Source organism: Streptomyces sp. NPDC058001, assembly GCF_042886315.1.
Lineage (GTDB): Bacteria > Actinomycetota > Actinomycetes > Streptomycetales > Streptomycetaceae > Streptomyces.
This window is the reverse complement of sequence record NZ_JBHVQT010000002.1, coordinates 57,672-115,342: the sequence shown is the minus strand read 5'-3', so window position 1 is coordinate 115,342 and position 57,671 is coordinate 57,672. Positions and strand designations below refer to the sequence as shown.

Below are 57,671 nucleotides of genomic sequence, written 5' to 3'. Positions count from 1 at the left end.
CGAGATCGCCGAACTTCCACGTACCGGCATCCGCCGCGGTGACCGTCTCAGAACCCATGCGTGCGAGTCTCGCACGCCCCGTTTCATGAACGCGGTGTGGCAGTCGCGTTGCGGCGGGGGCGGGGGGCTTGAGGGGGCGGACCCGGGCGCCTACGGTCGAGATCAGCAGGCCAGGAACGGGCCAAGGCAACACAACCCGAACCGAACTTGCCACGGCCGTGTGCCCGAGTGGTTCAGGGGCTCGCCTGCAAAGCGAGTTACGCGGGTTCAATTCCCGCCACGGCCTCCAACGAGGGGTACCCCTCTTCACTTCGGCGACAAGAAGCCGGGGTTACAGCCGGACCCGCTCTTGAGGGCACCGCCCTCAGCCGTGCGAGTGGCGGTTTCCGGTGCCTCGTAGTGGACGAGGCAGCCGCAGAAGGGGAAGTCGTACCCCTCGGGAACGTGCCCGCCCCGGGCAAGGGCGAGGTCGATGAGATGTTCGCACAGGCAAGAACCCGTAGCCCTGGCCTTCGAGGCGCGGCTACGGGAACTCGTCCCACCGGTCAGCGGATCGCTTCATCCATGAGCAGGTAGAGGACACCGACAAGGGATCCGCTACTGACGATCTCGCGCCGGTCGATCATGCCGCGCACCTCGCTGAGGGGGATCCACTCGACGCGGTCGGACTCGTTCTTCTCCGTGGGCGGTCCGACGTAGGTCGCGTCGTCCGCGCGGAAGACATGGTGCTGCGAATCGGTGATCCCGTTGGCCGGCTCGGCGTAGATCAGGGGCTTGACGGGGCCGGGGCGCCAGCCCGTCTCCTCCAGAACTTTGCGGGCCGCAGCCTCCTCCGGGGACTCACCGTCCTCAACCAGACCCATGGGCAACTCCCAGGCCCACGAGTCCGTGATGAAGCGGTGCCGCCACATCATCAGGACCTCTTGACGATCATTGACCACGGCCGCAACGGCCAGATGCCGCAGGCGAACGACGTGGTACTCCCACCTGCGCCCATCAGGCTGCTGAACGTCGACCAGACACAGATTCACCCACTTGTTGGTGTAGATCTGTCGCTCACCGTGGGTCTTCCACTCCATACCTGCGGCCCCTCTCGATCGGCCTCCAGGATCTCAGACCGACGCGGGCCGCTGTGCCGGATTGGGCACTATCCGTGTCAGAGTGACGAGAAGGCCGGACTGGCCCCACGCGGCGGTGGTGACACTCAGGCTGGGATCTCTCGCCGGCCCCCGTCCCGCCGCGTCACTTCCGGTTACAGCACGGCTACAGCACCCCTCCCGCCTCGTCCCGGAAGACCTCCGGCCAGTAGCGCCAGTCCTCGTCCGAGGGGGGTTGGGAAGGGTGGGGGGCTGCTTTTGGGTCGACCGTTCGTAGGACCTCTGTCATGGTCGACGCCAGGTGTTCGTATGCCTCCCCGGTCAGTTCGTTGTTCTGGTCGTCGTCCAACTCCCTTTCGCGGTGCAGGAGCCAGAGGGTGAAGGCCAGGGTGGAGATGTCGGTGTTGAGGGGGCTCAAGGTCGCCGCGGGGATCGACCAGGCGTGTACCTCGCCCGTCGTGCCGTCGATCACCAGGTCCGTGTCCTCGATGAGGTAGCCGAGGCGTATGAGGTGGTCCGCGCGGGGCGGTAGCGGGCCGTCCGGGTCCTCCTGCTCGTGGTGTTCCGTCAGGGTCGGCAGCGGCACATCCGTGTCGAGTTGGAACATGCCGCCGTCCTCGGGCAGCCCCACGTCCCGCAGGAAGCGGCGCGTCGGCTCGTGTGTGAGCGTCGCTGGGAAGTCCACGTCCTCGAACCGCATCACCCCGCCGGGCCCGAACTCCTCGTCGAGCAGCCGCACCGGGAAGTCCAGCGCCAGGTCCGTCCCGGGTCCCGCGATCCGGGACAGCGGGCGGATCAGGGCCGTGATCCGCCAGTACAGCGGGACTTCGGCCGCGCCCTCCATCGCGTGCTGGAAGACCGACTGCAACTGCCGGGCCGCCTCGGCCACCGTCTCCGTGCCGTACCGCCCCTGGTACGCCGCGAACTGGCCCCGGGTGCCGAGCAGTTGACCGGTGGCCTCCGCGCACTCCACCAGGGCCCTCAGGGACGGCGCGAGCGGGGTGCGGTCCATCAGGTCGGGGCGGTCGTGCAGGACCGGCACCGAGGAGACCTCGCCCGTGCCGCCGTCGAGCAGGAGCCACTCCCCCGCGTCCTCGCCCCCGGCGAGCACCTCACCGATCACCAGGAGGTCCCGTACATCGGCCGGGAGTCGGTCGGGGTCCCCCACCTGGTCCGCCGCGCTCCTCGGCCCGCCCGTCCGCAGCGCGTCGAAGCCGAACAGCGCGCTGTCCGACGGGAGTCCGGGGCCCGCGAGCCAGCGCCGCGTGCCGCCGTGCGGGACCTGTTCCGCCAGTTCGTCCCCGGTCAAGGTGATCGTCTTCGTCGTACTCATGCTTCCCCCGCGCCCACGAATCCCCGGCTTCCCCACCTGCCCAGCAGCCTACGGGTCGCCACTGACAATCGCCCCGACACGCACCGGAACCCTCGGAACCCGGGCCCTCACGCGACCCGTGCTTCCGCCCATCTCCCCAGCACCGCGTCGACCGTCCCGTCCACGTCCAGCCCCGAACTGTCCAACCACAGCCCGATCCGCGGAGTTCCCTCCCGCAGTGCCCGGTCCAGTTCGGCCACCGTCCAGGCCCCGTACCCCGTCTTGGCCCGGCCGGACTCCCGTACCGCGACCGTCTCCGCGTCCGGTGCCAGGACGACCACATGCAGTGGGCGCGTCCGCACCAGTCCGGGATACCTCCCCAAGTCCTCGCCCAGCACCACGTCCTGGACGATCGCCGTGAACCCCGCGCGCGCGTACGTGTCGGCCGTCGCCGCCGACAGGCCGTGGCGAAGGGACAGTTGGGCCCTGGCCTCCGGGTCCTCGGTTCCGGGCGCGTACTCATGACGACCCGAGACGATCATCCGGCGGAACACGTCGCCCCGGACGTGTGCCGCGCGCGGGAGGCGTTCCGCGAGGGCCTGGGCCACCGTCGACTTGCCGGCGGCCATGATGCCCGTGATGAGCACCACCCCGGGATTCGCCTGCCCCCGGGTCACGACGTCGGTGTCGTGACCGCCGCTGCCTGGGGGCGGATCGGTAGGCGGGTCACCGGGCGGCCGGTCGCCGCGCGGACCGCCGACGCGATCGCCGCCGGAGAGGTCACGACGGGCACCGCACTGGCCGCCTTGGCGCCGAACGGCGCGACCACGTCCCGCTCCTCGACCAGCTTGACGATACGGATGTCGGGGGTGTCCAGGGCGGTCGGCAGCGCGTACCCCGTGAGGTCGGGGTGGCGGACCAGACCGCGCGGGGTGCGCAGGTTCTCGGTGAGCGCGGCGCCGACGCCTTGGGTGACGCCGGCCTCGATCCGGGCGGTGAGCTGGGCGGGGTTGAGGATCCGGCCCACGTCCTGCGCGACGGCGAGTTCCACGACCCGTACCGAGCCGAGTTCGATGTCGACGTCCACCACCGCGCGGATGGCGCAGAAGGCGAGGCCCACAAAGGCGTCGCCCTGGCCCGCCTCGTCCAGTGGCTCGGTCGGGTGCGGGCGGCACTGCGCGGTGGCCCACAGCTCCTTGCCGTCCATCGCCTCGGTGACGGTCGTCGACAGCACACCGTCGTACGAGGTGATCTTGCCGTCGGCGATCTGGAGCAGTTCCGTCGACATGCCGAACTTGTGTGCCAGCGGCTGGAGGAGCTGCGTACGGACCATTTTCGCGGCGCGTTCGACGGCGCCGCCGGACACCCAGGTGTGCCGTCCCCGGCAGCCGGGCCCCGCGGGCGGCTGGTCGGTGTCCACGGACGCGACGTGCACCTCGTCCAGGCCGAGCGTCTCCTGCACGATCTGGCGCGCGAGGGTGGTGAACCCCTGCCCGGTCTCGACGGCCGCGCAGATGACCGTGGCGACCCCGTCATGGACCTTCACGGTGGCCGTGGCGACCTCGTCGGTGCCCTCGGCGCCGAGCATGTGCACCATGCCCAGGCCGTAGCCGACACCGCGCCGTACGGCACCGGGTTCGCCCGCGCCCTCGGGGCCGCCGGGCAGCAGCCACTCGTCCTCGGGGGTGTCCTTGGGCAGCGCGGGCAGCGGGAAGTCCCGGACCGCGGTGAGGAGTTCGGCGACCGGCGCGGGGCAGGTGACGGTCTGCCCGGTGGGCAGGATGTCGCCGGTCGCGAGCGCGTTGCGCAGCCGTACCTCGGCCGGGTCGACGCCGAGTTTCTTGGCGAGCTTGTCCATCTGCGCCTCATAGGCGGCGCACACCTGGAGGGCGCCCTCGCCGCGTACATGACCGGAGGGCGGGTTGTTGGTACGGACCGCCCAGCCCTCGATGAAGGCGTTCGGGACGACGTACGGGCCGCACGCGAAGGACACCGCGGCGGCGAGCGCGTCGGACGAGGTGTCCGCGTACGCGCCCGCGTCGAGCAGGACCTGGGCCTCGACCTTCACCAGGCGCCCCTCGGCGTCCGCGTGGTGGCGGTAGCGCAGCAGGGTGGGGTGGCGGTGGGCGTGGCCGAGGAAGGACTCCTCGCGCGTGGCGGTGAGTTTCACCGGGCAGCCGGTGCGCAGCGCGAGCAGGCCGAGGGGCAGTTGGAAACCGGGGTCCTCGCGGTCGGCGGTCGCGCCCGGTACGCCGGTGACGACGACCTTGACGCGGTCCTGGTCGAGGCCGTAGCAGGCGGCGGCCATGTCCCGGTCGGCATGCGGGTCGGTGGACGCGATGTACAGCTCGACGCCGCCGTCCGGGCGTGGCACGGCGAGTCCGGCCTCCGCGCCGATGGGCGCCGGGTCCTGGCGGCCGATGCGGTACAGGCCCTCGACGACGATCTCGCCGGCCGCTTCCGGGTCGCCGTGGCGCAGCGGGATGTGGCGGATCAGGTTGCCGTCGGGGTGCAGGGGTTCGGCCTCGAACGCCTTCTCCGGGTCGATGACCGGGTCGAGGACCTCGTACTCGACGATGATCGCGGCGGCGGCCATCCGCGCGGTGTCGGGGTGGTCGGCGGCGACGGCGGCGATCGGCTCGCCGTGGTGGCGCACGACCTCCGACGCGAACACGGGACGGTCGGTGGTGCCACGCCCGTGCTCGGTGGCGCCGGGCACGTCCTCCTGGGTGACGACGGCCCGTACGCCGGGCATCCCGCGCGCGTGGGTGGTGTCGACGGACACGATGCGCGCGTGCGGGTGCGGGGAGCGCAGGATCGCGGCCCACAGCAGGCCCTCGGCCCACAGGTCCGACGCGTACGGGAAAGTGCCCTCCGTCATGGCCTGGGCGTGCGCCGAGGGGAGCGACGAACCCAGGCCGTGCGGCAGCGGATCGGGGGCGGGCGCGGGCCTCGCGGAGGTCACCGTGGACGCGGTGGACGCTGTGGCTTCCTTGCTCACGCCGGGCCTCCGTCCTGGCCGTACGCGCGGTACGTCTCATGTGCCGTGGGTTGGACGCCGCCCGCGCCGGGGCCCGCCTGGTGCGGGATACGGAACTCGCCGGTGGTGTCGCCGCCACCGTCGTCGTGCTCGGTGTCCGTCGCGGATGACGCGCGCTCGGCGACGACCTCGCGTACGGCGTCCAGGACGCCCCGGTAGCCGGAGCAGCGGCAGAGGTTGCCGCAGAGCGCCTGGCGGGTCTCCAGGTCGGAGGGTGCCGGGTTGCCCTCCAGGAGGTCGTGGACGGTCATCGCCATGCCCGGGACGCAGAATCCGCACTGGACGGCACCGCACTTGGCGAGCGCCCGCTGTACGTCGGACGGCTGTCCATCGGCCGCGAGCCCTTCGACGGTACGGACCTCGCTGCCCGCGGTGGTGGCGGACGGCACCAGGCAGGAGGCGACGAGCCGGCCGTCGACCTGGACGTTGCAGGCCCCGCACTCGCCCTGTGAGCAGCCGTCCTTGGCGCCCGCGAGTCCGAGGCGCTCCCGCAGCACATAGAGCAGCGACTCGCCGATCCAGGCGTCCGTGACGGGCCGGTCGGTGCCGTTGACCCTCAGGACGTAGGAGACGAGGGGGTGTTCGTCGTGGTGGACGGGCGGCGTGTCGTCGTTCTCGTCGGGTGCCGTCTCCGCTTCCGGTACGGCGACCGCATCGCGCGCGGTGTCGGCGCCCTCGGCCTCGGGGTGGTCGGCCGGGCGGTCGGCGGCGGGCTCGTCCTCCGGGTCGGCCTCGGTGGGCTCGGCGACGGGGGCGTGGTCCGCCGGGGTCTCGTCCCGGTCGGCCGGGGCGTGCGGGTCCGCAATGCCGTCGGGGATGCCATCGGAGATGCCGTCGATGGTGGGCACGCGCGCGGAGGGCGCCGCCGGAACCGCGTGTTCGGTGCGGTCCCCGTGGCCTACTCCGTCTTCACGGACCGCGTGCTCCTCGCGCGCGAAGTGGGCGGAACGGTCCTCACGCACCGCGTGGTCGTCGTCCACCGCGTGCACGTCGTGTCCCGGGTGCCGCTGGTGCTCGCGGGGCGCGGCCCGTTCCGCCGGGACGGCGCGCTCCTCGAAGTACGGGTACGGATCGGGTGACGGGGGTTCCTCCGCGCGCGGGGGCACGGTTCGCGGGTCGGTCACCGGCGCACCCTGAGCGCCGTGCGCCCCCGGCACACCCTGAGCGCCCGGCGCGTGCGGTACGTGGGGTGCGTGCGGCATGCCCGGTGCACCCGGAGCCTGAGCCTGCGGCCCCGCCGTGCCCAGTGCCTCCGCCGTCCCCGGTGCCTCCGGCGCCCACGGATCGCCCGCCCCGGCGTCCGTCGCCCAGGGGGCCGCCGCGCCGCCCGGCAGGGTCGCCGGCGGGGTGCCGCCCCAGCGCGAGGCGAGCGACGAGGTCGAGAACTCGCCCGATTCCTCCGGAAGGTCGCCGTCCGCGACGGGGATCGACCACTGACCGGTCACATCGGCGGGGGGCCGCTGCGCCTCGGCCGGGTCCGAGAAGGACCACTGCCCGGTCGACCTCGGGTCGTACGCGCCGGTGTCGTACCCGCCGCCCTGCGCCCCGCCCAGCGTCCCGTCCCGCGGCACGTCGGGCAGCGCCTCGGGGTCCGGCCACGTCGGCGTCCGTACCGCGCCGGTCACCGCGCCCGGCAGGACCCAGGTTCCGGTGGCCGCCGGGTCGGTGGCCTCGGCGGCGGCCGGGGTGACCGTTATCTGCGGGGGGACATAGCCGTGGCCCGGCGCGGCCAGCGGGCTGTTCGCGAGGGCGTCGATGCCGCCTTCGGGAAGCTTCACAAAGGCGGTCGCGTCGGAGTCGTACTCGCCCTGCGGCAGCGGCTGCCAACCGCCCGTGTTGTTCTGCTCGCCGGTCATGACAGCGCCCTCCCCAGTGCTCGTCGGGCCAGCACGGCGACGGTACGCCGCAGATGCAGGACAGCGGGCGGCAGCGACTGCGGCGAGCCGTCCTCGGCGGGCGGTGCGTCGGGGATGCAGGCCGCGGCGACGTACTCGCCGAAGGCGTCCAGGGCCTCGGGAACCACCGTACGGCTCCCGTCCCAGTCGATGAGCGACGCGATCCACTGTTCGGCGTCCAACGGGCGCAGCGGCATCGGCGCGACCGCGCCCACCGCGCACCGGATGCCGCGCCGCGCGGGGTCCAGGACGAGCGCGACCGATGCGGTGGCGCGTCCGGGACCGGTGCGTCCGGTCGCCTTGAGGAAGACCTGCGGGGCGTGCAGCAGCGGAACCCGCACATACCCGATGAGTTCGCCGCCGCGCAGCAGTTCCATGCCTGCGAGGAGGTGCGAGACGGGGATCTCGCGGCGGGCGCCGCCCGCGCCCGCGACGATGACGGTGGCTTCGAGCGCGGCCAGTACGGGCAGCGCGTCCCCGGTCGGCGCTGCCGTTGCGATGTTGCCGCCGAGGGTGCCCGCGTTACGGATCTGGGGCGGCCCAGCGGCGCGTGCGGCGGCGGCGAGCGCGGGGATGAGGGCCGCGAAGTCGGGGCGTCCCATGCGCGCGTGGGTGAGGCCCGCGCCGAGCAGCGCGTGCCCGTCCTGGTACTGCCAGCCGCGGATCTCGCTGATGCGGCCGAGTCCGACGAGCGCGGCGGGCCGCAGCTGGCCGGAGTTGACCGAGGTCATGAGGTCGGTGCCGCCCGCGACGGGCACGGCGGCGGGCGTCGCTGCGAGTGCCGCGACTGCCTCGTCCAGCGTGGCAGGCAGCTTCACCGACGGTGCCGTCTGCGCCGCCTGCGGTGCGTGCGTGGTCAAACCGGCTGCCCCTTCCCGCGGTCCCACCTGGTCGGCCTGTGTTGCCGTACGGTACGTGCTCACAGGCCGGACGTGGCAACTCTGGCACATCTTCCCCAGGCCCCGACGCAGGGGTCCGCTAGGAGGCATTCCTCCCCCGACCAGGGAGATGGCCCGATTTGGACCGACCTCCCCGGTGCGGGCGCATTGCCACTCTTTCGGAGACCCTGGTGTGACTTTTCAGGAGAGTTCCCGCGGGCGCCTGTCAGACGGCCGGAGGGGCGCCGTCGATGGGTCGTCCCAGCACTCCGGGGCGCCGCTGCCGGGGCAACGGGCCGGTGGGCGGCCGGTAGTCGACGCCGAGGGCGTCAAGTCGCCGGTAGTGCGTGGCCATCCGCCGGTCGAAGTCCGCGAAGTCACGGTCGGCGGGCGCGGGCAGCGGGCTCCAGGCGACCTCGGCGAAGGCCGCCAGGCGCGGGTACACCTGGTAGTCCACGCGTGCGGGGGTCTCCATCACCTCGGTCCACACATTGGCCTGGGTGCCCAGGACATGACGGGCCTCCTCGGGGGTGAGCTGCGGGGGAACCGGTTCGAACCGGTAGACGTCCTCCAGGCTGCGCACCCAGCCGATGGGCACCGGCTCGTCCGCGCCCGGGTCCTGACGGTGGTCCAGATAGACCTGCTGCTCCGGGCACATGACGACGTCGTGGCCCGCGCGGGCCGCCGTGATGCCGCCCTGGTAGCCGCGCCAGGAGGAGACGGCGGCGCCGGGCGCGAGGCCGCCTTCCAGGATCTCGTCCCAGCCGATGAGGCGACGCCCGCGCGCGGTGAGCCAGGTGTCGAAGTGCCGGATGAACCACGACTGCAACTCGTCCTCGTCGCGCAGGCCGAGTTCCTTGATACGGGCCTGTGCCGTGGGCGACTGCTTCCACTGGTCCTTGGGGCACTCGTCGCCGCCGATGTGCACGAACTCCGAGAAACGGCCCGCCCCTGCCGGGAACAGATCGAGGACTTCCTCAAGTACGCCCTCGTAGAACCGCAGGGTGTTGTCAGTGGGGGCAAGTACGTTCGGATTGACGCCCCAGGTGTCCCAGACGGAGAGGGAGGTCGTGTCGATGACGTCGGTGTTGCCGAGTTCCGGGTATGCGGAGATGGCGGCCTGCGAGTGGCCGGGGATGTCGATTTCGGGGATGACGCTGATATGCCGCTCGGCGGCGTAGGCGACGATCTCGCGGATGTCGTCCTGGGTGTAGTGGCCGCCGTAGGGCTTGTCCTCCCACAGGGGTGAGGCGCGGTGACCGTATTTCGTGCGGGCCCGCCAGGAGCCGATCTCGGTCAGCCTGGGATAGCGCTTGATCTCGATGCGCCAGCCCTGGTCGTCCGTCAGATGGAAATGGAAGACGTTCAGTTTGTGCGCGGCGAGGAGGTCGAGATGGCGCAGGACGCCGTCCTTGGGCGTGAAGTGCCGTGAGACGTCGAGCATGAGGCCGCGCCAGGCGAAGCGGGGCGCGTCCTCGACACGCGTCACCGGCAGACGCCAGGTGCGGCCCGGGAGGGGCGCCCGGCGGTAGGCGTCCGGGCCGAGGAGCTGACGCAGGGTCTGGGCGGCCCAGAACAGTCCGGCGGGGCCGCCGCCGGTCAGCCGGGCGGTGTCGGGGGTCACCTCGATCCGGTAGCCCTCGTCGCCGAGTTCGGCGCCGAGGGCCGGGTCGACGGAGAACCGGATCGTGTTCGCGCCTTCGGCACCGGACGTGTCGTCGGGAACGGGCGCACCGGGCGCAGCAGATGCGTCTGCGGGGCCGGGCGCCGTCAGGGGGAGGCCGGTGGCGGCGCCGAGCGCGCCGCGCAGCCACCGCTCCACGCCGCGCGCGCCCTCGTCGTCGGCCACGAGCCGTGTCTCCACCCCCAGTTCGAAGAACCTGTCGTCGTGGTCGGAGAACTGTCGAGGTGCGGGAATCAGATCAGTCACGTCAGTCCTTCACCGCGCCGCCGAGTCCGGACACCAGGCGTCGCTGTACGAGTACGAAGAAGACCAGTACCGGAATGGTCATCACCGTGGATGCCGCCATGATCCCGCCCCAGTCGTTCTCATCGGGCTTGAAGAACACGAGCAGCGCCATCGGCAAGGTGGATTGGGAGGTGTCGCTGATGATGAAGGACTTGGCGAAGAGGAAGTCGTTCCAGGCCGAGATGAACGAGAAGACGCTCGTCGCCACGAGCCCCGGGAAGACCAGCGGAAAGAGGATCTGCCAGAGGAATCGGCTCCGGCTCGCACCGTCCAGCGCGGCGGCCTCCTCCAGCGCTTCGGGGACGGCCTTCACGAATCCCCGCAGCATCCAGATCGCGAAGGGCAGCGAGAAGGCGATGTGCGGCAGGATCAGGGCGCCCAGCGTGTTGAGCAGGCCGAGGTCCCGCATCTGGAAGAACAGCGGGATGGCAAGCGCTTCCACGGGCACCATCTGCGCGATCAGGAACATGATCAGCAGGGTCGTACGGAATCGGAACCGGAAGCGGGTCACGGCGGTCGCCGCGAGGAATGCGATGAGCGCCGACACCAGGACCACGGACACCGCGACGACCAGGCTGTTGAGGAAGTAGCGGCCGAATTCCTGCTGTTGGAAGACGCGCCGGAAAGAATCGAGCGACGGGTCGAGCGTCCACGGCCGGGGCCGGGTCGACTCGATCTCACCCGCGGGTTTGAACGCCGAAAGGACCATCCAGTAGAGGGGGAATGCGACGACCGCCGCGATGAGCAGGGCGGACGCCTCGGCGGCCAGCCGCCAGGGCCGGCGGATCCGAAGCCGGCCCCGAAGACCGGGCCGACCGGGCCCCTGACCAGGCCGCCGACCGGTCGGCGCACCCGGCGTCGGTCCTGACTCCTGACCGGATGTGACCGGCGCGACCGCGCTCACAGTTCCTCCCCCTGCCGCCGCAGCAGCCGCAAATACACGAGCGTGACCGCCAGCAGAATCAGCAGCATCACGATGCCGATCGCGGAACCGAGGCTGTACTGCGAGGACGCGAACGCCTTTTGATACGCGTACACATTGAGCACCAGGTTCTGTCCGGCGATTCCGCCGCCGTTCGTCATCACATAGATCTGTGTGAAGACCTTGAAGTCCCAGATGACGGACTGAATGGTGACGACGACCAGGATCGGCCGGAGCATCGGCGCGAGGACGGACCGCCAGATCCGCCACTGCGAGGCGCCGTCGAGGGACGCGGCCTCCAGGACCTCACCCGGGACGGCGCGGATACCGGCGTAGACGGTGACCATCACGAACGGGAAGGAGCACCACACCACTTCGAGCATGACCAGCGCGAAGGCGCTGAGGCGCCCGTACGTCCAGGAGAAGTCGCCGAGCCCCAGCACCTTGTTGACCGGGCCGAAGTCGGGGTCGAAGAGGAACACCCACACCGTGGATCCGGTGATCGCGGGGGTCGCCCAGGCCCCGAGCGCGGCCAGCATCAGCGCGAGCCGGGGCACGGCCCGTACCCGGGTGAGGAGCACGGCGAGCGCGCAGCCCACGGCGAGGGTGGTGACGACACAGGCGCCGGCGAACAGCACGGTGGCGAGGAGCACCTGCCAGAACTGCTCGTCGCGGAAGAGGGTCGCGTAGTTGCCGAAGCCCTGGAAGGTGGTCGGTTCGCCGCCGCTGACCTGGGCCTGGGTGTACTCCAGGAAGGAGATCAGGCCGAGTTGGTAGATCGGGTAGACGAGCAGTCCGGCGAGGACGACCAGGGCGGGGGCCAGATAGAGCCACGGGGTCCAGGCCGGCTGCCGCCGCGTTCTGCGTGCGGGCGGCGGGGCCTTGCGTACGGGCGGCGTGGCCAGGGAGATGTCGTGCGTCATGGGAAGGGTTGTCTGTCTCAGCCGGTGGCGCCGAACGCGGCGTCCATCTTCTTCGCCGCGTCACCGGAGGCCGCCGCCACGTCCTTACGGCCGCTGACGATCTCCTGGAACATCGTCGGCAGGACGAGCGAGGCGTCGATCTGGCCCCAGGCGGGCGAGGCGGGTACGAACTTGGCGCCGGCGCCGAGGGTCTTGATGAACGGCTCGACGAACGGCTCCTTGCGCGCGGCCTCTTCGCGGACATCGGTATAGGTGGGCAGGAAGCCCATCGCGTCGAAGAATTCACCCTGCGTCTTCTTGCCCGCGAGTTCCTTGACGAGGTCGACCGCGAGAGTGCGGTGCGAAGTGCTCTTCAGGACACCGATGTTGTTGCCGCCGGCGAACGCCGGGGCGATGTCGCCCTCCTTCACACCGGGCAGCGGTACGACGGCGTACTTGCCCTTGACCGCGCCGTCCTCCATCGCCTGGTGGCTGAAGTCGCCGCCGATGGCCATGCCCGCCTTGCCCGAGGCGAAGGCGGTGACGGTGTCGTTGCCGCCCATGCCGGCGCACTTGGCGGCGGGACAGTTGTCGCCGCCGAAGAGCGAGGTGTAGCTCTTGATGCCCTTCTGGGCGGCGGCGCTGTCGATGGCGGAGGTGTACGAGTCGCCCTTCTTGTCGGCGAGTTCACCGCCGTTGGCCCAGATGAACGGCATCGCGCCATAGGTGTAGGCGCCGCCGACGGCGAGCCCGTACAGCTCCGGCTTCGCCTTGCGGATCTTCTTCGCGGCGTCGATGAGCTGGTCCTGCGTCTTCGGTACGTCGATCTTCAACTGCTCGAAGAGGTCGGTGCGGTAGTAGAGGGCGCGTACGCCCACGAAGTAGGGGGCGCCGTAGATCTTGCCGTCGACGGTGACGGACTCCTTGGCCGTGGGGTCGGTGTCCTTGGCCTCGTCCCAGGCGCCGAACTCCTCGCTGATGTCGGCGAGTCCACCGTCCTTGACGTATCCGGCGGTGTCGGTGTTGCCGTACTCGATGATGTCCGGGGCGCTCTTGGGGTCGTTGAACGCGGCCTTGATCTTCTCGGCGCGGGTCTCGACCGGGATGTACTCGACCTTGACGTCGGCACCGTCGTGCGCCTTCTCGAAAGCAGCGACGGCGGTCTTGACCACGTCTTCCTTGGGCGTGTTGTTGACCTCCTGGAAGAGCCAGACGCGGAGGGTGCCGCTCTTCTCGTCCTTGTCCGAGCTGGTGTCGGAGGTCTGCGGGGCGCAGGCGGTCGCGGTGAGACCGGCGACGACAAGTGCCGCTATCGGGGCGGCCATTCGGGTCGAGAGCTGCTTCGGGAGCTTCATCGAGCGGTCCTCCGGGTTTCGCGTTGCAGCATACGCAACGACTGTTTCGTGCTGCACAACACGACGGAGGCTAGAAGTAGACCAACGCCCCCGACAAGAGGTCTCGACCACTTCTCGACCACTCTGTGACCCAGGAGGACCCACGAGCCCGCATCGGACCCCCTTCCGCGCCCCTCAGGAACTCGCCCCGCCCCGCGTCCGGGCATGACAAAACCGCGGTACCCGTACGGGGGGTACCGCGGTCGTGTCCTACGGCGGAGAGGGGGCCGCGCTACTTGTCCTTGCCGCCGCCCTTGCCCTTGTCCTTGTCGCCGCCCGCTCCCATGGACTCGTAGATCTCCTTGCACATGGGGCACACGGGATACTTCTTCGGGTCGCGGCCGGGCACCCAGACCTTGCCGCAGAGCGCGACGACGGGCGTGCCGTCCAGCGCGCTCGCCATGATCTTGTCCTTCTGGACGTAGTGGGCGAAGCGCTCGTGATCACCGTCACCGTGCGACGTCTGCGGCGTCGGCTCTACGAGGGTCCCCGTACCTGTCCCGCGCTCGGGCTCAAGAGTGCTCATGCGATCCAGGGTACCCAGGGCCCGGCCCTAACCGCCGAGACGCCCTTCGGCAGACCTTCGGACGCCCTTCCCCGGATACGCGACCACGTAGTAACTTCGCGAACGCGTTCGGCAACAAGTGTTCACGGCAGCGAACCGGGGGGTTGCGGAGTGGCGGGGAATCGGCCAACGGATTGGCATGTCCTGGACCTGGACAAGGACCCGACGCCGGGTGATCCGGACCGGGTACGGACGCTGGCGAAGGGGCTGCACGACTTCGCGGACGACGTCGCCGAGGCGTTACGGCTGATCAAGGGGATGGCCGAGGAGGACACGGTCCTGGTCTGGGCCGGCAAGTCCGCCAAGGCGTTCCAGGACGAGTTCTCCGGCGTGCCCAAGAATCTGCGCAAGCTGAAGAAGTCGTACGAGATGGCCGGCGACGCGCTCGCCGCGTACTGGCCGAAACTGGAACGCGCCCAGGCCCTCGCCGACAAGGCCCTCGTCAAGGGCCGCGAAGCACAGACCGACCTCTCCTCCGCCCAGTCCAAGCTGACCTCCGCCGAATCCTGGGTGGACCGCGCCGGCAAGGAAGCCGACAAATACAAGGACGACCCCACCGGCGGCAAGGACGTCCCCAAGCCGGATCCGGACAAGGTGAAGGCGGCCACGCGGGACGCGCAGAGCGCGAAGGATGCCCGTACGAGTGCGCAGTCGGATGTGTCCTCGGCGTCGAGCGCGCTGGACGCGGCGAAGAAGATGGCCGGGGACGCCCGCAAGATGCGGGAGGACGCGGCGCGGGAGGCGAAGGACAAACTCGACGACGCCTCCGACGCCGGAATCCGCAACCGGAAGTGGTGGGAAGAGGTCGGCGACTGGTTCACCGACAACTGGGACACCATCGTCGCCGTCTGCAAAGTCGTCGTCGCCGTCCTCGGCATCATCGCGCTGATCATCGGCGGCCCGATCCTCGGCGCGATCGTCCTCATCGCGGCCCTCATCGTCCTCGCGGACACCCTCAACAAATATTTCAAGGGACAGGCATCCCTCTGGGACGTGGGCTTCGCGGCGCTGGACTGCATCCCCGGTATGAAGGGCCTGACCACCCTCGGCGGCCTCGCCAAGGGCCTCAAGGGCCTGAGCAAGGTCGGCCTGAAGGGCATGGCGCTCGGAGCCAAGGGCCTCGCCAGAGGCACTCGGGCAGGCGGACGGCAGCTCAAAACACTCTTCACCCGTGGTGATCCCGTCGACATGGCAACCGGAGAGATGGTCATGTCCGCGACCGACCTCCTGCTCCCCGGTGTCCTCCCCCTCGCTGTGCAGCGCCATCACCGGTCCGGGGTGCGCTCAGGACGGTGGTTCGGACCGAGTTGGGTCTCGACCGTCGATCAACGACTGCTGCTGGACACGGACGGCGTTCGTTTCATCGCTGACGACGGCATGACGCTGATCTACCCAGTTCCAGAGCCCGGCCTCGCCGTACTGCCGGTAGAAGGCCCCCGATGGACTCTTGAGTGGGCGGGGGGAACCGACGGACGCATGACAGTGCACCAGCCGCAAACAGGCCGCACACTCCATTTCGAGCCCCTGTCGGGGCATTCATCCGCCGAATTGCCGATCGTGGAAATTTCGGACCGCCACGACAACACCGTCCGATTCCACTACCGCGCCGACGGAAGCCCCGAGGAGATCTCGCACCACGGCGGCTACCGCGTCGGAGTGACCACCGATTCAGGCCGCATCACCGAACTCCGACTCCTCGGCGCCGACGACGAGCCCGTCTTGATGCGTTACGGATACGACGGGGCCGGCAACCTCGCGGCTCTGTTCAACTCCGCCGGGCTCCCGCTACGACTCTCTTATGACGAGGAACACCGCATCAGGCGGTGGGAGGACCGGAACAACACCTGGTACAGCTACGAGTACGACGTCAAGGGACGCTGTGTGCGTGCCCATGGCATGAACGGAATCCTGGATTACACATACGCGTACGACGTTCAGACCCACAGCACGACGGCTACGGACTCTCTGGGCCACAGCACGGTCTACCGCTATTCCGATACATACCAACTCATCAGCGAAACCGACGCCTTGGGGCAGGTGACCTCCCGCGTCTGGGATCGCTACGACCGTCTCCAGTCGGTCACCGACCCACTGGGGCGATGCACGAGCTACGCCTACGACATTTCGGGCCGGAATACCGGAGTCACCTACCCCGACGGCACATCCGCGACTGTCTCCTACAACAGTCTTGGGCTCCCCGTATCCGCTGTCGATCCCGACGGCGCGGAGGCGACACACACATATGACGATCGAGGCAGCCTCCTTCGGACAACGGACCCCATGGGTTCGGTCACCGCATTCGCGTACAACGAGAACGGCTGCTTGACCCAGACCACCGACGCTCTGGGCGGCACAGAACGCATCGAGCGTGACAGTGCGGGTCTGCCGATCCGCTTCATCGACTCCGCCGGCGCCGAGTCGTCGTGCGTACGCGACGCCTTCGGTCGGGTCGTTCAGAGCACGGATCCCCTGGGCGGGGTCACTACCTTCGGCTGGACAACTGAGGGCCAACTGGCCTGGCGCAGGAAGCCCCATGGACACACCGAATCGTGGCGGTATGACGGCGAAGGGAATCTCGTCGAGCACCGGAACGCGTCCGGCGGTTCGACGTCGTTCACCATCACATCCTTCGACCTGCCCGGAACACGTACCGCGCCAGACGGTTCAGTTCTCACGTTCGTGTACGACACCGAATTGCGATTGAAACGGGTGGAGAACTCCGCCGGCGCAGTTTGGTCCTACACGTACGACCCGATCGGGAACGTGATCCTTGAAGAGGACTTCAACAGACGTCGCCGCACCTATCGCTACGACGCGGCACGTCAGCTCATCTCACAGGGTCAGTTGCCGGATCACGAGGTGCGATACGAACGTGACCTCGCGGGCAATGTCACCACCCGATGGTCCGGTGATGAAACGGCCGTCTTCGCATACAGTCCGGCCGGCCGGATGATCCGAGCCGCCAACGACCATGCGGCGGTGGATTTCCAGTACGACATCGCGGGACAGTTGATCGCGGAGACCTGCAACGGGCGTACGGTGACCCGAGCCTATGACGGGCTGGGACGCCTCACGCAGCGCACTACGCCCACCGAGGTCGTCAGTCGTTGGGAGTACGACCCTGGCCATCGGCCTGCGGCGTTGAGCATGAACGGCGGATCGCTGCGTTTCACTTACGATGCCGCCGGACGTGAAACCCAACGAGAGTTGGGCGGCGGAACTCTCCTCAGTCAGACCTGGGACGAGTCGTTCCGGCTGACAGAACAGACTCTGACCGCGCCTCGGACCGGCCGACTCCTTGAAAGGCGCAGTTACACATATCGGCAAGACGGAATTCCCCTGTCCATTGCCGCGGACTCCACAGGTCTTCGCCAACTCGACGTCGACGCCGCGGGACGGATCACCGCCGTCAACGGACCGGACTGGACCGAGCGGTACGCCTACGACAGCTCCGGCAACATGAGCCGTACCGATGTTCCCACCGCAGACTCCACCTGGCGGTTCGCCGGTACCCGACTGCAGAACACCGACCGTGTTCGATACGTTCATGATCAACAAGGGCGGCTCGTCACGAAGACGCTGAAACTGCTCTCGGGGGGTCACCGTACCGACAGCTACAGCTGGGACTCCCTCGGCAGGATGACTTCGGTCACCACTGCCAACGGAGAGGTATGGCAATACGCCTACGATCCGCTCGGGCGCAGGGTGTCAAAGCGCCGTACCGACGAGGGTGGACGCGTCCACGCCGAGACACTCTTCGTGTGGGACGGGGACAATCTGGCTGAGGAAATCCGTCTCCGCCAAGCGGACGGTTCGAGGCAGGTGACGACCTGGGAATTCTCTCCCGCACCGGTGCCACGCCCGTTGGCCCAACTGGAGCGCCACGAGCCGGCCGGCCTCTGCGAGGAGGAAGTCGACCTACGTTTCCGTGCCATCGTGACGGACTTGATCGGCGCGCCATCCGAACTCACTGACGCCGATGGCCGCGTAACGTGGCGTCGCGCCCCGACGGTCTGGGGATCAGGGGAGCCTCAGATCACCGATGACGTCGACTGCCGACTCCGCTTCCCCGGTCAGTACAACGACCCCGAGACCGGCCTCGACTACAACAGGCATCGCTACTACGACTCCTCCACCGGTCGATATCTGAGCCCGGACCCCTTGGGGCTCGATCCAGCACCCAATGATTACGCCTACACCGACAATCCACTCGTGTGGAGCGACCCGATGGGTCTGACTCCCTGCGGACCTGGGATCATCAATCACTATCGCGGAGCCTCACAACGCCTTCCCGGCGGTCAGCTCGGCCCAGCGGTGAGCATCAGGCAGCTGAAGATGGCTCTGGGCAGACGAGGGATGTCGGTCGATGACTACGACATCGTGCACGTACCCCAGATCGACGGTCCGCTCGGACCGGCCTTCGGTAACAGCCCGCACACGACTGACGGATTCCCGATGCTGGGCCCTCGCGGGCGCCCGATGATCGAGATCTCCGACCTGGGGCTGCGAGACATGGACGAAGCGGTCAGCACGGTCTTCCACGAGACCATGCACCATCAGCAGCAGGCGGCGCGACGCGGAATGCAGGACGCGCACAATGGCAGGGGTTACGTGACCACCCCCGGCGACGAGGAAATGGCGGAGATCTACGGGCAGCAAATGCTCGAACGGTTCCACGGCCGGGGCGGATGAGAAAAGGGTGGAAATGCAGGAATTCGACGTCGACCAGGTCAAGCAGTTGGTGCAAGGCCCGAAGTTCTACGAGGACCAGTCCGAGCGGGTCTGTCCGGCGTGCGGGGAGCGTGCTGTCCGGACCTATGTGTACCGCAGTCATCTCAGGAAGCGGCCCACCCTGATCAGCTACATGTGGTGCGCGAGTTGCCGCCGTTTCAAGGGGTGGACCGGGCCCGACCTCGGCACCTTCGACTTCACGGATCCGCTGGAGCGGCTGTCGACGGACGAGCGGACCACCCTGACCAGAGACTTCGCCGGATGGTTCCGCTCGCTGGACCGCCTGTGGGAGACCGGGGAACTCCCCCAGAGCTTCACCTGAGTCCTTCACCTGATTCCACTGAGACCAACGAGCCCGGCGAGTGCGTGGGCTCCTCGCGCCCCCCTCTCCCCGCCCCACCCCCTACTCCTCGAACCAAACCACCAACCGCACCCCCTCCACCCCATGCACCTCCGCCAACGCCCCCATCACCGTCCACACCGGCCCCCACGTGCCGTCCTCCGGTACCGCGTCCCTTCTGCGGGCCCGTTCCGCGCGGTATACCGTGCGGCCCGTGTCCCATTCCGTGCCCTCCGGGTAGAGGTCGCCGATGCGGTCGGGGGGCACCGTGAGGGTGTCGATGCCGCTGGCGTGGGCGAAGCCTCGGGACCAGACGGAGCGGTGGACGAGTTCCAGGGTGCCGTCGGGCAGGCGGCGGTAGCGGGCGATGTCCGTGGCGCGGGGCACGGCCGGCTCGTCCCAGTCGACGGAGAGGATTTCCGGCCAGCCGAGCCAGGTCGCGCCGAAGGCCCCGGGGCCCCAGTCCGCCATCTCGGCCGTGACAGTCTCCGATGCGTCCGGCGGCAGCCCGCGCCCGGCGGCGACCGGGCGCCACACCCCGCTTCCCCGTACCCCGAACAGGCAGTCGTACGCCGGGTAGTCGCGGGCCACGCCCAGCATCGGCAGGGGGACGGCCGGGTACCAGGCGGTCTCGGTGGGGGCGAGGCCGGGGCCCCAGGTGCGGCACTCGACGTACCCGTGGATGTCGGTTCCCATGGGCCGATTCTCCCCGCCGGATCAGCGACCGCCGGTTCAGCGACCGTCAGTTCAGCGGCCGTCAGTTCAGCGACGGGTCGTCCGGATATGTGGCGACCATCGCCAGCTCGTTGCGCTGCCGGCGCAGGACCTCGCGCCACAGTCGCTCGGGGGACGGCGACGACACATCACCCGGTTCCGACTCGACCACGTACCACGCGCCGTCGACCAGTTCGTTCTCCAGCTGTCCCGGACCCCACCCCGCGTACCCGGCGAAGATACGCAGCGATCCGAGTGCCGACGCGAGGAGTTCCGGCGGGGCCTCCAGGTCGACGAGTCCGATCGCACCGTGCACCCGGCGCCAGCCGAGCGGTGCCCGTTCGCCCGAGACGGCGCCGCCCGGTATCACCGCGACACCGAGCGCCGAGTCCAGTGAGACCGGGCCGCCCTGGAAGACGACCCCGGGGTCCCCGGCGAGTTCGGCCCAGCCTTCGAGGATGTCCCCGACGTCCACCGGCGTGGGCCGGTTGAGCACCACGCCGAGGGAGCCCTCCTCGTCGTGGTCGAGGAGCAGCACCACCGCGCGGTCGAAGTTCGGGTCCGCCAGGGCGGGGGTTGCCACGAGCAGCCGCCCTGTGAGCGAGGACACCTCGGTCATGGCAGACATGATCCCGCATCTTCCCCGCGCACGGGGACCCAACGTCCGTACCTGTGTGAAGGCAGCTCAGGGCGCACGGGAGCGGCCGGAGCGCACACCGCGACCACATCACCGTGCGCACCCTTCCGATCACCTTGCGTGTTGTGGCGAAGTCAGGACGGCCTGGCAACCGCACGTGCATACGGAACCTGGTCCCACGGCCATTACGCTTGCTGCTCGGCCCCTGCCCCTCCCAACTCGGAACGCGGAGATACATGACCGTCACCGACGATGTACTGCTTGTCCACGGCGGAACCCCGCTGGAGGGCGAGATCCGTGTCCGCGGCGCGAAGAACCTCGTGCCCAAGGCCATGGTCGCCGCACTCCTCGGCAGCGGACCGAGCCGACTGCGCAATGTCCCGGACATTCGTGATGTCCGCGTCGTGCGGGGACTGCTGCAACTGCACGGGGTCACCGTCCGCCCCGGCGAGGAGCCGGGCGAGCTGGTGCTCGACCCGACGCATGTCGAGAGCGCGAACGTCGCCGACATCGACGCGCACGCGGGCTCGTCACGCATCCCGATCCTGTTCTGCGGCCCGCTCCTGCACCGCCTGGGCCACGCGTTCATCCCGGGCCTCGGCGGCTGCGACATCGGCGGCCGGCCGATCGACTTCCACTTCGACGTGCTGCGGCAGTTCGGCGCGCGGATCGAGAAGCGCGCGGACGGCCAGTACCTGGAGGCCCCGCAGCGGCTGCGCGGTACGAAGATCCGGCTGCCCTACCCGTCGGTCGGCACGACCGAACAGGTGCTGCTCACGGCGGTCCTCGCGGAGGGCGTCACGGAGCTGTCCAACGCCGCCGTGGAGCCGGAGATCGAGGATCTCATCTGTGTGCTCCAGAAAATGGGCGCCATCATCGCGATGGACACGGACCGCACGATCCGGATCACCGGCGTCGACCGTCTCGGCGGCTATACGCACGCGGCCCTCCCGGACCGCCTGGAGGCCGCGTCCTGGGCCTCGGCGGCGCTGGCGACCGAGGGGAACATCTACGTACGCGGCGCCCAGCAGCGCTCGATGATGACGTTCCTGAACACCTATCGCAAGGTCGGCGGCGCCTTCGAGATCGACGACGAGGGCATCCGCTTCTGGCACCCGGGCGGCCAGCTGAAGTCGATCGCCCTGGAGACCGACGTACACCCCGGTTTCCAGACGGACTGGCAGCAGCCGCTGGTCGTCGCGCTCACCCAGGCCACGGGCCTGTCCATCGTCCACGAGACGGTGTACGAGTCCCGGCTCGGCTTCACCTCGGCGCTGAACCAGATGGGCGCCCACATCCAGCTCTACCGCGAGTGCCTGGGCGGCTCCGTCTGCCGGTTCGGGCAGCGCAACTTCCTGCACTCGGCGGTCGTTTCGGGCCCCACGAAGCTCCAGGGCTCTGATCTGGTCATCCCCGACCTGCGTGGCGGCTTCTCGTATCTGATCGCCGCCCTCGCGGCCCAGGGCACGTCCCGGGTGCACGGCATCGAGCTGATCAACCGCGGCTACGAGAACTTCATGGAGAAGCTCCAGGAGCTGGGCGCGAAGGTCGAACTGCCGGGCAGGACACCGCTGGGCTGAGACACCGCCCGCACGACACGGACAGACAGAACACTGCACGGACAGAGCGCGCCACGGACAGACAGATGGGGCGGCACCCGAGGAGTCGGGTGCCGCCCCATCACCGTCAAAGGGACTACTTCCCCTTCGCCGCTTCCTTGAGCTTCGAGCCCGCGGACACCTTCACGCTGTAGCCGGCCGGGATGTCGATCGGCTCGCCGGTCTGCGGGTTGCGGGCGGTGCGAGCGGCACGGTGGGTGCGCTCGAAGGTGAGGAAGCCGGGGATGGTGACCTTCTCGTCGCCCTTGGCGACAATCTCGCCGACGGTCTCGGCGAACGCGGCCAGCACGGCGTCGGCGTCCTTGCGGGTCACCTCGGCGCGGTCGGCCAGCGCGGCCACCAGCTCACTGCGGTTCATGTTTGTACTCCCGTGTTCATCTTGCCGTTGAGGCGTGAGATCGAAGCCGATGCTGCCAGGGCCCTCGTTGGTCCCCGGACCCGGGTCCGTAGCCAGACCCTCGCGCCCAGAGATGCATCCTGCCCCCACCTGCGGCGGGAACGCCAATCCGGCGCTCGTAGGAGTCACACGAAAAGCGCCACTGCCTCGACGTGGTGACGCTCCGTCCGCTCCCGGCAGCGGACCGCAGGACCTGCGGGCCAAAGGACACCCGCAGGACACCCCCTGGCTGCCCGCCACCCTAAAGGGCGGCTCCGGGACGTGCCTTCCGCGACGCGCCGCAGCCGTCAGGCCGTGGTGGCCGTCACAGCGGCGCCCGCCGCCTTGGCGGCCTCGCGTACGGCGCCCGCGACGGCGCCCGCGACCTTGTCGTTGAAGACGCTCGGAATGATGTAGTTCGGGTTCAGTTCGTCCTCGCTGACGACATCGGCGAGAGCGGTGGCCGCGGCCAGCATCATGCCGGTGTCGACCGTACGGGACTGGGCGTCGAGCAGGCCACGGAACACCCCGGGAAAGACCAGCACGTTGTTGATCTGGTTCGGGAAGTCCGAGCGGCCGGTGGCGACGACGGCGGCGGTCTCCCGGGCGAGACCCGGCTCGACCTCGGGGTCGGGATTCGCGAGCGCGAACACGATCGCGCCGTCGGCCATGGCCGCGACGTCCTCGCCGCCGAGCACGTTCGGGGCGGAGACGCCGATGAAGACGTCCGCGCCGCGCACGGCCTCCTTCAGGGTGCCCGTGACGCCCTCGGGGTTGGTGTTGTCCGCGATCCAGCGCAGCGGCGAGTCGGCGGCGGCGTCGACCAGGTCGGCGCGGCCCGCGTTCACCACGCCCTGGATGTCGGCGACGACGGCGTGCTTGACGCCCGCCGCGATCAGCAGCTTCAGGATGGCCGTACCGGCCGCGCCGGCCCCGGACATGACGACCCGTACGTCCTCGATGGACTTGCCGACCACGCGCAGCGCGTTGGTGAGGGCGGCGAGTACCACGATGGCGGTGCCGTGCTGGTCGTCGTGGAAGACGGGGATGTCGAGGGCCTCACGGAGCCGGGCCTCGATCTCGAAGCAGCGGGGCGCCGAGATGTCCTCCAGGTTGATGCCCGCGAAGCCCGGCGCGATGGCCTTGACGATCTCCACGATGGCGTCGGTGTCCTGGGTGTCCAGGCAGAGCGGCCAGGCGTCGATACCGGCGAACCGCTTGAAGAGGGCCGCCTTGCCCTCCATGACGGGCAGCGCGGCCATCGGGCCGATGTTGCCGAGCCCGAGCACGGCGGAGCCGTCCGTGACGACCGCGACCGAGTTGCGCTTGATGGTGAGGCGGCGGGCGTCCTCGGGGTTCTCGGCGATGGCCATGCAGACCCGTGCCACACCCGGTGTGTAGATCATCGAGAGATCGTCACGGTTGCGGATGGGGTGCTTGGACTGCATCTCGATCTTGCCGCCGAGGTGCATCAGGAACGTACGGTCCGAGACCTTGCCGAGGACGACGCCGTCGATGGTCCGGAGCTTGCCGACGATCTCGTCGGCGTGCGAGGTCGAGGACGCCGCGATGGTGACGTCTATACGGAGCTTCTCGTGGCCGGACGCCGTGACGTCCAGGCCGGTCACCGAGCCTCCGGACGATTCGACCGCCGTGGTGAGCTGAGATACCGCTGTTCCGCTGGCGGGCACCTCAAGGCGGACCGTCATCGAGTAGGAGACGCTGGGCGCCGTTGCCATGGCCGACTTCCTCTGCTTTCCCTCTGTGTCGCTTGCGCACGTGTGCGGCGTGCGCACGGCCCGTGAGGTCACGGGCGGCGTCATCCGATGGTCGCACCTACCGTCGGGTACCTGGTAGCCGCCCTGGGATTGCGAACCTTTTGTTCATTGCGGCCACAACGGGAAAAAGACCCGTGCCACCAGGTGGCACGAGCCTTTCCTCCGTTCAGTGACACCGACCCGCCATGCTCGCCTCGCGGCAAGTGGTCGCTCGTAGCGACGAAGGTTGGGCCCGGGGGCTTGGATCGGGCCGGTGTCGCATCCACGGTAACAAACGATCCCCGCAAGGCAATTCCCGTCACACGAAGTCGTGGCCCTGTCGGGGTGGGCGGCGCGGGTTCCGGCGACCCCGGGCGACGGTCCGCGGACGGCTTCGTCACTCCCTCAGCAGGTCCGGGACCCCGTCCGCGTCGGGGTCGTCGCGGCGGCCCGAGACGACCGTGAGGCGTTGGGTCGCCCGGGTGAGGGCCACGTACAGGACACGCAGCCCTGCGGGTGACTCGTCGGCGATCTCGGCGGGTGAGACCACGACCGTCGCGTCGTACTCCAGGCCCTTGGCCTCCAGGCTGCCGAGTGCCACCACGCGGTCACCGAGTCCGGCGAGCCAGCGCGCGGCCTCCTCGCGCCGGTTCATGGCAACGACGACGCCGACGGTGCCGTCGACCTCGTCGAGCAGCCGGACGGCCTCCTCGCGCACCGTACGGCCCAGACCGCCGTCGCCGACGGTCGCGAACCGGGGCTTCACGCCGGTGGAGCGCACCGCTGTCGGCGAGGGCGCGCCGGGCATCGCCAGGGCGAGGACGCGGGACGCCACCTCGGCGATCTCGGCCGGGTTGCGGTAGTTCACGGTGAGCGAGAAGCGGCGGCGCGGGCGGGTGCCGAGCGCCTCGTCGCGGGCCTCGGCCGCCTCCCGGGGGTCGGACCAGGAGGACTGCGCCGGGTCGCCGACGACGGTCCAGGTGGCGTGCCGGCCGCGGCGCCCGACCATGCGCCACTGCATCGGCGTGAGGTCCTGTGCCTCGTCGACGATGACATGCGCGTACTCGGTACGTTCCTGGGCGAGCCGCTCGGCCCGCTCGCGGCGGCTCTCCTCACGCACCGGCATCAGCTCCTCCAGGCCGGTGAGCTGGTCCAGCGGGTCGAGGTCGACGGGCCGCCGCCTGGGCCGGGCGAGGGTGCCGAGGATCGACTGGAGTTCGTCCAGCAGTGCCACGTCGTGCACGGAGAGCGCGTCGCGCTGGAGGGAGCGGGCGACCCGGCGCACCTCGCCCTGGTTCAGCTCCCGGCGCGCCCAGCGGCCCAGCCGTCGCTCGTCGCCCATCGCGGCGAGCACCCCGCGCGGGGTCAGCTCGGGCCACCAGGCGTCCAGGAATTCCTGGAAGGAGTCCTCGGAGGTGATGTCCTCGTCGAAGGAGGACCGCAGTTCGGCGGCGAGTTCCGGGTCGTTGTGGCGGGAGCCGGCGCCCGAACGGTTCCACAGGGTGTCCAGGAGGAGTCGGCGGGCGCGGGGGCGCAGCAGGTTGACCGGGGCCGTGCCGCTGAGCGCGATACGGCGGATGTCGGCCAGTTCGGCGGCTTCCAGCTCCAGCCTGCGGTTGAACGCGACGACCCGTAGCCGGTTCGGCGTGTCCGGCAGTTCCAGGGCGCCCCGCGCGACCTTCCGCAGCACCCTGAGCATCCGGGACGAGCCCTTGACGCGGGCGGTGGCCGGGGTGTCGTAGACCGTGGCGTCGGCGCCGTCGACCAGGGAGCCGACCGCGCGGATGGCGACCTGGCCCTCCTCGCCGAGCGACGGCAGGACGCCCTCGGTGTACGCGACGAGCAGCGGGGTCGGCGAGACGATGAGGATGCCGCCCGCGTACCGCCGACGGTCCTGGTAGAGCAGATACGCGGCCCGGTGCAGCGCCACCGCCGTCTTGCCGGTGCCCGGTCCGCCCTCGACCTGGGTCACCGACGCGGCGGGCGCCCTGATCACCAGGTCCTGCTCGGCCTGGATGGAGGAGACGATGTCCCGCATGGTGTGACCACGGGCCTGGCCGAGCGCCGCCATCAGGGCGCCGTCGCCGATCACCGGCAGGTCGGCGCCGTCGAGGCGGGCGGTCAGCTCCGGGCGCATCAGGTCGTCCTCGACACCGAGCACCCGGCGGCCCTTGGAGCGGATCACCCGGCGGCGTACCACCCGGCCCGGGTCGACCGGGGTCGAGCGGTAGAAGGGCGCGGCGGCGGGCGCGCGCCAGTCGATGACCAGCGGTGTGTAGTCGGCGTCGAGGACGCCGATCCGGCCGATGTGCAGGGTCTCCGCGATATCGGCGACCTGGCGGGTGGCGTCGGCGCCCTCGGTGCCGGTGCCGTCGGTGGGCTCGGTGCGTACGGCGCCGTCGGCGGGCTCGACGGCCGTGTACGCGCCGTCCGGGCCCTTCTTGCCGTCCTTGCCCGGCAGGAGGTCGATCCGGCCGAAGAGGAAGTCCTCGAACTCGTTGTTGAGCCGGTTGAGGTGGATTCCGGCCCGGAAGACCTGGGCGTCGCGCTCGGCGAGCGCGCCGGGGGTGCCGACCTGGCCGCGCTGGGCCGCGTCGCGCATGAGGAACTCCGCCTCGTGGATTTTCTCCTCAAGGCGGCGGTACACCTGGTCCAGATGCTCCTGTTCGACCGCGATCTCGCGATCGCGGAGGGAATCAGGAGCGGTATGAGCGGCATGAGCGGCGTGCTGAGCGGCCACCGGGCCCCCTTCTGACGTGCATGGCAGCCGTCTACCGTACGCGAAGGGGACCCTCTGGTGCCACGTTCGGCACCGGTGGCGGAGCCAGATGCTCCGGATCGGTGCCTGCCGTGTCCCGCACCCGGCCCTATGCCTTGACCTCCACGAGTTTCTTGCCGTCCAGGGTGCGTACCTCGAAGTGGTCGATGTCCTTCTCGGCGAAGGCGGCGCCGCCGTGCACGTACAGCGGTTTCTTGGCGTTCGCGTTGGTGCTGTTCTCGATGCCGTAGCCCCATGCGGGGACGGACCAGGTGGTGACCGTCTCGCGCTCGCCGTTCTTGCCGACGGCGATCAGGGAGCACTTCAGCGGGCCCTTGACGTTCTTCAGCTCCAGGACGGTGTGGGTGCCCCACGCCTTGTTCTCCATGCCCACCGTCGCGGTGACGTCGCTGCTCGCGTCCGTCGCCGTGACCTTCTGGTCCATGTGGTGGAAGAACGCGTCCTCGGCGGGGCTCGTCGGATGGGCCTCGACGCCGGTCGTGCCGCCGCTGTCGCCGTTGACGGCGATGACGGTCAGCGGGCCGCCGATGATCAGGGCAGCGGCGGCGGCCACCAGATACAGTCCGCGCCGGCGCTTCCTGGCGCGCCGGACGGCGACCTCGTCGACCAGCCGGTCCGCGAGTTGCCTGCTGGGTTTGGCGGCGAGCTGCTCGCCGATGGCGGGGGTGCCGGACTGCATCCCGGGGCCGCCGGGGAGATCGGCGAGGGCGGCCAGCATGGGTTCCATGCCGGCGAGTTCCTCCAACTGCCGCGCGCACCAGTCGCAGCCCGCGAGATGCGCCTCGAAAGCGGTTGCCTCGTAGTCGTCGAGGATGCCCAGGGCATAGGCGCCGACCGTTTCGTGGACGTCATGGGCCTCGTTCGGAGTCATGCCGTGCGTCGTCATGCGGTCACCCCCCGCTCCTCCAGCGCCAGCTTCATCGAGCGCAGGGCGTAGAACACCCGTGAGCGCACCGTGCCGCTGGGTATGCCGAGCGTCTCGGCCGCCTCATTGACCGTACGTCCTTTGAAGTACGTCTCGACCAGGACCTCCCGATGGGCAGGGGTCAGGTCGTCGAGTGCGTCTGAGAGTGTCATCAGCCACAACGCCTTGTCGATCTCGTCCTCCGCGGGGATGACCTCCAGAGGCGACGGGTCGACCTCCTGCGGCCGGGCCTGTCGACTGCGGTGGCCGTCGATCACGATACGACGGGCGACCGTCACCAGCCAGGGGCGTACGGAACCCGTGGCCCGATTGAGCTGACCGGCGTTCTTCCAGGCCCGGATGAGCGTTTCCTGGACGACGTCCTCGGCGCGCTGCCGGTCTCCCGCGACAAGGCGGAGCACGTACGCGAGCAGGGGTCCGGCGTGTTCGCGGTAGAGCGCGCGCATCAGTTCCTCGTCCGGCTCCGACGAGGACTGGGTCATGCGATGTCGGGCCCTTGGCGGGCGTTCATCGGCCACGGCGGAATCCTTGCGCACGCCTACCTCCGGTGTCCCCGATTCGACTGGGCTCCCCCAGCCGGGATCGCTCAGCACGGGGTACGTACGCGGGGCGGGAGTTGTTCAACGGACGTGCGATACGGACGTACTGATGTGGGGCTACGTGGCTTCACGCGCGGGCGAGGGCGGCGCGGCGGCGGTGCCGGGCGACGCGTTCCCGGTTGCCGCACACCTCGCTGGAACACCAGCGGCGGCGGCCTCCGCGGGATGTGTCGAGGTAGATCAGGGGGCAGTTGTCGCCCTCGCACTGACGGAGCCGGGCGCGGGTGACGGGGTCGGTGAGCAGGTCGACGGTGTCCCGGGCGACGGCGGCGATGAGGGCGGCGCAGTCGGGGTCGTCGTGCAGGGCGCGGGCGAGGGTGCCGTCGGGCGCGCGGACGGCGCGGGGGGCCGGTGGGGCCTCGCGGGCCAGCGAGTTGACCCGTTCCAGGGCGCCGGGTGCGGGGCGTCCGCCGAGTTCGCCGCGGACCAACAGGCCGATGTGGGCGCGGAGTTCGCGGAAGTCGACGAGCCAGCCGGGGTGGGCGCCGTGCAGCGGGGTCGGGTCGGGGACGAGTCCGGCGGCGGTGCACCAGGCACGGAGCCGGTCCACCGAGTCGAGCCGGTCGTCGGGGTGTCCGGTCGCGACCAGATCCAGACAGAGCCGACCTGGATCGAACCGAAGCTCGGAGCCGACCGAGGCCGTGCCAAGGGCGCTCGATGTCATGAGCTTGTCACCGCCTTGTGGGTACCGCTGAGTCCTGTCGGTGCGTTCGTGGGATGCCTGGGTGTTTTCGGGGTGCCGTCCCCCTACAGTGCCTGCCCAAAGACGCGGCCGGAACCCCTGCTGCGGGGCCCGGGGGTGGACGCGTGCGTATGCGGCTGCGCGTCGTGGCCATGTTCCGGTCCCCGGGTGGACGTCTTCACTGGTGGTCATGGTGGACATGACGAGGAACTGGACGAATACGGGTACGAGAACGGATGGGCGGACCTCCGGCACCTCGGGGACCTCCGGGACCTCGGGGACCGCCGGGACCTCGGGGACCGCCGGGACCTCGGGGACCGCCGGGACCTCGGGGACCGCCGGGGCCGTACTGGGTGCGGCCACGGTCGCGATGGGCCTGATCGCGGGCACCTTCTACGTGTTCGCGTGCGCGGTGATGCCGGCGCTGGCACGCAGCGGCGACCGTACGTACGTGGAGGTGATGCGGAACATCAACGAGGTGATCCAGAACCCGGTGTTCTTCGTCAGCTTCCTGGGCGCACTGGCCCTGACGGCCGTCTCGGCATGGCAACTCCGAAGCCGCTGGGTATACGCGGCCCTCATCACCTACGCGGCGGCCTTCCTGATCACGGTGGCGGTGAACGTCCCCCTGAACGACGCCCTGGCCCGCCCCGGCAACCCGAGGACCCTACGCGACCACTTCGAGACCCCCTGGCTGACCTGGAACATCACAAGAGCCCTCCTGTGCACAGCGGCAACGGCTTTCCTTACGCGGGCGTTGGTGGTGTGGGGGCGGGGGCAGCGTGCGGCGTGAGGTCGGGATCCACGCCAGCCAACGGGTGGGTGGGTGGGAACGCCCTGGACGGAGACTGCCGGTGCGGGAGATCGGTCACGGGACCCGCGGTCACGTCGTCGGGTCCAGCGCCAACCGGTACCCCCGTTTCACCACCGTCTGGATCAGCTTCGGTGCCCCGAGGGCGCTCCGTAGCCGGGCCATCGCGGTCTCCACGGCGTGTTCGTCGCGGCCCGCGCCGGGCAGCGCGCGGAGCAGGTCGGCGCGGGCGACCACCCAGCCGGGGCGCCGGGAGAGGGCGCGCAACAGCGCCATCCCGGCCGGCGGTACGGGCCGCAGCGCGTCGTCGACGAGGACCGCGTGGCCGCGGATCTCCACCCGGTGCCCCGCGATGGGCAACGTACGGGCGCGCCTCGGGAGTTCCTGGCACAGGAGTTGGACGAGCGGCCCGAGCCGGAAGCGTTCGGGCTGCACGGTGTCGAGGTCGTGCGCCTGCAACGGCAGCGCGGTGACCGGTCCGACACAGGCGGGCAGCACGTCATGGCGCAGCGCGGCGACGAGGTCGCCGAGCTGTCCGCGTACCTCGGCGCGCCGCAGCAGTGAGGCGGCGGCGGGCGCGCTCGTGAAGGTGAGGGCGTCGAGGCCGCGCGCGAGGGTGGTGTCGAGGAGCCGGTCGACGGGTCCGATGTCCTCGGGCGGCATCCACCGGTAGACGGGGACGCCCACGACCTCCGCTCCCGCGGCCCGCAGCGCCTCCACGAACCCGGGCAGCGGCTCCCCGTGCAGTTGGATCGCGATACGGCGCCCTTCGACACCCTCGTCCAGGAGCCGGTCCAGGACTTCGGCCATGGACTCGGACGAGGGCGACCATTCCTCGGTGAGCCCGGCGGCGCGCACGGCGCCCTTGACCTTGGGACCCCGGGCGAGGATTTCGACCCCGCGCAACCGGTCGAGCAGGGCATCCCCCACGCCCCACCCGTCGGCGGCCTCGACCCAGCCGCGGAACCCGATGGCGGTGGTGGCGACCACGACGTCCGGGCCGTGGTCGATCAACTCCTTGGTGGCGGCGAGGAGTTCGCTGTCGTCGGCGAGCGGCACGATGCGCAGCGCGGGCGCGTGCTGCACGGTGGCGCCGCGCCGCTGGAGCAGTGCGCCCAGTTCGTCGGCGCGGCGCGCGGCGGTGACACCGACGGTGAACCCCGCGAGGGGGCCGTGCGGGGGGCCCTGCTGGTGAACGTCCATGTGCCCTCGTCGTGGCCGGTGATGGACGACCGAGCCTGCCAACGGACGGTGACAGGCCCGGTACCCCGAGATGTCCGGGATGTTACGTCCGGGGCGCGCGGTCACACCTTGGCGTACCCGAGCCGGGTCGGTGCCTCGGTGGCGGTGGGATGCGGGGCGGTGACGGCGGGGCGTCGAAGGTATACGGCCCAGGTCACGCCGAGGCACAGGGCGTAGAAGGCGAGGAAGGCGACGAACGCGCCGGTGCCGCTGCCCGTGGTCTGGAAGGACTGCCGGAAGGCGAGGTTGATCCCGAGCCCGCCGAGCGCGCCGACCGCGCCGATGAGCCCCATCGAGGCACCGGACAGGCGCCGCCCGTAGGTGGCGGCGGCCTCCCCGTCGAGCCCGCGCGCGAGCGCCTTGGCGTGGAAAATCCCGGGGATCATCTTGTACGTGGAGCCGTTGCCGAGCCCGGTGAGGACGAACAGGGCGATGAAGGCGGTGGTGAACAGCGGGAGCGAGGCCCGCAGCGACGCGAGGACGACGACGGCGGTGGCGACGCCCATGCCGACGAAGTTCCAGAGGGTGATCCGGGCACCGCCGTACCGGTCGGCGAGCGTCCCGCCGACCGGCCTGATCAGCGAGCCGAGCAGTGGCCCGACGAAGGTGATCGACGCGGCCTGGAGGGGCGTACGCCCGAACTGCGACTGAAGTACGAGCCCGAAGGCGAAGCTGTACCCGATGAACGACCCGAACGTGCCCACGTACAGCAGCGACATGATCCAGGTGTGCGGGTCCCGTACGACCTCCCGGGCCGCGCCGGCGTCGTTACGGACGGAGGCGAGGTTGTCCATGAAGAGGGCGGAGCAGACAGCCGACGCGACGATGAGGGGGATGTAGATCGCGAGCAGGACCCGCGGTCCCCAGGAGGCGCCGATGACGCCGAGCCCGATGAGCTGGACGACGGGCACGCCGATGTTCCCGCCGCCGGCGTTGAGGCCGAGCGCCCACCCCTTCTTCCGCAGCGGGAAGAAGGAGTTGATGTTGGTCATGGAGGAGGCGAAGTTCCCGCCGCCGACGCCGGTGAGTACGGCACACAGCATGAACGTCGTGTACGAGGTCCCCGGCTCCATCACCACAAAGGCGGCCACGGTGGGCAGGAGCAGTGTCGACGCCGCCACGACGGTCCAGTTCCGCCCGCCGAACCGCGCGACGGCGAAGGTGTACGGCACCCGTACGACGGCACCGACGAGCGTGGCCATCGACACCAGGAAGAACTTCCCGGCGGGGTCGATCCCGTACTCGGGCCCCATGAACAGCACGAGCACGGACCAGAGCGTCCACACGGAGAACCCGATGTGCTCGGACAAGACGGAGAACACAAGATTCCGCCGGGCGACGCCTTCCCCACCACCCGCCCAGAACTCCTCGTCCTCGGGTTCCCACCGCTGAATCCAGCGCCCCCCACTCCGCACACGACCACCGTTCACACCCATCAGGGCCTCCCAACACCTCGGCTACCCCGAAGCTAGAAACCCCGCGTTTCACCCCCGCGCCCCGGAGTGACCACCGGGGAACGTTGCTCTCACTCGGGGGTGGGGCGGGCGGTGAGGTGGTCCTCGAAGCGGAGGGACGCGGCGACCTGGCGGAGGAGGGCGCGGTAGTGGGGGCGGTGGGGTGTGGCGGGGGTGCTGAGGGTGAGGTACGCGAGGCTCGTGCCGTCGGGGTGCGGTACGTGCGCGTGCACCTGGAGCAGCGGTCGAGGGCCGGTGACCCGGACGGTCTCGCTGAGGGACGCCGGGCCGCAGGGCAACTCGGCGTACTCGACCTGTGTGTGCCCCTCGGCGGACGCGACGGCCCGCGCGGCGGTGACGGCCCGCGGTGCCCAGGCGGTGTCCACCCAGGTGACGGTGAACAGGGACAGCAGCGGCGCCGCGGCCCCACCGATCCCCGAGTCGTCACGGTGCAACCCGAGCGAACAGTGAACGGTCCCCTGCGCGCACAGAGCACCCAGCAGCACCCCGGCCCCGGTGACCACGGCGCCGAAGCGCTGCCGGGCCGTGTCGTCCGGTGCGGTGTCGAGCAGGTGCGCGAGGGCTTCGGGCGGCGCCGGCGGGAGGGGCAGGGGCAGGGGGGTGAAACCGGGTGGGAGGGCGAAGCGGATGCCGGGGTCGTCGTTCACGGGTCCCTCCGGGGTGGTGCGGCGGGCACGAGGGCGCCGGCGCGGCGGGCGCGGTCGAGATCGACGGGGGTCGCGCCCCAACTCCCGGGCGCACACCGCCTGTCGAGCGCGGGTCGCTGATAGAGCAGATGCAACCGCCGGGGCCCCGACCGCCCGCCCACAGCGACAACACCGAGAAACCGGGGATCACCGGCGAACCAGAGGGGGGTGAGCTGGGCGGTGAGGTGGGGGGAGGTTCGGGGGCCACCGATGCGCTTCAGCCACCAGTGAGCGCGGTGGTGGTTGAGGAAGACCAGCGGAATGTTGTCCTCGCCGCCGACCGGGTCGGGGAACTCGAACCACATCCCGTCGTCCGTCGCCCGCGGATGTCTGGCCAGTCCACGCGGTACGCCTTCGAGGAATTGCCAGGGGTAGTGGCGCAGGACGCGGCGCATACGGAAGGCCCACGGGACGCGGGACACCTGAAGGACGAACCGATACAGGGCGTAGAGCAGGCAAGGGAGCAGAAGCCAGACGGTCCACACGGGTGCGGCAAGGGCGAGTACGAGGACACCGGCCTGTACGGCGGCCCACGCGACCGTCCCGGCGACGCCGAAGACCAGATGCAGGGTCCAGGCCGCGCGCGTGGGCGGGTGATGCCAAGCCGTCACTGGCAGCACTGACGTTACTGGCATCACTGGAGAAGCCTGCGGATCAGATCAACGGTTTCCGCGCCATCGACCGGCGCGAGGAACGTGCCGTCGATCGCGGTGCCGACCTCCGCGACCGTGTCACTCTCCAGCGGCTCGAAAAGGGTCGAGGCCACCCCGTACGTGGCGGTCGCCGCGCCCGCCCACGGAGCCGCCGCCTCGGTTGCCTCAGCCGTCCCGGTCAGTCGGGGAGCCCTGACGACGACCCATTCCATGAACGGATTCCGTGCGTCGGACAGTTCCTTGGCCGCCGTCAGGGTCTCGTCCGCGAAGGTGCCGGCTCTCCGCCCGAGCGTGACTGCCTCACCGGACGCTCCCACAGCGCGCAGGGTGCCGACGGACCCTTTCGACACGGCGCCGATGCCAGGGACCACCCCCAAGCCGTCGGCCGCCAACCCGATCAGGTTGCTCCAGAAGTCCCCATCCAGCTCCCCCTTACTCACCCCGTCCCACAGCGACGCCCGTACCAGCGGATCCGAAAGCCGCAGTCCCGCCGCGCCGGCGCTCAGTGCCGCCGCCAACAGCAGAAGCACCGCCGCCGCCGTCCCGCCCGTCACGACGAACAGGGCCGCCAGGCCCACCACGGCGGCGGCCCAGCTGAGGATGTCCGGGAGGTTCTCGGTGAGCCAGTCGAGCGCGGTGTCGAGGAAACCCGGTTCCTGCGGCGCGAGCCGACGCGTCGCGCCCCGGATTTTCCGGGCCCGGTACGCCGCCCTCTCCTCGTGTTCCTCCGCGAGCCTCCGGGCCCGGCGCCGGACGTCGTCGCCCTCGCCGTCCGCCGAGGGCTCCCCCACGGCACCCCCGGCATCCGCGGCCTCCTCCAGCCGCCCGGCCCGCCGCTGGAAATCGGCGAGTTCGTCCTCCCAGCGGTGGAGCTGTTTCGCCGCCCCGCGGATCGAACGCGCCGCGTTGCGGAGGTTCAGCGGAAGCGGTCCGCCGTCGAGCTGTTCCCGGAACGCGACGGCCGCGTCGCCTTTCCAGTGGCTGCCCTGGGTGAGCCGCGTGACCAGGCCATGAGTGTCCTCCAGGACCTCCGCGGCAGCGGACAGCTTCCGCCGCAGCTCCCGTACCGTGTCGGTGTTGCCCGGCACGGGGTCGAACCCGAGATGCGGATACCCCGAAGCCGTCACCGTGCGGCTCCCGGTGCGGCTCCGCCCGAGGACAGGGCGGCCTCCAGTGCCTGGTCCAGTTCGCGGTAACTGTCCTTGCTGTGGCCGACGATCCGGCTCAGGGCGTCGGTCTGCGCGCCGATCTCCTCGGCCCCGTATCTCCAGTCGTCCTGGAAGTCCTCGCACGCCGTGTCCAGGGCCCGGGTCCCGAGCCCGGTGACCGTGGCATCGCTCAGGGCCCCGCGGAGATCCGCGAGCGCGTCCGTCGACGCCCTCAGCATCCGCATGAAGTGCGTGAGTTCGTCCCCGTCGACCGCCAGTCGCTCCGCCACCCGCACGACGCTATCCGGAACAACGGGGTCCGAACCAAGCCCAACCGGTGCTTACCGCCCGTTAGTTGGGCGTACGCCCCGCCGGTTGACGTCCCCGGTCACGCTTGCCGCCGCGCCCCGCGCGTTTGGACCCGTTCGGCCACAGGCGTGGTGGGCGTTTGGCTGCCAGGTCTTCCATCCAGCCGACCGCGAGGATCGTCAGGGCTATCAGGGGCCAGACCAGGACGAACATCCAGACGTTGTAGGTGGTGTCGAGGGCCGACATCATGCGGTCGGTCATGAAGGGGAGGTCGTAGAGGCGGTCTATGAGGGGGACCGTCGCCATGATCAGGAGGTTGTGCCAGAGGTAGATCGTCACCGCTCTGTTGTTGGAGAGGGTGATGACCTTGTCGAAGCGGGCCAGGCGATCGGGGAGCTGCTGCCAGGACGGCGCGTACTGGAGGAGGATCACCACCGCGCCGAACGACCAGGTCGCCTGCGCCAGGGGGATGTCGTTGAGGTCCCAGCCGTCCGGGCCGAGATGGCCCGAGGCCCACCACAGGCCGAAGGCCATGATCAGTGCCGACAGGGACACGGCGAGATAGCGCGGGACCTGGCGCAGCACGCCCTCCTGGTGGGCGAAGCCCAGGATCCAGCAGCCGCCGTAGACGGCGAAGTCGGTGACGGCGTTGCCGGTCTCGCCGGGGATCGTGACGACGCCGGTGCCGACGACCGCGGTGAGTGCCAGCGGTGCGAGCAGGGTCGCCCACGGCATCCGGCGGAACGCCCACAGCAGCAGCGGCGACGCGATCACGAACCACATGTACGCACGCAGGTACCAGAGCGGGCCCGCCGCCTGCGCGGGCCACGTGGCGTCGAGCAGACCGCCCTCCGCGCCGATGTGCCACGGGAACGTCGGCGCGCCGATCGGCACCAGGTAGTTGAAGAGGCTGACCCAGCCCCACGTACCGCCGTTGTCCGGGTCGCGGCCCGGGTTCCAGCCGGCCATGAACAGCATGACGAGGACGACCGCGCTGAAGATCCACATCGGTGGCAGCAGCCGTCGGACACGGCCCCTGATCACCCCGAGCGCGGGCCTGTTCAGGGACCGCGCCATCAGGGAGCCCGCCAGCGCGAACATGACGCCCATGGACGGGAACACCACCGTCAGCCAGGCCCAGCCGAACAGGTGGTAGACGACGACCCGGACCAGCGCGATGGTGCGGAGGAGGTCCAGGTAGCGGTCGCGGCCCGGCGCCTTGGCGGGGGCAGCAGCACTCGAAGCCCCGCCCGGCTTGTCCGTACGGGCATGGGTGCGGCCCCCCGATCGCGCGGCCGGCACCTCCGCCTCCCCCGGCCCCACCGACCCGTCCGGCAACGGTCGCGCCGGACCCCACGGGCTCGGTTCCCAGTCCCACTCGGAGGACGGCGTCGACCCTCCGGCGCCCTCGCCCCGCTGTGTCGGATACGTCATGCCACCGGCCTCCGATCGTTCGCGCGCCCCCGCTGCCCCGGCAGCCCGCCGGGCGCCTCCACCACGCCGGTGCGCCGGAGCTTCTGCCAGCGCAGCCGGCCGCCGGTGAGGGCGGTGATCCAGGACTGAAGCAGCACGACGTACATCAGCTGCCGATAGAGGATCTGCTGGAGGGGCAGCGAGATCAGATGGGTCATCCGCTCCCGGTCGAGCCGGAACGCGTACGCGGCGCAGGCGGCCTGGATCGCGAGGACGCCCAGCCAGGCGCCGACGGTCTTGCCGGTGGGGCCGAAGACCAGCCCGTAGAGCAGGAACACATCGATGAGGGGGGCCAGGAGGGGGGCCAGGACCATGAAGAGCGAGACCAGCGGCAGGCCGACCCGGCCGAAGCGGCCCGACGCGCCGCGCTCCACCACGGCCTTGCGGTGCTTCCAGATGGCCTGCATCGTGCCGTACGACCACCGGTAGCGCTGGGACCAGAGCTGCTGCACGGACTCCGGTGCCTCGGTCCAGGCGCGGGCCTTCTCCGCGTACACCACGCGCCAGCCGTCGCGGTGCAGCGCCATCGTGATGTCGGTGTCCTCGGCGAGCGTGTCGTCGCTCATGCCGCCGACGCGCTCCAGGGCCGAGCGGCGGAAGGCGCCGACGGCTCCGGGGATCGTCGGCATGCAGCGCAGGACGTCGTACATCCGGCGGTCGAGGTTGAAGCCCATCACGTACTCGATGTGCTGCCAGGCGCCGATCAGCGAGTCACGGTTGCCGACCTTGGCGTTGCCCGCGACGGCGCCCACGCGCGCGTCGCCGAACGGCTGCACCAACTCCCGCACGGTCGCCCGCTCGAAGACGGTGTCGCCGTCCATCATCACGATGAGGTCGCACCGGGCGTTGGCGATACCGCGGTTGAGGGCGGCGGGCTTGCCCGCGTTGAGCTGGCGCACCACCCGTACGTTCGGCAGCCGCAGGTCCTCGACGATGCGGGCGGTGCCGTCGGTGGAGCCGTCGTCGATGACGATGACCTCGACGGGATGATCGCTGTCCATCAGGGAACGGACGGTGTTCTCGATGCACTTGGCCTCGTTGTACGCGGGCACCAGGACCGACACCGGTTCGGTGACGGCCGGTCCCCAGCGGAAACCGGGGCGCCGCACCCGGCGGGCGTGCGTGAAGGAGAGCAGCAGCATCAGGCCGAAGCGGGTGATGACGAGGACCCCGATGACGGCGAGTCCGACACCGAGCACCTGGGTGGTCTTCTCGGCGGCCTGGACCAGGAAGATCCACGCGCGGCCCTTCCACAGCTCGGCGCCGGTGACCGGGGTGTGCGCGCTGGGCGCGTCGAGGGCCTCGGTGAGGTTGGTGAACCGGTAGCCCTCCTCCTGGAGGTCGGGCAGGAACTTGTCGAGCGCGGCGACGGTCTGTGAGCGGTCGCCGCCGGAGTCGTGCATCAGGACGACCGCGCCTTTGCCGCCCTTGGGGGTGGCGCGGCGGATGATCTCCTCTACTCCCGGCCGCTTCCAGTCCTCGCTGTCGGTGTTGTTGACGAGGGTGATGTAGCCACGGCTGGCGACATACCGGGTGACGGGCCAGGACTTGTTGTCGAAGGCGTCCGGGAACGACGAGTAGGGCGGCCGGAACAGCGAGGTGCGGATACCGGCGGCGCCGACGAGCGCGAGCTGGTTCTGCGACAGCTCCCAGTCGATACGGCTCGTGGACTGGTAGGCGAGATCGGGGTGGTTGAAGGTGTGCAGTCCGATCTCGTGGCCCTCGTCCACCATGCGCTGGACCAGGTCCGGATAGCGCGACGCCATGGTGCCGGTGACGAAGAACACGGCGTGGGCGTGGTGCTCCTTGAGAGTGTCGAGGACCTTCGGCGTCCAGACCGGGTCGGGCCCGTCGTCGAAGGTGAGGACCAGCTTGTGGTGCGGGATGCGCACGGTGTTGATGTGGCCCTCGCGCGCGTCGATGACGGGTCCGCCCTCAAGGACGCGGTGCGGGACCTTGTCGGTCGCGGCGGGCGGCGCGATGCGGTGGTCGGCGAGGACCTCGCTGTGTACGTAGCCGCGGAGCATGAGCATCGCCATGAGGGCGGCGAGCAGCGTGACCGGCAGCAGATAGCGCAGGGGAAGTCGGCGCCGGCGGGCGGTTCTCTGTCGCCGGGCGCCGGTGGAGCGGGGTGTCATTACTGAGCGCCCTCCGGGGCGATGGGGACCTGGCCGCCCGCGGCCGTGGACGGTGACGGGTCGGCGGGCGACGGATCGGGGGGCGAAGAACCGGGTCCCGGGTCGGAGGGGCCGGGGTCGGTGCTCGGCTCGCCGGCGGGCGGGGACGCGACGCCACCACCGGGCGTGCCGGGCTTGACCCCGCCGTTGTCCCTGGTCGGCTTCGCGCCGGGTGACGTGCCGGGCTTCGCGGCGTCGGTGGCCGCGTCGGACGGGCCGTCGGTGGCGCCGGGCGAGGCGCTGTCACCGGGGGACGGCGTGGTGCCGTCGCTGTTCGACGGTGTGGCGCCGGGGCTCTCGCCGGGGGAACCGGACGGCGACCCGGAGACGGCGGGCAGCGGCGGGGTGTCCACCTTGCCGGCCGGCTGGTCCGCGGCCGGATCCGGTATCGGCAGCCAAGGCGCGCTGGAATTGCCGGAGACGACGGTGGCCACGATCACCACCGCGTACACCGCGCAGGCGAGGGCGACGACGAGACCGATGGTGCGATAGCGGCGGCTGCGCCGGCCCGTCTCGTCGACGAACACGGGTCCGTCGGATCCGGCGGCGTCCTGGGCCTTGCCCTGGGCGGTGAGTTCGTCCAGCTGACGGCCTATGCCGTCGATCTGGATCGTGACCTCGTTCGGGTCATGTGTCTGCCCTGGTTGGGCGTCTTCTCGCCAAATTTCCACGCGTACGCACATCCCCCCACGGGATTTCCTGGGATGCGCGCGCGACCTCGGCACCTGTCGTTCGAACCTGGCCCCCACCCGGTCCGAGCGCCCCCCTTTATCACGTGTGCCCAGACCAAGAATGTAGCGCACCCGAGTGACACGGGTGGTTCTGTGTCAGAACCAGGTCGTCATGATGCGTGAATCGATGGCCGGAATCCAACTGTCGGCCGGTCGCTGAAGCCAACCCTCCGCTTCGGCGAGCGCCGCCGCCGTCTCACGGAGGGCCGCAATCCCGGGGTGGACGCGCCCCTTCCGCCACACCAGCGAGAGCGGCGAGAGCGGTACGGGGTCGACCAGCGGGCGCTGCACCGTCTCGGGCATGGCCGGAAAGTCTCGTACGACGAGGACGGGGTTCCGCCACTTGGCCATGACGCGCCGGAACTCCTCGGTCCCCACGGCGAGCGGCGCGGGCGGCGCGACCTCGATCCCGCGCCCCTCGAAGAGCAGTTCCGCGAGAGCGGTCCACTCAGGGGTACGGGGGTTCCCGGCACCGGCGTAGATCTGCTCACCGGCCAGTGCGTCCAGTGGAACTTCGGCCAAATTGGCCAGCTTGTGATCCTCGGGCAGGATGACCGCCATGGGCTCGTACCGCACCGGCTGTTGGTCGAGCCGGGCACGGACGGCCGGGGCGAGACCCCCGTACCGGCCGAAAGAGGCGTCGAGCCGGCCCGCGAGGAGTTCGGTGGCGGCGCCCGTCAGACCGCTCTCGAAACGCGCCATCAGCTCGTGCTCCGGGACGCGTTCACGGGCGAGTTCCAGGATGCGTCCGGAGATCAGCCCCGGACTGTTGAGGTCCACCAGGACGGGCCGGGACACCTGCCCGCGCGCGAAGGCGGCCGTCAACTCGTCCTGCGCGTCGAGAACCCGGCGCGCGTACGGGAGCAGCCGCTCACCGTCGGCGGTCGGCGTGACCTGCCGGGTGGTACGGACGAACAGCTCGGCGCCCAGGGTGCGTTCGAGGCGTCTGATGTCACGGCTGAGGGCCTGCTGAGCTACGTAGAGGCGGGCCGCGGCACGGGTGAAGTGCAGTTCCTCGGCGACGGCGACGAAGGCACGCAGGAGCCGGGGGTCGATTCCGGCGCCGATTCCGGGGCTCGCCGATTCACCGGACTCACGGGACTCACGGGACATCCGGTGAATTTACAACAGGGATGCGTCAATCGGAACCGAACAGGTGTTGGACCCCGCGCCGGGCGGCGGGCGACGGTTGCCCCATGCAGCAGGACCACGACACCCGACCCCGCCCGCGCCCCACCGGCACCGCTCCGGAAACCACCGGCACCACCCCGGAAAGGCGTCCGCCCAGGAACCCGTACCGCCGGCTCTTCGCCGTCCCCGGCGCCCGCGCCTTCACCCTCGGCAATCTCGTCGCCCGGCTGCCGGTGGGCATGTTCAGCATCAGCGCGGTGATGATGATCGCGGGCGCGCGCGGCTCGTACGCGCTCGCCGGGGCCGTCACCGCGACGGGCCTGGCCACGATGGCGGTCGTCGCCCCCTGGATCGCGCGGCTCGTCGACCGCTACGGACAGGCACGGATCGCCGTACCCGCCACCCTGTTCGCCGCACTCGGCTCCCTCGCCCTGCTGCTGTGCGTGCGCTACGGGGCGCCGGACTGGACCCTGTTCGCGGCGTACGCGGCGACCGCCACGACGCCCAACACGGGCGGCATGTCCCGGGCCCGCTGGGCGTATCTGCTGCGGGACGACCCGGGGGCCGTGCACACCGCGAACTCCTTCGAGCAGGCCGCCGACGAACTCTGCTTCATGCTGGGCCCGGTCCTGGCGGCGTTCCTCTGCGGGACGCTGTTCCCGGAGGCGGGCACGCTGGTCGGTGTGGTGCTGCTGGTGACGGGTGTGCTGCTGTTCGCGGCGCAGCGGTCCACCGAGCCGCCCGTCCACCACCGTCCCCGTATGAAGTCGCCGCTGCGCGCACACGGGATGCCCACCCTGCTGGTCGGATTCGTCGCGACGGGCGCGGTGTTCGGGTCGATGGAGGTGGTGACGGTCGCGTTCGCGGACGCGCGCGGGCACCAGGCGGCCGGGGGCGCGGTCCTCGCGTTGCAGGCCGCCGGTTCGGGCGCCGCCGGACTCCTGTACGGGACGCTCCGCCCGGCGGCCCGCGCGGAGCGCCGGTTCCTGCTCTGTGTGGCCGGGATGTCGGTCCTGATGACGCTTCCGCTGCTCGCCGCGGCCCTGTCGGGTTCGCTGGTGGTGCTGGCGGGCGCCCTGCTGTGCGCGGGGATGGCGACCGCGCCGACGATGGTCACCGGGATGACGCTGGTCCAACGGCGCACCCCCGAGGGCCAGTTGAACGAGGGCATGACCCTCGCCGTGACCGGCATCCTCGGGGGCATCGCGTGCGGCGCGGCTGCGGGCGGCCGGCTGGTGGAGCACGCGGGTCCTACGGCGGCCTACGCGGTCCCCGTCGCCGCGGCGGCCTGCGCCCTGCTCCCGGCCCTGTACGGGGCCCTGCGGACACCGCCGCCCGCCGCGAAGGGGAACGGCTCGGGCTCAGCAGAGGGCGGGCTTGCGCCATGAGCACTCCAGGGCGCCGTCCCGCTCGGCACCCCGAGCGGCGCCGGGCCGCACCGGTACGGCGCGCTCCGCGTCGGACCGGGCCAGGGTCACCACCACGGCGTCCTCCAAGGGCTTGACGGAGGAGGCGAGGAAGTTGTTGAGGACGACGCTGTAGACGAGTTCACGTCCGCCCGCGTCGGTCACGTACCCGGACAGCGCGGAGGCGCCGGTCAACGACCCGGTCTTTCCCCGGGCGTTGAGCGCGGCCGGGGTGCCGCACATCCGGGACCGCAGGGTCCCGCCGACGAACCGGTCCGGATCGCAGGCCACCGGGAGCGACCGGTACCAGTCCGCGTACCAGGGCTCCGAGCGCACCGACACGAGCAGCCGGGCGAGTTGGTCGGCGGGGAAGCTGTTCATCCGCGAGAGCCCCGAGCCGTCCACCTGCCGCAGGGTGCCGGTGTCGACGCCCGCGTCCTTCAAGTAGCCGCTGACGGCGGCGAGTCCGGCGCTCCAGGTGCCGCGCCGGGCCGTCTCGTACCCCATGGCCTTGGTGAGGATCTCGGCGTGCATGTTGTTGGACAGCTTCACGAACGGGATCAGGAGGTCCCTGAGGGGCATGGAGTCGTGCGAGGCGATGCCCCGCGCGTCGGCGGGCGTCGCGCGGCCCGGCCGGGTCGGTCCGGTGACCCGGACGCCGTGGGCGGTGAGCGCGTCGCGGAAGACGGCCGCCGCGTATCCGGTGGGTTCCCAGACGCTGACCCACTCCTTGGTGACCGGGCCGCCGACGGGGACGGTGCCGCTGACGGTGACGGTGTTGCCGCCGTGCCGCCGCTCGACGGTGAGGGTGTCGGCGCCGCCCGCGGCGACGGTGGTGGCGGTGACATCGACGTCGACGTAACCGGTCTTGGGGGTCAGCGTGATCCGGGGCTTGTCCCCGGCGGCGGCACCGGGCGCGGCCTCGACGATCACGGTGCCGGTGTCGTAGTCGGTGTCCGGGGCGACGCTGAGCGCGGATATCTGGGCGGAGTAGTACGCGGACTCGTCGTCGGCGGCCCAGGACCGGCCGAGCCGCTCGGTGTCGAACCGGGTGTCGTCGGCGACGAGCCCCCCGGTGACGAGCCGGACCCCGGATGCGGCGACCTGGGCGGCGAGCCGGTCGTAGTCGGCGGCGAGCAGCGTCGGGTCGCCGGTGCCCCGCAAGTACAGATCACCGGAGAGCACCCGGCCGTGCCGCGTACCGGTGGTGAGGACGTCGGTGGTGAAGCGGTAGGTCGGGCCGAGGACGTCCAGGGCCGCCGCCGATGTGGCGAGTTTGGTGTTGGACGCGGGCATCAGCCGCCCGGTGGGCAGATGCCGGTACAGGATGTCGCCGGTCTCCGCGTCGGCGACGACGACGCTCGCGGCGCCCCCGGCCATGCGGGGATCGCCGAGTACGGCGTCGATGGCCTCGGGCAGTCCGCTCCGGTCGGAGTCGGCGCCGGCCGGGGCGCTCCAGGTGAGGGTGGCCGCGGCGAGGGCGGCGACGGCGGGCCAGATCCAGTGGCGCAGACGCGGCACACCGCGTCTCACAGGTCTACTCATGCCACAGCAGCATCCCGGACCCACCCGGAAGACAACAGACCGCGTCGCCTGGCGCAGAAACTCCGGTGCGGGGAACACGGGAACGGCGCCGCTGTTGGGGACAAGAAAACGGCGCCCTCCCGAAGGAAGGCGCCGCGCAACAAGGGGTTCCGGTCGCGTTCCCTCACGAGTGAGGGGCGCGTTGGTGGAGATGGCGGGAATCGAACCCGCGTCCAACGGTGCGGAATCAGGGCTTCTCCGTGTGCAGTTCGCTGCGATTTTCTCGGCCCCGGCGATCACGCGAACAAGTCGCCGACGGGCCCAGCCACTGTTTGATTTCCTCCCGGACCCCGTGACCGGGCCTGGAAGTTTAGTTCCCTAGCTGATGCCAGGATCCGGGTCGGGAACAGCCCCGGGCTGACACTTCGCAAGTCGCTACTTAGGCAGCGAGGGCGAAGGAATCGCGCTTGGTATTGGCGATTATTTTTTGCGACATATGGTTTACGAGATCATTGCCGCTTCCTCGACACGCTTCCCCTGCTTCGACAGCCGCTGTCGAAACCGATCATCCCCATGTTGTTTTTTCAAGGTGGTACCGCACCCTCGGTGGGGCGCATGACCATGGTACTTGACCAGCGTCGGCGAGAGCCAGTCCATTTACCTACCGGAGGCTGGCCCGCTCCTTCCGCTTCACCGCCGAGATGGCCCGGTCCGCCTCGCGCCGGTCCTGCTTCTCGCGGAGGGTCTGCCGCTTGTCGTACTCCTTCTTGCCCCTCGCCAGCGCGATCTCGACCTTGGCGCGGCCGTCCTTGAAGTACAGGGCGAGCGGCACGATGGTGTGTCCGGTCTCCTGGGACTTCGACACCAGCTTGTCGATCTCGGCGCGGTGCAGCAGCAGCTTCCGCCTGCGCCGCGCGCTGTGGTTGGTCCAGGTGCCCTGGCTGTACTCCGGTACGTGCACGTTGTGCAGCCATGCCTCGCCGCCGTCGAGCTGGACGAATCCGTCCACCAGCGAGGCCCGCCCCTGGCGCAGCGACTTCACCTCGGTACCGGTGAGGACCAGTCCGGCCTCGTAGGTGTCGATGATGGTGTAGTCGTGCCGCGCCTTCTTGTTCTGGGCGATCAGCTTGCGCCCTTTTTCCTTAGCCATAGTGCGGCCATTTTCGCACTACGAGGGGGCGGTCGGGCCAGCCGTTTACCGCGCCGGACGACCCGAGAGCCGCCGCACGGCCGCTACGGAGTGTCGCCGAGGCCGCTCAGTACGGTCTCGGCCTGCTTCTCGCTGCCCGTTCCGGCCTCCAGGTCGGGTGTGATGCCCCGGCCGTCGACGCTGTGGCCCGAAGGGGTGCGGTAGTGCCCGACGGTCAGTTCGGCGACGGAGCCGCCGGGCAGCCGGCTCGGCATCTGGACCGAGCCCTTGCCGAAGGTGCGGGAGCCCACCACGACCGCTCGGCCGCGGTCCTGGAGCGCCCCGGTGAGCAGTTCGGCGGCGCTCATCGTGCCGCCGTCGACGAGCGCGACCACGGGCCGTTCGGTGTCGCCGCCGGGGCGCGCGTGCAGGGCGCGCTGCTCGCCCCGTACGTCGTACGTGGCGACCAGGCCGCCGTCGAGGAACGCGGAGGCCGCCGTGGCGGCCTCGGTGACCAGGCCGCCGGAGTTGCCTCGCAGGTCGAGCAGGATGCCGGCGCCGGGCGGTGCGGCGCGGACGGCGGACCGTACCCGCTCGCCCGAGCCCTTGGTGAAGGCGGCGACCTTGATCAGGACGGCGCCGGATGTGCCGTCGCCGAGTTGTTCGACGGTGACGGAGTCGGTGGACAGGACGGCGCGGCGCAGGGTCTCGGTCCAGCGGTGGGCGCCGCGCGAGAGGCCCAGGTCGACGGGGGTGCCGGTGGCGGTCTCGTCGTCACCCTTGGTGACGGGTGTGTCGCCGGACGGGTGGTCGCCGCGCAGCAGGGCGACGACCTCGGTGACGGGCCGGTTCTCGACGCGCTGTCCGTCGATGGTGAGGAGCCGGTCGCCGGTGCGGATGCCGGCCCGCTCGGCCGGTCCACCGGACTGCACGCGCGCGACCTCGATCCGGCCGTCCTTCGTCCGCCGGGCCCAGAGGCCCACGCCCGTGTACTCGCCGTCGAGTGCCTGCTCGAACTCCGCGTACTCGCCCTCGGAGTAGACGGCGCCCCAGCGGTCGCCGCTGCGGCTGACGGCCCGCTCGGCGGCCTCCATGGGGGACTTTCCCTCGGCCATGGCGTCGGCGGCGGCTTCGGTGACGTCCTGCTGGTGGGCGGCGGACAGGGTGCCGGTCCGCGCGGACGGAGCCTTCGCGGCGGTCTTGTCGTCGGCGCCGCCGGTCCACGATCCCGTGGCGGCACCGGTCACGAGGACGCTGGTGAACACCAAGGTCAGGGCGGCCCCGCGGCGAATGCGGCGGGGCACGGCGAACAGGTCGGGACCTGACATGCGGGTGAGTCTAGGACAAGGCGGGGCGCCGTACGGGCGGTTGCCCCGGACGGCGCCCCGGTCATGTGTCACACCTTGAGGTACTTGCGCAACGCGAAGAAAGCGGCAAGGGACGGCATCAGCACACTGGTCGCGAGGATCAGCGGCAGCTTCGCGAGGACGGCGTCCCAGCCGATGAAGTTGATCAGGTTGAGCTTCTCGGAGAGCGCCAGACCGTGGTCGATGAAGAAGTACCGGCCGAGCACCAGGAAGGCGCAGGCGACACCACCGCCGATCAGTCCGGCGACGGCGGCCTCCATGATGAACGGCGCCTGGATGTAGAAGCCGGACGCGCCGACGAGCCGCATGATGCCGGTCTCGCGTCTGCGGCTGAACGCGGAGACGCGCACGGTGTTGACGATCAGCATCAGCGCCACGACGAGCATCAGCGACATCACGGCGATGGCGGCCCAGTTCATGACATTGAGGAGCCCGAAGAGGTTCTCCAGGATGCCCTTCTGGTCCTGCACCGACTGCACCCCGTCACGGCCGTCGAAGGCGGTGGCGATGACCTGGTACTTCTCGGGGTCCTTCAGCTTGATGCGGAAGGACTCCTGCATCTGGTCCGGGGTCAGCGAACTGGCCAGCGGCGAGTCGCCGAACTGCTCCTTGTAGTGCTTGTACGCCTGGTCGCTGGTCTCGTACGACACCTTGTCGACTACCGGCATCTTGTCCAGGTCGGTCTTGATCTGGGCCCGCTGCTCGGCGGTGACGGCGCCCTTGGGGCACTTCGGGTCGGAAGCGCCGTCGCTCTTGTTGCAGAGGAAGATCGAGACGTTGACCTTGTCGTACCAGTAGCCCTTCATGACGCTCACCTGGTCACGCATGAGCAGGGAGCCGCCGAACAGGGCGAGCGAGAGGGCGACCGAGACGACGACCGCGACGGTCATCGTCAGATTGCGGCGGAGACCGACGCCGATCTCCGACAGGACGAACTGGGCGCGCATCGCGTGCTTTCTGCCTTTCGGTACGTACGCCGGGTCAGTGCTGGTAGCCGTAGACGCCGCGTGCCTGGTCGCGGACGAGACGGCCCTTCTCCAGCTCGATGACGCGCTTGCGCATCTGGTCCACGATGTTCTGGTCGTGGGTCGCCATCACGACGGTCGTACCCGTCCGGTTGATGCGGTCGAGGAGCTTCATGATGCCGACCGAGGTCTGCGGGTCGAGGTTGCCCGTGGGCTCGTCGGCGATCAGCAGTTTGGGCCGGTTCACGAAGGCCCGCGCGATGGCCACGCGCTGCTGCTCACCGCCGGACAGCTCACCGGGCATCCGCTCCTCCTTGCCGCCCAGGCCGACGAGGTCGAGCACCTGGGGCACGGACTTGCGGATCTCACCGCGTGACCTGCCGATGACCTCCTGCGCGAAGGCGACGTTCTCCGCGACCGTCTTGTTCGGCAGCAGGCGGAAGTCCTGGAAGACGGTTCCCAGCTGGCGGCGCATCTGCGGCACCTTCCAGTTGGAGAGCCTCGCGACGTCCTTGCCGAGAATGTGCACCTGGCCGTGGCTGGCCCGCTCCTCGCGGAGGACCAGCCGTAGAAAGGTGGACTTTCCGGAGCCGGAGGACCCCACGAGGAACACGAACTCTCCACGCTCGACCTCCAGGGAGACTTCCCTGAGAGCGGGGCGGGTCTGCTTGGGGTAGACCTTGGAGACACTGTCGAATCGGATCACGGATGCACCACGGGTCGCCGGGGGTAGGTGTGCGTGACCATACGCGAACCGGGTGGACAAGCGCAGTCGGCGACCGAGGTTGCGTACCGGTTGCGCTTTTTGTCACGGAACGGAACGGCTCGAATCCGTCAGGACCGGGCAGGATACGGCGGGCCGCGCCGAAATCCGCGGAAGCTGGCACAGTGGGAGGGGAACGGTTGCGTTTCCCTGAGCGTTGTGCGGAGAGACAGTCGTTGCGGCAGGGCTCCGCCGCGCGGGAGGAGGAGTGCGCATGACCTATGACCGATTGGTGTGCGCGAACTGCGCGTCCCCGGTCAGTGAGGGCCGGTGCCCCGTCTGCCGGGCCAGCCGTCAGCGGCTGGAGCAGGACGGAAACAGCAACTTCTGGTCCGGTATGAACCCCATGATGCTGATCGCGCTCCTCGCGGTCCTGATCGCGGCCGTGGCCCTGCTGGCCCGCTAGCCGCGTTTCGGACACAGGGGGCCACGGGGGGCCGGACCGGGTCGTAAGGCCCTGAGAACGGCGCATAGGGGCCGAGAACGGCGAGAGAACCGGCGAGAGACACCGAGAAGGGCCCGGAGCGGGTGCTCCGGGCCCTTCTCGTGCGCTCTACTCGCTCTGCCGCCCGGATCAGGCGACGGTGCGGCCACCGCCGGCGAGGCGGGGCAGCAGCCGGAAGCCGACGCCACCGGCGATCATCGCGGCGGCCCCGATCAGCAGGAACGTGGTCTGCGCCGCGCCGGTCTCGGCCAGCTCGTCCTTGGCCGCGCCCTGCCCGGCGGGCGCCGAGCCGGTGTCGGTCAGGCCGGTCTTGCCCTGGCCCTGCTCGACCGGCTTGGAGCCGCCGTCGGGGTTGTTGTCATTGCCCCCGGTGTTGCCACCGTTGCCGTTGCCCGGCTGGCTCGGGTTGCTCGTCGGCTCCTCGGTGGGCTCCGTGGGCTCCTCGGTGGGCTCCGTCGGCTCCTCCGTGGGCTCGGTCGGCGGGTCCGTGGGGTCCGTCGGCGGGTCCGTCGGGTCCGTGGGAGGGTCGGTCGGGTCGGTCGGGATCTCCGAGGTGCCGTCGGTCGGCTCGTCGTTCACGCCCACGTCGACGCCGACGCCGGTCTCGTCGGCGTGGGCGTTGACACCCACACCGCCCAGGCCGACGTTCACATCGAGAGCCGAAGCGGCGCCCGCGGCGGTCAGGGACGCACCGGCGGCGATCAGCGTGCCGGCGGCGATCCGCGCCACGCGGATCCGCGTCTTCTTGGTCATCTGCCTGCTACCCCCAGTAGCTAATGGTGTATGGAGCAGCGCTCGGGGCTTCGTCCTCGGAAGCGACTTCTCATCCCCCCGGTCACACGCGCCCCGAAGATACGCATGCCACGCTCAACCCTTCCCAGTTTTGGCAAAGGCGTCAAGGTCGTTGCGTACGCGATGTCTGGAATAAGGGGAGTTGACCGCCATATGTTCTTGTGCCGGTGACGTAAAAGCCCGACACATGCGACAACTGCCGCCCTCGGGACGGCAGTTGCCTTGTCGACAAAGCTGTGACAGCTGAGTTCTAACGGTCCTGCTGCTTGCGCCAGCGAATTCCGGCCTCCAGAAAGCCGTCGATCTCACCGTCGAGCACGGACTGCGGATTGCCCACCTCGTACTCCGTACGCAGGTCCTTGACCATCTGGTACGGGTGCAGGACGTACGAACGCATCTGGTTGCCCCAGGAGTTGCCACCGTCGCCCTTGAGCGCGTTCATCTTGGCCTGCTCCTCCTGGCGGCGGCGTTCGAGCAGCTTCGCCTGGAGGACGTTCATCGCGGTCGCCTTGTTCTGGATCTGCGAGCGCTCGTTCTGACAGGAGACGACGATGCCGGTCGGGATGTGCGTCAGCCGGACCGCGGAGTCGGTGGTGTTGACGCCCTGTCCGCCGGGGCCCGACGAGCGGTACACGTCGACGCGCAGCTCGGACTCGTCGATCTCGATGTGGTCGGTCTGCTCGACCACCGGCAGCACCTCGACACCGGCGAACGATGTCTGGCGGCGCCCCTGGTTGTCGAACGGCGAGATCCGCACGAGCCGGTGGGTGCCCTGCTCGACGGAGAGCGTGCCGTACGCGTACGGAATCTGGACGGCGAAGGTGGTCGACTTGATGCCGGCCTCTTCGGCGTACGACGTCTCGTAGACCTCGGTCTTGTAGCCGTGGCGCTCGGCCCAGCGCAGATACATGCGCTGGAGCTGCTCGGCGAAGTCGGCGGCGTCGACGCCGCCGGCCTCCGCGCGGATGTTGACCAGGGCCTCACGGGCGTCGTACTCGCCGGAGAGCAGGGTCCGTACTTCCATCTCGTCGAGCGCCTTGCGCACGGAGACCAGCTCGGACTCGGCCTCGGCGAGGGTCTCCGAGTCGTCCTCGGCCTCGGCCAGCTCGAAGAGCACGCTCAGGTCGTCGATGCGGCCCCGCAGCGTCTCCGCCTTGCGCACCTCCGCCTGGAGGTGCGACAGCTTGCTGGTGATCTTCTGGGCCTCGTCCGGGTCGTCCCACAGGGACGGCGCGGCGGCCTGCTCCTCCAGCACGGCGATATCCGCCCTCAGCCTGTCCAGGTCCAGGACGGCCTCGATCGACTCCATGGTCGAGGAGAGGGACTTCAACTCTTCGGAAACATCGACGACTGCCACGCCCCCCAGCCTAACGGCTGCCCGAGTACTACCTCACCGGCGATCCCACCCACCCACCCTCAAACAACTACCCACCCGACGATCCCACCCACCCACCCAAAACCACCAGCAACTCCCACCTCGACACACCCCACCGCAACGTGGGCGGGCGGGCACAACGCACCGGCGCCGGGTGGAGGGTGGGTGGTCGGCCGGGGCCCGTCGCCAGCAGGCCCGCCGCAACCCCGCACCGCTGTGGGCAAGCACACCCCCCGCCCCCGCTGTGGGAAGGCGAGGCGCGCCCTACCCCGCCCTCGTTGTGGGCAGGCGTTCCGCACGGCGATGGGGGTCCCTCCCGCTCGAGCGAAGCCGAGAGTGGGGGAGGGTGGGCACAACGGCAGGTGCCGGGTGCGCGGAAGGTAGGGGGCCCATCGTCGGCAGGCGACCCGCACGCCCCGCCCCCATTACCCCCAGGCCCTTAAGACACCGGGGAGGAACGGGTGGGCACAGCCCAGGTGCCGGGTGCGGCGAAGGTGCGGGGCCCATCGTCGGTAGGCGAGTCCCACACCCGTGGTCAGGGAGTTGCCGGGGCTGAGTGGCCTGGTTCGCGCGGAGTCGCATCCGCGTCGTTGCCCGATGTGGCCAGCCACGTGCCGATGCCGGCGGCGGCCAGTACCGCGGCGGCGGCGCCCAGGGCGATCCGGCGCCGGCGCGCGGAGGCGGCCCGGTGCCGGGCGGAACCCGGGCGGGGGGCACCCGTGGCGCGCGGCACCCGGGCGGTGCCCCGCGCACCCCCGGCCAGCTCGTCCGCCGCGGGCACCCGCATGCTCGTATGCGTATCCCGGTTCGAGTCGGTGGCGTGCCCCGGCACCAGCGGCACCGCCCCGCGCCGAGCGGCCGGCGCCGGACCGGCCTCGGGCACCGGCTCCTCCTCGGCCGAAGCGCCCCCGTCCTCCCCCGCCCCCGGCTCGTCCACGTCCAGCGGCGGCATCCCGGCGAGCGACGGCAACTGCTCCCGCAGCCGGGCCCCCAGCTCCGAGGCGCGCAGCCGGGACGCGGGCGCCTTCGCCAGGCACTGGACGATCAGCTGCCACAGCTCGTCGGAGATCCCGGGCAGCGGTACGACGGTCTCGGTGACATGGCGGCGCAGTACGGCACCGGGGTGCCCCCCGCCGAAGGGCGTGAACCCGGCGAGGAGTTCGTACAGGACCGTCGCGAGGGCGTAGATGTCGACGGCCGCGCGCGGGGGCAGCCCCTCGACGATCTCGGGCGCGAGGTAGTCAGGGGTGCCGATGATCTTCGTGGCGCGGGTCCGGCGGGGCGAGTCGATGAGTTTCGCCACACCGAAGTCGGTGAGCAGCGCCGGATGGGCGCCTGCCGGGCCGAGCGGTCCCTGCATGTCCAGGAGGACGTTCTCGGGCTTGACGTCGCGGTGCACGACCCCGGCCGCGTGCGCGGCGGCGAGCCCGTCGGCGACGTCCGCGACGATGGCAACCGCGGCCTCGGGGGCGAGCCTGCGCTCCCGGTCGAGGCGGGTGCGCAGGTCGGTGCCGCGGACGAGGTCCATGACGAGGGCGAGGTCGTTGCCGTCGACGACCAGGTCGCGGACGGCGACCACATGCGGGTGGGCCAGGCCGAGCAGTGCGGTGCGCTCCTGCACGAAGCGGCCGACCAGCTCCTGGTCGGCCGCGAGGTCCTCGCGCAGCAGTTTGATGGCGACGGGCCCCTCGGGTCCCTCGCCGAGCCACACCGTGCCGGCGCTGCCGCGGCCCAGGATCTGGTGCGCGGTGTAGCGGCTGCCGATCTTCCGTGCCAAGACTGCTCCTACGGACGCGTGTTGGCGACAAAGCTACGCGTCCGTGACGGCAACCTTCGCACCACCGACGGAAATCACCCGGTGGATGTCGACAAATCACCGAAGTCGCGGCCCCCTTGGGGCATCGCGTCCGCTCAGCCGCTGCCCGTACCGGAGCCCGAGCCGCTGTTCCCGAGGTCCCCGATCCATCCGGTGACCGTCGTGAACCAGTCGGAGAGCTGGGCCCAGTAACCCTTGGACGTACCGATCCAGTCCTGGAGCGGGCTCAGTTCCCAGACCAGCCAGCCCGCGACGAACAGGATGACGACCGTGAACAGACAGCCCTTGAGGCAGCCGAGCCCCGGGATCCGCATCGGGTTGGCGCTGCGCTGCCGGGGCTCGCGAGGGGGCCGCGGCGCGGGCTGCTGCGGCGGCGCGTAGTGCTGGGGCTGCCGCTCGGGCACGGGCGCGGGCGCGTACCGCTGCGGCTGGTGCTGCTGCTGGGGCGCGTACTGCTGGGGCGGCGGGGCCTGCGGCTGCCGGGTCTGGCGGCGCTGCGGCTCGGGGCGCGCGACCTGCCGCTGCGGGCGCCGGCGCAGCGGGTCCTCGCCCGGGTCGAGGTACTGGACCTGCGTCTGCTCGTTGCGGTCACGGGCGGCGCGGAGCTGGTTCTGCCACGGGTGCGGGTCCTCGGGCCCGCCCCCCTGTCCCGGGTCGCCGGGCCCGTGCCGCGGCACGGGCGGCAGGACGGCGGTGGGGTCGGGGGCGCCCCGGTGCGGCATGACGGACGTCGGGTCCGCGTCACCGCCGGCGCCCGGCAGGAAGCTGGTGACGGCGTTCGGGTCGTAGGCGCCCGCGGTGCTCGGCAGGACCTGGGTCGGGTCGGCGGCGCCCGGTGTGTCCGGGACCGGCGCGGGCGACGGGTCGGGGGCGAGCAGGGCGCCGACGCCGTCGGCCGCGGCGATCTGCGCGGAGTTCGCGTGCACGCCGATGCCCTCGGCGACCGTGCGCAGCGCGCGGGCCAGGTTCTCGGCGCTGGGGCGGTCGTCCGGGTTCTTGCTCAGGCAGCGCTCCAGCACCGTCCACAGCGGGTCCGGCACGGTGGAGGGGCGGCGGGGTTCGGCGCTGAGGTGCTGGTGCAGCACTTCGAGCGCGGAGCCGCCGGAGAACGGGGGCCGGCCTGTGACCAGCTCGTACAGCAGGATGCCCGCGCCGTAGATGTCGACGGCGCTGGTCTGCGGGCGGCCCTCGGCGGACTCCGGGGCGACATAGGCGGGGGTGCCGACGAACTCGTGGGTGCGGGTGAGGCCCGGTGAGTCCGCGAGGCGGGCGATGCCGAAGTCGGTGAGCATCGGATGCATCGCGCCGCCGTCCTGCTTGAGCAGGACGTTCGCGGGCTTCAGGTCGCGGTGCACGACACCGTCGGCATGGCTGGCGGAGAGCGCGTCGGCGACCTGGGCGGTCAGCAGGGACGCGGCGACCGGCGAGAAGGGGCCGTTGTCGCGGAGGTAGCGGTGCAGGTCGGGGCCGTCGATGAGGTCCATGACGAGGGCGAGCAGATCGCCTTCGACGACAAGGTCGCGGACCCGGACGATGTTCGGGTGGGTCAGCCGCAGCAAGACGGACCGCTCGCGCAGGAAGCGCATCACGATGTCCGCGTCGCTAGCCAGCTCCTCCTTGAGGACCTTGATCGCCACGGTCTCGCCGGGCTGGCCCGCGACGGCCGCCTCGGCGCCCGCGGCCTCCCGCTGACGGGCCCGCCACACGGTGCCTGTGGCGCCGCGTCCGAGCGGCTCCTCCAGGAGGTACTTGCTGCCTACCGGCCGCACGTCATGCGCTCCCTGCTGCTCTGGCTACGATCCGGGGGCCCTGGTCGTAGGGGCCGGGTGCTGCTAGTCGGTACTCGTCTGGTACGGATGTTCCGACCCACTGTAGTGCCGCCGCGCGGAGCCCCGGCCTGATCGTCGGGTCGGGCACCGGTGGGATGTCCTCCCGATTGCGTACGGTTTGTACCGGCTGTCCCGTACGAGTCCGGGTCCGGATCGGTGTTCGAGGGGAAGACGCGTGCTCGGGGCGGTTGGTTGCCGGGACCGGTCCCAAGGCGTCCGGGCGGGCACTTTTGCGGGCAGAGCCGACCAATCAAGATCACGAACGGGTGGCCGCCGGGCGTGTTGTCGGTGGCAGGTGCGAGGATGCCTCCCGTACTGGCCGTCGTGCCCGAGTGCGGTGGGGGGAATCACAGCGCAGTCCCCGTGCCGGGCACCCGCGCAGAAGGGACCGCTGACGGCGATGCAGATCCGCCTGACCGTCGTCCCCTGGACCGGGGCGCGCCCCGCCGCCCAGGGCCGTGCCGTGCCGCGAGACGTGCTGGTCACCGCGCCCGCCGGGACCGCGCTCGCGGCGGTGGCCTCGGGCCTCGCCACGGCCGTGGCGGGCGGTGACGGACCGGTCGTGGTGTACGCGGGGGCCGACCGGCTCGACGCGCAGCGCTGCACCCTCGGCGAGCCACCGCTGCTCGACGGCGCCGTGCTGTCCCTGGGCGCACCGGCCGACCCCGGCCCCGATCCGTCGGGGGGCGCGGCGCAGTTGCAGGTCGTCGCCGGGCCCGACGCGGGCGGGGTGCATCTGCTGCACGGCGGGCAGATCCGCGTGGGCCGGTCGTCGGGGGCGGACGTCCCGCTGGACGACCCGGACGTGTCGCGGCTGCACTGCGCGGTGACGGTGGCGCCGGACGGCGCGGTCACGGTCCAGGACCTGGGCTCGACGAACGGCACGACACTCGACGGCGCCCCCATCGCCGACCGGCCGGTCCCGCTGCGCCCCGGCGCCCTGCTGCGCCTCGGCGAGTCGACGCTGCGCCTCGCCGCCCCGGGTGAGACGGCGCGGCCCGTACCGACGACGCCCGACAACGAGGGACACGTCCGGGTGCCCGCGCACCAGGACGGCGCCCCGCGCGAGGGGCGCCCGGGAGCCACGGATCCGGCGGCCGGTACGCACCACGCGTACGGCTCGGCGGACTGGGGCGCGTCCGGGGACACGGCGAGGACGGCGGGCGGGTACGGCGAGGGCGGGGGGCCCGGCGCGGTCGATGAGGGCTCGGGGCGGCTGCCCGCGGGTCCGTACGGCGAGGGACCCGGGCACCGGGGGGCCGAGCGCCGTGCCGATGGGTCCTCCGCGCGCGGGGGCCGTCGACTGGTGCCCGAGCAGGGCGGCGCCCCCTCGGCCGAGCGCACATCCCCGGGCTACCCGAATCAGGCGCACGATCCGATACGGAACCCGGCGGGCACTCCCCCGCGCGGGACCGAGCTGCCCCGGGGCGCGCGCCGGCGGGGCGGTCTGTCGGCGTGGGCGCGGCGGTTCGGTCCGGGCGGCCGGGGCGAGCCCGACGGCACCGACGAGCGGGACGGCACGGACATACGGGGGCACGCGCGCGAGACGGCACCCGGCGGTCCGGGCGCCACGACCCCAGCCGACCTCTGGCCCGACCTGGCGGCCCTGCTGCTCACCGCGATCGGCCCGGGACCTCGGCTGTGGGAGCGCGGCACCGGACATCCGGAGGCTCTGGCGGTGCGACTCGGGACCACCGAGCGGCACGCGCCCGACGGCACCGGACCGCTGCCCGCCGTGCCGGTCACGGTCGGGCTGCGTGAGGTCGGCGGGCTCGGTCTCGCCGGGCCGCGCGCGCGGCTGGCGGGACTCGCCCGGTCCGTCGTCGCGCAGCTTGCCGCGCTGCACGCGCCGGAAGTCCTGGACATCGTCCTGATCAGCACGGACCGTTCGCGGTCGGCCGGTGAGCGGGCCGCCGAGTGGTCCTGGCTCGGCTGGCTCCCGCATCTGCGGCCCACACACGGCCAGGACTGCCGGCTGCTGCTCGCGTACGACCGGGACCAGGCCGCGGCCCGTACGGCGGAGCTGCTGCGGCTGCTGGAGGAACGCGCCGAGCGGGGCACGGCGCCGGGCAGTGCCGATGGGGCCCGTGGTCCCGGCGAGGCACCCTGGAGCGCGCCCGCCTCGTACACCGTGCTCGTCGTGGACGGGGACCCCGGTTCCGCGTCGCTGCGAGAGGCCGTGGGGCGGCTGTGCGCCGAGGGCGGTGCGGTGGGGATCCATGTCGTGTGTCTCGCCGAGACCGACCCGGCGACGGCGGCCTCGTCCGTCGAGCGGACCTACGAGACGGCGTGCGCCGTGTCGCCCGTCTTCCGGGACTGCGGGGCCGCCGCGCTGCTCAGCGGGGACGTGGCCACCGCCCTGCGGCTGCTGCGCGTCGCACGCGGCAGGATCGCCGGGCAGGGCACGGTCGCGTCGGTGGACGCGGTGTCGGCGGCCTGGGCGGAGCGTTTCGCGCGGGCGCTCGCCCCGTTGCGCACCGAGGGCTCCGGCGCCGAGCGGCACCCACGCGTGTCCACGCCACTGCCCCAAGTCGCCCGCCTCCTGGACGAGTTGGGCCTCGCGCGGGCCACCCCGGCGTCGTTGATGGCGCGGTGGGCGGCGGCGGCCGACGACACCGAGGCACTGGGCGGCCGGGCCTGGGCGGTGCTGGGCGCCGGACCGCGCGGCCCGGTCTGCGTGGACCTGGCGCACGAGGGTCCGCATCTGCTGGCCGAGGGACCCACGGGCAGCGGGCGCACCGAACTCCTGCGCTCGGTGGCCGCGTCGCTCGCCGCCGCCGAACGCCCCGACCGGCTCGCGATCGTGCTGATCGACGGCCGGGACACGGCGGGCGGCGCGAGCGGGGGTACGGGCGCGCTGGCGTCCGGTGGTGCTAGCGGGCCGGGTGACGGTCTTGGCGTGTGCACGGAGCTGCCGCATGTCACGACGTATCTGACGGCCAACGACCCGGTGCGGATGCGGGAGTTCGCGCAGTCCCTGACCGCCGAGCTGAAGCGCCGCGCCGAACTCCTCGGCCGGCTCGGCTTCGCCGACTGGCACACACAGCGCGAGGTCACGAACCGGATGGTGGCGCAGCGCGGGGGCGCCGCTGACCTGGACCCGCCGCCGAGTGCGACGCTGCGGCTGCGCCCTTCGGCGTCCCCCGCACGGACGGACCCGGGGCCGCCGCTGCCGCGCCTGGTCGTCGTCGTCGACGACTACGACGCGCTGCTCGCACCGCCGTTGGGCTCCCCGGGGCGTCCCGCGGCCGGTTCCGTGGTGCGCGCCCTGGAGGCCGTGGCGCGGGACGG

Annotated in this window: 46 protein-coding genes, 1 tRNA gene, 1 other RNA gene and 1 pseudogene (2 of these 49 cut by a window edge); 8 read left to right on the top strand and 41 right to left on the bottom strand. The window is 70.9% G+C overall.

The annotated features are described in order from the left end of the window. Positions 1–58 carry the beginning of an aldo/keto reductase gene (locus ACFVT5_RS04005; protein WP_389881169.1) on the bottom strand. The gene continues 839 nt to the left of window position 1, outside the view, so the window shows 58 of its 897 coding nt (coding positions 1–58); it begins with the start codon at positions 56–58; its stop codon lies off the left edge, out of view. 156 nt (positions 59–214) lie between these two features. On the opposite strand from ACFVT5_RS04005, the gene ACFVT5_RS04000 reads away from it, so the two are divergent. Then, a tRNA-Cys gene (locus ACFVT5_RS04000) sits at positions 215–289 on the top strand. A 68-nt stretch (positions 290–357) separates the two neighbouring features. Here ACFVT5_RS04000 and ACFVT5_RS03995 read toward each other — a convergent pair. From ACFVT5_RS03995 to ACFVT5_RS03940, 12 genes and pseudogenes are all read right to left on the bottom strand, one after another. Further along, positions 358–480 (bottom strand): annotated as a pseudogene (locus tag ACFVT5_RS03995) (protein kinase); the annotation flags it as partial. 65 nt (positions 481–545) lie between these two features. Then, positions 546–1,079, bottom strand: coding sequence for an NUDIX hydrolase (locus ACFVT5_RS03990; RefSeq protein ID WP_389881168.1), 534 nt, complete (start codon positions 1,077–1,079; stop codon positions 546–548). Between the two features lie 184 nt (positions 1,080–1,263). Further along, positions 1,264–2,430, bottom strand: coding sequence for an SUKH-4 family immunity protein (locus tag ACFVT5_RS03985; protein ID WP_389881167.1), 1,167 nt, complete (start codon positions 2,428–2,430; stop codon positions 1,264–1,266). 107 nt (positions 2,431–2,537) lie between these two features. Further along, entirely contained in the window at positions 2,538–3,038 is a 501-nt protein-coding gene (locus tag ACFVT5_RS03980) for an AAA family ATPase (RefSeq protein WP_389882054.1), read from the bottom strand. 44 nt (positions 3,039–3,082) lie between these two features. Further along, on the bottom strand, positions 3,083–5,410 hold the full coding sequence (locus ACFVT5_RS03975) for a xanthine dehydrogenase family protein molybdopterin-binding subunit (RefSeq protein WP_389881166.1): 2,328 nt from the start codon (positions 5,408–5,410) through the stop codon (positions 3,083–3,085). Continuing rightward, positions 5,407–7,305: a 2Fe-2S iron-sulfur cluster-binding protein gene (locus ACFVT5_RS03970; protein ID WP_389881165.1), complete on the bottom strand. Its 1,899-nt coding sequence runs from the start codon at positions 7,303–7,305 to the stop codon at positions 5,407–5,409. Before ACFVT5_RS03970 ends, ACFVT5_RS03975 begins: the two co-directional genes overlap by 4 nt. Further along, positions 7,302–8,204, bottom strand: a complete 903-nt coding sequence (locus tag ACFVT5_RS03965) for an FAD binding domain-containing protein (protein ID WP_389881164.1) — start codon at positions 8,202–8,204, stop codon at positions 7,302–7,304. The genes ACFVT5_RS03970 and ACFVT5_RS03965 overlap by 4 nt, the downstream gene beginning before the upstream one ends. A gap of 244 nt (positions 8,205–8,448) precedes the next feature. Beyond that, the gene (locus ACFVT5_RS03960) at positions 8,449–10,152 is read right to left on the bottom strand and encodes a beta-N-acetylhexosaminidase (protein WP_389881162.1); all 1,704 of its coding nucleotides are present in this window, start codon (positions 10,150–10,152) and stop codon (positions 8,449–8,451) included. 1 nt (position 10,153) lies between these two features. After that, positions 10,154–10,978: a carbohydrate ABC transporter permease gene (locus ACFVT5_RS03955; RefSeq protein ID WP_389882052.1), complete on the bottom strand. Its 825-nt coding sequence runs from the start codon at positions 10,976–10,978 to the stop codon at positions 10,154–10,156. A gap of 113 nt (positions 10,979–11,091) precedes the next feature. Continuing rightward, a complete protein-coding gene (locus ACFVT5_RS03950; protein ID WP_389881160.1) occupies positions 11,092–12,036 on the bottom strand; it encodes a carbohydrate ABC transporter permease in 945 nt (314 codons plus the stop codon). 17 nt (positions 12,037–12,053) lie between these two features. Beyond that, complete coding sequence (locus tag ACFVT5_RS03945; protein ID WP_389881158.1) at positions 12,054–13,370, bottom strand: extracellular solute-binding protein; 1,317 nt, start codon at positions 13,368–13,370, stop codon at positions 12,054–12,056. A 271-nt stretch (positions 13,371–13,641) separates the two neighbouring features. Next, a complete protein-coding gene (locus ACFVT5_RS03940; protein WP_389881156.1) occupies positions 13,642–13,935 on the bottom strand; it encodes a DUF3039 domain-containing protein in 294 nt (97 codons plus the stop codon). Positions 13,936–14,085: 150 nt separating this feature from the next. Between ACFVT5_RS03940 and ACFVT5_RS03935 the strand changes: the two genes are divergently transcribed. Both ACFVT5_RS03935 and ACFVT5_RS03930 read left to right on the top strand, forming a co-directional pair. After that, a complete protein-coding gene (locus ACFVT5_RS03935) occupies positions 14,086–18,666 on the top strand; it encodes a DUF6531 domain-containing protein (protein ID WP_389881154.1) in 4,581 nt (1,526 codons plus the stop codon). 13 nt (positions 18,667–18,679) lie between these two features. Continuing rightward, complete coding sequence (locus tag ACFVT5_RS03930) at positions 18,680–19,027, top strand: hypothetical protein (protein ID WP_389881152.1); 348 nt, start codon at positions 18,680–18,682, stop codon at positions 19,025–19,027. Positions 19,028–19,108: 81 nt separating this feature from the next. Here ACFVT5_RS03930 and ACFVT5_RS03925 read toward each other — a convergent pair whose 3' ends face one another. Together ACFVT5_RS03925 and ACFVT5_RS03920 are read right to left on the bottom strand one after the other, a co-directional pair. Continuing rightward, positions 19,109–19,741 (bottom strand): hypothetical protein, encoded by a 633-nt coding sequence (locus ACFVT5_RS03925; protein ID WP_389881150.1) that lies wholly within the window; start codon positions 19,739–19,741, stop codon positions 19,109–19,111. Positions 19,742–19,802: 61 nt separating this feature from the next. Then, entirely contained in the window at positions 19,803–20,378 is a 576-nt protein-coding gene (locus ACFVT5_RS03920) for a YqgE/AlgH family protein (RefSeq protein ID WP_389882050.1), read from the bottom strand. A gap of 254 nt (positions 20,379–20,632) precedes the next feature. Here ACFVT5_RS03920 and murA point away from each other — a divergent pair, with 254 nt between their 5' ends. Beyond that, the gene (gene murA / locus ACFVT5_RS03915; RefSeq protein WP_389881148.1) at positions 20,633–21,976 is read left to right on the top strand and encodes a UDP-N-acetylglucosamine 1-carboxyvinyltransferase; all 1,344 of its coding nucleotides are present in this window, start codon (positions 20,633–20,635) and stop codon (positions 21,974–21,976) included. Positions 21,977–22,091: 115 nt separating this feature from the next. Here the strand turns inward: murA and ACFVT5_RS03910 are convergent, their stop codons facing one another. The 6 genes from ACFVT5_RS03910 to ACFVT5_RS03885 all read right to left on the bottom strand — a co-directional run bounded on the left by ACFVT5_RS03910 (position 22,092) and on the right by ACFVT5_RS03885 (position 29,115). Then, positions 22,092–22,373 (bottom strand): HU family DNA-binding protein, encoded by a 282-nt coding sequence (locus tag ACFVT5_RS03910; protein WP_161701580.1) that lies wholly within the window; start codon positions 22,371–22,373, stop codon positions 22,092–22,094. Positions 22,374–22,699: 326 nt separating this feature from the next. Further along, positions 22,700–24,130, bottom strand: coding sequence for an NAD-dependent malic enzyme (locus tag ACFVT5_RS03905; RefSeq protein ID WP_389881146.1), 1,431 nt, complete (start codon positions 24,128–24,130; stop codon positions 22,700–22,702). A 415-nt stretch (positions 24,131–24,545) separates the two neighbouring features. Beyond that, positions 24,546–26,888: a HelD family protein gene (locus ACFVT5_RS03900; RefSeq protein ID WP_389881144.1), complete on the bottom strand. Its 2,343-nt coding sequence runs from the start codon at positions 26,886–26,888 to the stop codon at positions 24,546–24,548. Positions 26,889–27,015: 127 nt separating this feature from the next. After that, positions 27,016–27,813, bottom strand: a complete 798-nt coding sequence (locus ACFVT5_RS03895) for an anti-sigma factor family protein (protein WP_389881142.1) — start codon at positions 27,811–27,813, stop codon at positions 27,016–27,018. Continuing rightward, complete coding sequence (locus tag ACFVT5_RS03890) at positions 27,810–28,334, bottom strand: sigma-70 family RNA polymerase sigma factor (protein ID WP_389881140.1); 525 nt, start codon at positions 28,332–28,334, stop codon at positions 27,810–27,812. The genes ACFVT5_RS03895 and ACFVT5_RS03890 overlap by 4 nt, the downstream gene beginning before the upstream one ends. 184 nt (positions 28,335–28,518) lie before the next feature. Continuing rightward, positions 28,519–29,115, bottom strand: coding sequence for a CGNR zinc finger domain-containing protein (locus ACFVT5_RS03885; RefSeq protein ID WP_389881138.1), 597 nt, complete (start codon positions 29,113–29,115; stop codon positions 28,519–28,521). Positions 29,116–29,323: 208 nt separating this feature from the next. Between ACFVT5_RS03885 and ACFVT5_RS03880 the strand changes: the two genes are divergently transcribed. After that, positions 29,324–29,926 (top strand): DUF1772 domain-containing protein, encoded by a 603-nt coding sequence (locus tag ACFVT5_RS03880; protein WP_389881136.1) that lies wholly within the window; start codon positions 29,324–29,326, stop codon positions 29,924–29,926. 90 nt (positions 29,927–30,016) lie between these two features. Here the strand turns inward: ACFVT5_RS03880 and ACFVT5_RS03875 are convergent, their stop codons facing one another. The 10 genes from ACFVT5_RS03875 to ACFVT5_RS03830 all read right to left on the bottom strand — a co-directional run bounded on the left by ACFVT5_RS03875 (position 30,017) and on the right by ACFVT5_RS03830 (position 40,951). Beyond that, on the bottom strand, positions 30,017–31,147 hold the full coding sequence (locus tag ACFVT5_RS03875; protein WP_389881134.1) for a uroporphyrinogen-III synthase: 1,131 nt from the start codon (positions 31,145–31,147) through the stop codon (positions 30,017–30,019). A 101-nt stretch (positions 31,148–31,248) separates the two neighbouring features. Further along, the gene (locus ACFVT5_RS03870) at positions 31,249–32,622 is read right to left on the bottom strand and encodes a nitrate/nitrite transporter (protein WP_389881132.1); all 1,374 of its coding nucleotides are present in this window, start codon (positions 32,620–32,622) and stop codon (positions 31,249–31,251) included. Between the two features lie 89 nt (positions 32,623–32,711). After that, entirely contained in the window at positions 32,712–33,308 is a 597-nt protein-coding gene (locus ACFVT5_RS03865; protein ID WP_389881130.1) for a hypothetical protein, read from the bottom strand. Then, a complete protein-coding gene (locus ACFVT5_RS03860; RefSeq protein WP_389881128.1) occupies positions 33,305–33,958 on the bottom strand; it encodes a hypothetical protein in 654 nt (217 codons plus the stop codon). The genes ACFVT5_RS03865 and ACFVT5_RS03860 overlap by 4 nt, the downstream gene beginning before the upstream one ends. A gap of 23 nt (positions 33,959–33,981) precedes the next feature. Beyond that, positions 33,982–35,127: a hypothetical protein gene (locus ACFVT5_RS03855; RefSeq protein ID WP_389881126.1), complete on the bottom strand. Its 1,146-nt coding sequence runs from the start codon at positions 35,125–35,127 to the stop codon at positions 33,982–33,984. Then, entirely contained in the window at positions 35,124–35,438 is a 315-nt protein-coding gene (locus ACFVT5_RS03850; protein WP_389881125.1) for a hypothetical protein, read from the bottom strand. The genes ACFVT5_RS03855 and ACFVT5_RS03850 overlap by 4 nt, the downstream gene beginning before the upstream one ends. 61 nt (positions 35,439–35,499) lie before the next feature. Beyond that, a complete protein-coding gene (locus ACFVT5_RS03845) occupies positions 35,500–36,891 on the bottom strand; it encodes an acyltransferase (protein ID WP_389881123.1) in 1,392 nt (463 codons plus the stop codon). Continuing rightward, positions 36,888–39,068, bottom strand: a complete 2,181-nt coding sequence (locus ACFVT5_RS03840) for a glycosyltransferase (protein ID WP_389881121.1) — start codon at positions 39,066–39,068, stop codon at positions 36,888–36,890. Before ACFVT5_RS03840 ends, ACFVT5_RS03845 begins: the two co-directional genes overlap by 4 nt. Next, positions 39,068–39,778: a hypothetical protein gene (locus tag ACFVT5_RS03835; RefSeq protein WP_389881120.1), complete on the bottom strand. Its 711-nt coding sequence runs from the start codon at positions 39,776–39,778 to the stop codon at positions 39,068–39,070. The genes ACFVT5_RS03840 and ACFVT5_RS03835 overlap by 1 nt, the downstream gene beginning before the upstream one ends. Positions 39,779–39,934: 156 nt before the next feature. Further along, entirely contained in the window at positions 39,935–40,951 is a 1,017-nt protein-coding gene (locus ACFVT5_RS03830; RefSeq protein WP_389881118.1) for a LysR family transcriptional regulator, read from the bottom strand. Positions 40,952–41,034: 83 nt separating this feature from the next. Between ACFVT5_RS03830 and ACFVT5_RS03825 the strand changes: the two genes are divergently transcribed. Then, the gene (locus ACFVT5_RS03825; protein WP_389881116.1) at positions 41,035–42,357 is read left to right on the top strand and encodes an MFS transporter; all 1,323 of its coding nucleotides are present in this window, start codon (positions 41,035–41,037) and stop codon (positions 42,355–42,357) included. Here the strand turns inward: ACFVT5_RS03825 and dacB are convergent. From dacB to ftsE, 6 genes are all read right to left on the bottom strand, one after another. Continuing rightward, positions 42,331–43,920, bottom strand: coding sequence for a D-alanyl-D-alanine carboxypeptidase/D-alanyl-D-alanine-endopeptidase (dacB, locus tag ACFVT5_RS03820; RefSeq protein WP_389881114.1), 1,590 nt, complete (start codon positions 43,918–43,920; stop codon positions 42,331–42,333). The two genes, ACFVT5_RS03825 and dacB, sit on opposite strands and share 27 nt — an antisense overlap. A 182-nt stretch (positions 43,921–44,102) precedes the next feature. Further along, positions 44,103–44,472: a transfer-messenger RNA gene (gene ssrA, locus ACFVT5_RS03815) on the bottom strand. Between the two features lie 88 nt (positions 44,473–44,560). Further along, positions 44,561–45,049 (bottom strand): SsrA-binding protein SmpB, encoded by a 489-nt coding sequence (smpB, locus tag ACFVT5_RS03810; RefSeq protein ID WP_389881112.1) that lies wholly within the window; start codon positions 45,047–45,049, stop codon positions 44,561–44,563. Positions 45,050–45,132: 83 nt separating this feature from the next. Continuing rightward, positions 45,133–46,356 (bottom strand): S41 family peptidase, encoded by a 1,224-nt coding sequence (locus ACFVT5_RS03805; protein ID WP_389881110.1) that lies wholly within the window; start codon positions 46,354–46,356, stop codon positions 45,133–45,135. Positions 46,357–46,424: 68 nt separating this feature from the next. Next, positions 46,425–47,342 carry a permease-like cell division protein FtsX gene (gene ftsX, locus ACFVT5_RS03800; RefSeq protein WP_389881108.1) on the bottom strand — a complete coding sequence of 306 codons (918 nt, stop codon included), beginning with the start codon at positions 47,340–47,342 and terminating at the stop codon, positions 46,425–46,427. Between the two features lie 34 nt (positions 47,343–47,376). Next, positions 47,377–48,066, bottom strand: a complete 690-nt coding sequence (gene ftsE / locus ACFVT5_RS03795) for a cell division ATP-binding protein FtsE (RefSeq protein ID WP_389881106.1) — start codon at positions 48,064–48,066, stop codon at positions 47,377–47,379. 271 nt (positions 48,067–48,337) lie between these two features. Between ftsE and ACFVT5_RS03790 the strand changes: the two genes are divergently transcribed. Further along, positions 48,338–48,529, top strand: coding sequence for a hypothetical protein (locus ACFVT5_RS03790; protein WP_389881104.1), 192 nt, complete (start codon positions 48,338–48,340; stop codon positions 48,527–48,529). A gap of 168 nt (positions 48,530–48,697) precedes the next feature. Here the strand turns inward: ACFVT5_RS03790 and ACFVT5_RS03785 are convergent, their stop codons facing one another. The 4 genes from ACFVT5_RS03785 to ACFVT5_RS03770 all read right to left on the bottom strand — a co-directional run bounded on the left by ACFVT5_RS03785 (position 48,698) and on the right by ACFVT5_RS03770 (position 54,320). Continuing rightward, positions 48,698–49,321 carry a hypothetical protein gene (locus ACFVT5_RS03785; protein ID WP_389881102.1) on the bottom strand — a complete coding sequence of 208 codons (624 nt, stop codon included), beginning with the start codon at positions 49,319–49,321 and terminating at the stop codon, positions 48,698–48,700. A 289-nt stretch (positions 49,322–49,610) separates the two neighbouring features. Then, positions 49,611–50,717 (bottom strand): peptide chain release factor 2, encoded by a 1,107-nt coding sequence (gene prfB, locus ACFVT5_RS03780; RefSeq protein WP_389881100.1) that lies wholly within the window; start codon positions 50,715–50,717, stop codon positions 49,611–49,613. A gap of 553 nt (positions 50,718–51,270) precedes the next feature. Next, positions 51,271–52,512, bottom strand: coding sequence for a serine/threonine-protein kinase (locus tag ACFVT5_RS03775; RefSeq protein ID WP_389881098.1), 1,242 nt, complete (start codon positions 52,510–52,512; stop codon positions 51,271–51,273). A gap of 134 nt (positions 52,513–52,646) precedes the next feature. Then, on the bottom strand, positions 52,647–54,320 hold the full coding sequence (locus tag ACFVT5_RS03770; RefSeq protein WP_389881096.1) for a protein kinase: 1,674 nt from the start codon (positions 54,318–54,320) through the stop codon (positions 52,647–52,649). A gap of 460 nt (positions 54,321–54,780) precedes the next feature. Here ACFVT5_RS03770 and ACFVT5_RS03765 point away from each other — a divergent pair, with 460 nt between their 5' ends. Further along, on the top strand, positions 54,781–57,671 hold the 5' portion of the coding sequence (locus ACFVT5_RS03765) for an FHA domain-containing protein (RefSeq protein WP_389881094.1). Its footprint extends 388 nt past the window's final position; the window shows 2,891 of its 3,279 coding nt (coding positions 1–2,891); the start codon lies at positions 54,781–54,783; its stop codon lies beyond the right edge, outside the window.

Coding starts and splice junctions, on each gene's coding strand:
- ACFVT5_RS03805 (WP_389881110.1), bottom strand. CDS start 46,356: ATGTCAGGTCCCGACCTGTTCGCCGTGCCCCGCCGCATTCGCCGCGGG.
- ACFVT5_RS03950 (WP_389881160.1), bottom strand. CDS start 12,036: ATGACGCACGACATCTCCCTGGCCACGCCGCCCGTACGCAAGGCCCCG.
- ACFVT5_RS03830 (WP_389881118.1), bottom strand. CDS start 40,951: ATGTCCCGTGAGTCCCGTGAGTCCGGTGAATCGGCGAGCCCCGGAATC.
- ACFVT5_RS03785 (WP_389881102.1), bottom strand. CDS start 49,321: ATGACCAAGAAGACGCGGATCCGCGTGGCGCGGATCGCCGCCGGCACG.
- ACFVT5_RS03910 (WP_161701580.1), bottom strand. CDS start 22,373: ATGAACCGCAGTGAGCTGGTGGCCGCGCTGGCCGACCGCGCCGAGGTG.
- ACFVT5_RS03980 (WP_389882054.1), bottom strand. CDS start 3,038: ATGGCCGCCGGCAAGTCGACGGTGGCCCAGGCCCTCGCGGAACGCCTC.
- ACFVT5_RS03925 (WP_389881150.1), bottom strand. CDS start 19,741: ATGGGAACCGACATCCACGGGTACGTCGAGTGCCGCACCTGGGGCCCC.
- dacB (WP_389881114.1), bottom strand. CDS start 43,920: ATGAGTAGACCTGTGAGACGCGGTGTGCCGCGTCTGCGCCACTGGATC.
- ftsX (WP_389881108.1), bottom strand. CDS start 47,342: ATGCGCGCCCAGTTCGTCCTGTCGGAGATCGGCGTCGGTCTCCGCCGC.
- ACFVT5_RS03840 (WP_389881121.1), bottom strand. CDS start 39,068: ATGACACCCCGCTCCACCGGCGCCCGGCGACAGAGAACCGCCCGCCGG.
- ACFVT5_RS03990 (WP_389881168.1), bottom strand. CDS start 1,079: ATGGAGTGGAAGACCCACGGTGAGCGACAGATCTACACCAACAAGTGG.
- ACFVT5_RS03985 (WP_389881167.1), bottom strand. CDS start 2,430: ATGAGTACGACGAAGACGATCACCTTGACCGGGGACGAACTGGCGGAA.
- ACFVT5_RS03875 (WP_389881134.1), bottom strand. CDS start 31,147: ATGGACGTTCACCAGCAGGGCCCCCCGCACGGCCCCCTCGCGGGGTTC.
- ACFVT5_RS03940 (WP_389881156.1), bottom strand. CDS start 13,935: ATGAGCACTCTTGAGCCCGAGCGCGGGACAGGTACGGGGACCCTCGTA.
- murA (WP_389881148.1), top strand. CDS start 20,633: ATGACCGTCACCGACGATGTACTGCTTGTCCACGGCGGAACCCCGCTG.
- ACFVT5_RS03825 (WP_389881116.1), top strand. CDS start 41,035: ATGCAGCAGGACCACGACACCCGACCCCGCCCGCGCCCCACCGGCACC.
- ACFVT5_RS03890 (WP_389881140.1), bottom strand. CDS start 28,334: ATGACCCAGTCCTCGTCGGAGCCGGACGAGGAACTGATGCGCGCGCTC.
- ACFVT5_RS03945 (WP_389881158.1), bottom strand. CDS start 13,370: ATGAAGCTCCCGAAGCAGCTCTCGACCCGAATGGCCGCCCCGATAGCG.
- ACFVT5_RS03895 (WP_389881142.1), bottom strand. CDS start 27,813: ATGACGACGCACGGCATGACTCCGAACGAGGCCCATGACGTCCACGAA.
- ACFVT5_RS03930 (WP_389881152.1), top strand. CDS start 18,680: ATGCAGGAATTCGACGTCGACCAGGTCAAGCAGTTGGTGCAAGGCCCG.
- smpB (WP_389881112.1), bottom strand. CDS start 45,049: ATGGCTAAGGAAAAAGGGCGCAAGCTGATCGCCCAGAACAAGAAGGCG.
- ACFVT5_RS03970 (WP_389881165.1), bottom strand. CDS start 7,305: ATGACCGGCGAGCAGAACAACACGGGCGGTTGGCAGCCGCTGCCGCAG.
- ACFVT5_RS03880 (WP_389881136.1), top strand. CDS start 29,324: ATGGTGGACATGACGAGGAACTGGACGAATACGGGTACGAGAACGGAT.
- ACFVT5_RS03845 (WP_389881123.1), bottom strand. CDS start 36,891: ATGACGTATCCGACACAGCGGGGCGAGGGCGCCGGAGGGTCGACGCCG.
- ACFVT5_RS03885 (WP_389881138.1), bottom strand. CDS start 29,115: ATGACATCGAGCGCCCTTGGCACGGCCTCGGTCGGCTCCGAGCTTCGG.
- ACFVT5_RS03920 (WP_389882050.1), bottom strand. CDS start 20,378: ATGACCGAGGTGTCCTCGCTCACAGGGCGGCTGCTCGTGGCAACCCCC.
- ACFVT5_RS03870 (WP_389881132.1), bottom strand. CDS start 32,622: ATGGGTGTGAACGGTGGTCGTGTGCGGAGTGGGGGGCGCTGGATTCAG.
- ACFVT5_RS03790 (WP_389881104.1), top strand. CDS start 48,338: ATGACCTATGACCGATTGGTGTGCGCGAACTGCGCGTCCCCGGTCAGT.
- ACFVT5_RS03905 (WP_389881146.1), bottom strand. CDS start 24,130: ATGGCAACGGCGCCCAGCGTCTCCTACTCGATGACGGTCCGCCTTGAG.